This is a genomic window from Halopseudomonas sp. (assembly GCF_038130085.1).
Classification (GTDB): domain Bacteria; phylum Pseudomonadota; class Gammaproteobacteria; order Pseudomonadales; family Pseudomonadaceae; genus Halopseudomonas.
The window spans coordinates 1-55170 of the sequence record NZ_JAYPMU010000004.1 but is presented as its reverse complement, the minus strand read 5'-3'; the positions used below and the strand labels follow the sequence as shown (position 1 = coordinate 55170).

The 55170-nt window shown below is 64.1% G+C and carries 57 protein-coding genes (1 of these 57 only partly in view); 16 read left to right on the top strand and 41 right to left on the bottom strand.

The features are described 5' to 3' along the window. The 12 genes from AAFM31_RS04475 to AAFM31_RS04420 all read right to left on the bottom strand — a co-directional run. Window positions 1-51: the 5' portion of a diguanylate cyclase gene (locus AAFM31_RS04475; RefSeq protein WP_341706713.1), read on the bottom strand. 1572 nt of this gene lie to the left of the window's left edge; the window shows 51 of its 1623 coding nt (coding positions 1-51); it begins with the start codon at window positions 49-51; its stop codon lies beyond the left edge, outside the window. Next, a complete protein-coding gene (locus AAFM31_RS04470; RefSeq protein ID WP_341706712.1) occupies window positions 44-427 on the bottom strand; it encodes a response regulator in 384 nt (127 codons plus the stop codon). Before AAFM31_RS04470 ends, AAFM31_RS04475 begins: the two co-directional genes overlap by 8 nt. A 77-nt stretch (window positions 428-504) precedes the next feature. Continuing rightward, the gene (locus tag AAFM31_RS04465) at window positions 505-2127 is read right to left on the bottom strand and encodes an ATP-binding protein (protein ID WP_341706711.1); all 1623 of its coding nucleotides are present in this window, start codon (window positions 2125-2127) and stop codon (window positions 505-507) included. 9 nt (window positions 2128-2136) lie between these two features. Beyond that, window positions 2137-6519, bottom strand: a complete 4383-nt coding sequence (locus tag AAFM31_RS04460; protein ID WP_341706710.1) for a PAS domain-containing protein — start codon at window positions 6517-6519, stop codon at window positions 2137-2139. Between the two features lie 77 nt (window positions 6520-6596). Next, window positions 6597-7370 carry an SDR family NAD(P)-dependent oxidoreductase gene (locus AAFM31_RS04455; RefSeq protein WP_341706709.1) on the bottom strand — a complete coding sequence of 258 codons (774 nt, stop codon included), beginning with the start codon at window positions 7368-7370 and terminating at the stop codon, window positions 6597-6599. 104 nt (window positions 7371-7474) lie between these two features. Then, window positions 7475-8848, bottom strand: a complete 1374-nt coding sequence (locus AAFM31_RS04450) for an ATP-binding protein (RefSeq protein WP_341706708.1) — start codon at window positions 8846-8848, stop codon at window positions 7475-7477. Further along, the gene (locus AAFM31_RS04445) at window positions 8845-9507 is read right to left on the bottom strand and encodes a response regulator (RefSeq protein WP_341706707.1); all 663 of its coding nucleotides are present in this window, start codon (window positions 9505-9507) and stop codon (window positions 8845-8847) included. The genes AAFM31_RS04450 and AAFM31_RS04445 overlap by 4 nt, the downstream gene beginning before the upstream one ends. Window positions 9508-9510: 3 nt before the next feature. Continuing rightward, window positions 9511-10140: a tetratricopeptide repeat protein gene (locus AAFM31_RS04440; RefSeq protein WP_341706706.1), complete on the bottom strand. Its 630-nt coding sequence runs from the start codon at window positions 10138-10140 to the stop codon at window positions 9511-9513. Between the two features lie 2 nt (window positions 10141-10142). Next, a complete protein-coding gene (locus AAFM31_RS04435; protein WP_341706705.1) occupies window positions 10143-10949 on the bottom strand; it encodes an SDR family oxidoreductase in 807 nt (268 codons plus the stop codon). Beyond that, a complete protein-coding gene (locus AAFM31_RS04430) occupies window positions 10933-11616 on the bottom strand; it encodes an iron-containing redox enzyme family protein (RefSeq protein WP_341706704.1) in 684 nt (227 codons plus the stop codon). The genes AAFM31_RS04435 and AAFM31_RS04430 overlap by 17 nt, the downstream gene beginning before the upstream one ends. Further along, entirely contained in the window at window positions 11613-13073 is a 1461-nt protein-coding gene (locus AAFM31_RS04425; RefSeq protein ID WP_341706703.1) for an AMP-binding protein, read from the bottom strand. The genes AAFM31_RS04430 and AAFM31_RS04425 overlap by 4 nt, the downstream gene beginning before the upstream one ends. Further along, entirely contained in the window at window positions 13060-13746 is a 687-nt protein-coding gene (locus tag AAFM31_RS04420; protein WP_341706702.1) for a thermostable hemolysin, read from the bottom strand. The genes AAFM31_RS04425 and AAFM31_RS04420 overlap by 14 nt, the downstream gene beginning before the upstream one ends. 379 nt (window positions 13747-14125) lie before the next feature. Between AAFM31_RS04420 and gltS the strand changes: the two genes are divergently transcribed. Then, window positions 14126-15337, top strand: coding sequence for a sodium/glutamate symporter (gene gltS, locus AAFM31_RS04415; protein WP_341706701.1), 1212 nt, complete (start codon window positions 14126-14128; stop codon window positions 15335-15337). Here gltS and AAFM31_RS04410 read toward each other — a convergent pair. Beyond that, window positions 15327-15776 carry an OsmC family protein gene (locus tag AAFM31_RS04410; protein ID WP_341706700.1) on the bottom strand — a complete coding sequence of 150 codons (450 nt, stop codon included), beginning with the start codon at window positions 15774-15776 and terminating at the stop codon, window positions 15327-15329. The two genes, gltS and AAFM31_RS04410, sit on opposite strands and share 11 nt — an antisense overlap. Window positions 15777-15868: 92 nt before the next feature. Here AAFM31_RS04410 and AAFM31_RS04405 point away from each other — a divergent pair, with 92 nt between their 5' ends. The 6 genes from AAFM31_RS04405 to AAFM31_RS04380 are packed head-to-tail and all read left to right on the top strand — an operon-like array spanning window position 15869 to window position 19464. Next, window positions 15869-16195, top strand: coding sequence for a metalloregulator ArsR/SmtB family transcription factor (locus tag AAFM31_RS04405; RefSeq protein WP_341706699.1), 327 nt, complete (start codon window positions 15869-15871; stop codon window positions 16193-16195). After that, entirely contained in the window at window positions 16185-16616 is a 432-nt protein-coding gene (locus AAFM31_RS04400) for a YeeE/YedE thiosulfate transporter family protein (RefSeq protein WP_341706698.1), read from the top strand. The genes AAFM31_RS04405 and AAFM31_RS04400 overlap by 11 nt, the downstream gene beginning before the upstream one ends. Window positions 16617-16619: 3 nt before the next feature. After that, entirely contained in the window at window positions 16620-17039 is a 420-nt protein-coding gene (locus tag AAFM31_RS04395) for a DUF6691 family protein (RefSeq protein ID WP_341706697.1), read from the top strand. Continuing rightward, entirely contained in the window at window positions 17036-18781 is a 1746-nt protein-coding gene (locus AAFM31_RS04390) for a sulfate permease (protein ID WP_341706696.1), read from the top strand. The genes AAFM31_RS04395 and AAFM31_RS04390 overlap by 4 nt, the downstream gene beginning before the upstream one ends. Window positions 18782-18783: 2 nt before the next feature. Then, the gene (locus AAFM31_RS04385; RefSeq protein WP_341706695.1) at window positions 18784-18969 is read left to right on the top strand and encodes a DUF2892 domain-containing protein; all 186 of its coding nucleotides are present in this window, start codon (window positions 18784-18786) and stop codon (window positions 18967-18969) included. 30 nt (window positions 18970-18999) lie between these two features. Then, on the top strand, window positions 19000-19464 hold the full coding sequence (locus AAFM31_RS04380; RefSeq protein ID WP_341706694.1) for a cytochrome c: 465 nt from the start codon (window positions 19000-19002) through the stop codon (window positions 19462-19464). 57 nt (window positions 19465-19521) lie between these two features. Here the strand turns inward: AAFM31_RS04380 and AAFM31_RS04375 are convergent, their stop codons facing one another. From AAFM31_RS04375 to AAFM31_RS04360, 4 genes are all read right to left on the bottom strand, one after another. Further along, window positions 19522-20199 (bottom strand): cytochrome b/b6 domain-containing protein, encoded by a 678-nt coding sequence (locus AAFM31_RS04375; protein ID WP_341706693.1) that lies wholly within the window; start codon window positions 20197-20199, stop codon window positions 19522-19524. 98 nt (window positions 20200-20297) lie between these two features. After that, a complete protein-coding gene (locus tag AAFM31_RS04370; RefSeq protein ID WP_341706692.1) occupies window positions 20298-21080 on the bottom strand; it encodes an SDR family oxidoreductase in 783 nt (260 codons plus the stop codon). Window positions 21081-21231: 151 nt separating this feature from the next. Continuing rightward, window positions 21232-22005 (bottom strand): type I methionyl aminopeptidase, encoded by a 774-nt coding sequence (map, locus tag AAFM31_RS04365; protein ID WP_341706691.1) that lies wholly within the window; start codon window positions 22003-22005, stop codon window positions 21232-21234. Further along, entirely contained in the window at window positions 21998-22204 is a 207-nt protein-coding gene (locus tag AAFM31_RS04360) for a ParD-like family protein (protein ID WP_341706690.1), read from the bottom strand. The genes map and AAFM31_RS04360 overlap by 8 nt, the downstream gene beginning before the upstream one ends. Before the next feature lie 197 nt (window positions 22205-22401). Here AAFM31_RS04360 and AAFM31_RS04355 point away from each other — a divergent pair, with 197 nt between their 5' ends. From AAFM31_RS04355 to AAFM31_RS04345, 3 genes are all read left to right on the top strand, one after another. Then, window positions 22402-22950 (top strand): sigma-70 family RNA polymerase sigma factor, encoded by a 549-nt coding sequence (locus AAFM31_RS04355; RefSeq protein WP_341706689.1) that lies wholly within the window; start codon window positions 22402-22404, stop codon window positions 22948-22950. Continuing rightward, window positions 22947-23663: an anti-sigma factor domain-containing protein gene (locus AAFM31_RS04350; RefSeq protein ID WP_341706688.1), complete on the top strand. Its 717-nt coding sequence runs from the start codon at window positions 22947-22949 to the stop codon at window positions 23661-23663. Before AAFM31_RS04355 ends, AAFM31_RS04350 begins: the two co-directional genes overlap by 4 nt. A gap of 388 nt (window positions 23664-24051) precedes the next feature. Continuing rightward, the gene (locus tag AAFM31_RS04345) at window positions 24052-24831 is read left to right on the top strand and encodes a DUF4394 domain-containing protein (protein ID WP_341706687.1); all 780 of its coding nucleotides are present in this window, start codon (window positions 24052-24054) and stop codon (window positions 24829-24831) included. 64 nt (window positions 24832-24895) lie between these two features. On the opposite strand, the gene AAFM31_RS04340 is transcribed toward AAFM31_RS04345, so the two are convergent. The 5 genes from AAFM31_RS04340 to AAFM31_RS04320 all read right to left on the bottom strand — a co-directional run bounded on the left by AAFM31_RS04340 (window position 24896) and on the right by AAFM31_RS04320 (window position 29795). Beyond that, window positions 24896-25651: a sulfite exporter TauE/SafE family protein gene (locus AAFM31_RS04340; protein WP_341706686.1), complete on the bottom strand. Its 756-nt coding sequence runs from the start codon at window positions 25649-25651 to the stop codon at window positions 24896-24898. Window positions 25652-25749: 98 nt separating this feature from the next. Further along, the gene (locus AAFM31_RS04335) at window positions 25750-26535 is read right to left on the bottom strand and encodes an SDR family oxidoreductase (RefSeq protein WP_341706685.1); all 786 of its coding nucleotides are present in this window, start codon (window positions 26533-26535) and stop codon (window positions 25750-25752) included. A 49-nt stretch (window positions 26536-26584) separates the two neighbouring features. Beyond that, window positions 26585-27514 carry an SDR family oxidoreductase gene (locus AAFM31_RS04330; protein ID WP_341706684.1) on the bottom strand — a complete coding sequence of 310 codons (930 nt, stop codon included), beginning with the start codon at window positions 27512-27514 and terminating at the stop codon, window positions 26585-26587. Between the two features lie 2 nt (window positions 27515-27516). Then, window positions 27517-28464 (bottom strand): bile acid:sodium symporter family protein, encoded by a 948-nt coding sequence (locus AAFM31_RS04325; RefSeq protein ID WP_341706683.1) that lies wholly within the window; start codon window positions 28462-28464, stop codon window positions 27517-27519. Beyond that, entirely contained in the window at window positions 28461-29795 is a 1335-nt protein-coding gene (locus AAFM31_RS04320) for an NAD(P)-binding domain-containing protein (RefSeq protein WP_341706682.1), read from the bottom strand. The genes AAFM31_RS04325 and AAFM31_RS04320 overlap by 4 nt, the downstream gene beginning before the upstream one ends. A 149-nt stretch (window positions 29796-29944) precedes the next feature. Here AAFM31_RS04320 and AAFM31_RS04315 point away from each other — a divergent pair, with 149 nt between their 5' ends. After that, a complete protein-coding gene (locus AAFM31_RS04315; protein WP_341706681.1) occupies window positions 29945-30922 on the top strand; it encodes an AraC family transcriptional regulator in 978 nt (325 codons plus the stop codon). Window positions 30923-30938: 16 nt separating this feature from the next. Here the strand turns inward: AAFM31_RS04315 and AAFM31_RS04310 are convergent, their stop codons facing one another. After that, complete coding sequence (locus AAFM31_RS04310; RefSeq protein ID WP_341706680.1) at window positions 30939-31727, bottom strand: SDR family NAD(P)-dependent oxidoreductase; 789 nt, start codon at window positions 31725-31727, stop codon at window positions 30939-30941. A 312-nt stretch (window positions 31728-32039) separates the two neighbouring features. Here AAFM31_RS04310 and AAFM31_RS04305 point away from each other — a divergent pair, with 312 nt between their 5' ends. Both AAFM31_RS04305 and AAFM31_RS04300 read left to right on the top strand, forming a co-directional pair. Beyond that, complete coding sequence (locus AAFM31_RS04305) at window positions 32040-32390, top strand: hypothetical protein (RefSeq protein WP_341706679.1); 351 nt, start codon at window positions 32040-32042, stop codon at window positions 32388-32390. Window positions 32391-32777: 387 nt separating this feature from the next. Then, window positions 32778-34328, top strand: coding sequence for an arylsulfatase (locus AAFM31_RS04300; RefSeq protein WP_341706678.1), 1551 nt, complete (start codon window positions 32778-32780; stop codon window positions 34326-34328). A gap of 53 nt (window positions 34329-34381) precedes the next feature. On the opposite strand, the gene AAFM31_RS04295 is transcribed toward AAFM31_RS04300, so the two are convergent. From AAFM31_RS04295 to wrbA, 16 genes are all read right to left on the bottom strand, one after another. Further along, complete coding sequence (locus tag AAFM31_RS04295) at window positions 34382-35554, bottom strand: hypothetical protein (RefSeq protein ID WP_341706676.1); 1173 nt, start codon at window positions 35552-35554, stop codon at window positions 34382-34384. Continuing rightward, window positions 35551-37002 (bottom strand): VWA domain-containing protein, encoded by a 1452-nt coding sequence (locus AAFM31_RS04290; protein WP_341706675.1) that lies wholly within the window; start codon window positions 37000-37002, stop codon window positions 35551-35553. Before AAFM31_RS04290 ends, AAFM31_RS04295 begins: the two co-directional genes overlap by 4 nt. Beyond that, on the bottom strand, window positions 36999-37964 hold the full coding sequence (locus AAFM31_RS04285; protein WP_341706674.1) for a VWA domain-containing protein: 966 nt from the start codon (window positions 37962-37964) through the stop codon (window positions 36999-37001). Before AAFM31_RS04285 ends, AAFM31_RS04290 begins: the two co-directional genes overlap by 4 nt. After that, window positions 37951-38421 carry a DUF4381 domain-containing protein gene (locus AAFM31_RS04280; protein WP_341706673.1) on the bottom strand — a complete coding sequence of 157 codons (471 nt, stop codon included), beginning with the start codon at window positions 38419-38421 and terminating at the stop codon, window positions 37951-37953. The genes AAFM31_RS04285 and AAFM31_RS04280 overlap by 14 nt, the downstream gene beginning before the upstream one ends. Further along, window positions 38414-39337: a DUF58 domain-containing protein gene (locus AAFM31_RS04275; RefSeq protein WP_341706672.1), complete on the bottom strand. Its 924-nt coding sequence runs from the start codon at window positions 39335-39337 to the stop codon at window positions 38414-38416. The genes AAFM31_RS04280 and AAFM31_RS04275 overlap by 8 nt, the downstream gene beginning before the upstream one ends. A 2-nt stretch (window positions 39338-39339) precedes the next feature. Continuing rightward, window positions 39340-40305, bottom strand: a complete 966-nt coding sequence (locus AAFM31_RS04270) for a MoxR family ATPase (protein ID WP_341706671.1) — start codon at window positions 40303-40305, stop codon at window positions 39340-39342. 114 nt (window positions 40306-40419) lie between these two features. Then, the gene (locus AAFM31_RS04265) at window positions 40420-40812 is read right to left on the bottom strand and encodes a globin (protein WP_341706670.1); all 393 of its coding nucleotides are present in this window, start codon (window positions 40810-40812) and stop codon (window positions 40420-40422) included. Between the two features lie 302 nt (window positions 40813-41114). After that, entirely contained in the window at window positions 41115-41597 is a 483-nt protein-coding gene (locus AAFM31_RS04260) for a nucleoside deaminase (RefSeq protein ID WP_341706669.1), read from the bottom strand. 55 nt (window positions 41598-41652) lie between these two features. Further along, a complete protein-coding gene (locus AAFM31_RS04255; RefSeq protein ID WP_341706668.1) occupies window positions 41653-42444 on the bottom strand; it encodes an ABC transporter permease in 792 nt (263 codons plus the stop codon). Continuing rightward, complete coding sequence (locus AAFM31_RS04250) at window positions 42425-43210, bottom strand: ABC transporter ATP-binding protein (protein ID WP_371833011.1); 786 nt, start codon at window positions 43208-43210, stop codon at window positions 42425-42427. The genes AAFM31_RS04255 and AAFM31_RS04250 overlap by 20 nt, the downstream gene beginning before the upstream one ends. Window positions 43211-43212: 2 nt before the next feature. Beyond that, window positions 43213-44208, bottom strand: a complete 996-nt coding sequence (locus AAFM31_RS04245) for an ABC transporter substrate-binding protein (protein ID WP_341706667.1) — start codon at window positions 44206-44208, stop codon at window positions 43213-43215. Between the two features lie 231 nt (window positions 44209-44439). Continuing rightward, a complete protein-coding gene (locus AAFM31_RS04240; RefSeq protein WP_341706666.1) occupies window positions 44440-45408 on the bottom strand; it encodes a DMT family transporter in 969 nt (322 codons plus the stop codon). A gap of 1 nt (window position 45409) precedes the next feature. After that, complete coding sequence (locus tag AAFM31_RS04235; RefSeq protein ID WP_341706665.1) at window positions 45410-46213, bottom strand: ABC transporter permease; 804 nt, start codon at window positions 46211-46213, stop codon at window positions 45410-45412. After that, window positions 46210-47091, bottom strand: coding sequence for an ABC transporter ATP-binding protein (locus AAFM31_RS04230; RefSeq protein ID WP_341706664.1), 882 nt, complete (start codon window positions 47089-47091; stop codon window positions 46210-46212). The genes AAFM31_RS04235 and AAFM31_RS04230 overlap by 4 nt, the downstream gene beginning before the upstream one ends. A 51-nt stretch (window positions 47092-47142) precedes the next feature. Further along, entirely contained in the window at window positions 47143-48153 is a 1011-nt protein-coding gene (locus AAFM31_RS04225) for an ABC transporter substrate-binding protein (RefSeq protein ID WP_341706663.1), read from the bottom strand. A gap of 178 nt (window positions 48154-48331) precedes the next feature. Further along, on the bottom strand, window positions 48332-48988 hold the full coding sequence (gene wrbA, locus AAFM31_RS04220; RefSeq protein ID WP_341706662.1) for an NAD(P)H:quinone oxidoreductase: 657 nt from the start codon (window positions 48986-48988) through the stop codon (window positions 48332-48334). 107 nt (window positions 48989-49095) lie between these two features. Here wrbA and AAFM31_RS04215 point away from each other — a divergent pair, with 107 nt between their 5' ends. After that, on the top strand, window positions 49096-50064 hold the full coding sequence (locus AAFM31_RS04215; RefSeq protein WP_341706661.1) for a 2-oxoglutarate and iron-dependent oxygenase domain-containing protein: 969 nt from the start codon (window positions 49096-49098) through the stop codon (window positions 50062-50064). Continuing rightward, window positions 50057-50809: an alpha/beta fold hydrolase gene (locus tag AAFM31_RS04210; protein ID WP_341706660.1), complete on the top strand. Its 753-nt coding sequence runs from the start codon at window positions 50057-50059 to the stop codon at window positions 50807-50809. The genes AAFM31_RS04215 and AAFM31_RS04210 overlap by 8 nt, the downstream gene beginning before the upstream one ends. A 36-nt stretch (window positions 50810-50845) precedes the next feature. Here the strand turns inward: AAFM31_RS04210 and AAFM31_RS04205 are convergent, their stop codons facing one another. Next, window positions 50846-51835, bottom strand: a complete 990-nt coding sequence (locus AAFM31_RS04205; RefSeq protein ID WP_341706659.1) for an ABC transporter substrate-binding protein — start codon at window positions 51833-51835, stop codon at window positions 50846-50848. A gap of 23 nt (window positions 51836-51858) precedes the next feature. Next, complete coding sequence (locus tag AAFM31_RS04200) at window positions 51859-52782, bottom strand: 2-oxoglutarate and iron-dependent oxygenase domain-containing protein (protein ID WP_341706658.1); 924 nt, start codon at window positions 52780-52782, stop codon at window positions 51859-51861. 342 nt (window positions 52783-53124) lie between these two features. Between AAFM31_RS04200 and AAFM31_RS04195 the strand changes: the two genes are divergently transcribed. Continuing rightward, a complete protein-coding gene (locus AAFM31_RS04195) occupies window positions 53125-54492 on the top strand; it encodes an 8-oxoguanine deaminase (protein WP_341706657.1) in 1368 nt (455 codons plus the stop codon). Window positions 54493-55170: the final 678 nt, after the last annotated feature.

Sequence of the window (55170 nt, the reverse complement as noted above, 5' to 3'; positions counted from 1 at the left end):
ACGTTCTTCCAGGACGGCCAGCTGGGCGACCAGCTGCTCTGATTCATGCATGCTTCTGTTCCCAAATCGCGCGAATCTGATCTGACAGAGTCATCGGGTCAAACGGCTTGATGATCACCCCGGCGGCGCCCAGATCTCGGTAGGCAGCCACCTCCTGCGTCTGTGCTTTGGCGGTCATGAAGACCACTGGCACCCCGTGCATGCACGGCAATTTGCGCAGTTCTGTCAGGGTTTGCGGGCCGTCCATGCCCGGCATCATGACATCCAGCAGTACCAGCTGTGGCGCGAAGCTCTCCACCGCGGCCAGGCCGTCGGCGCCGGAGTCACAGCTGCGCACCACGAATCCACCAACCACCTCCAGAGCGACGCGGGCGACCTCCTGAATCGAGAGGTCGTCTTCGATGTGCATGATGCGTTTCAGTGGCATGGTCAGCGTATCCTGCGTTCTGTATGTCGATAATGCGTTGACCAACGTCAACATGATGGCACATTGCTGGATTTTGGTCAGTTATCCGGCGTTTTGACGGGGACTCTGAACCAGAAACACGCGCCCTTGCCCGCTTCTGACTCCACCCCCAGTTGTCCGTTCATCCGCTCGATCAGCTCCTTGCAGATCGCCAGCCCCAAACCTGTTCCGCCGCGCTGGCGCTTGTCGCTGGTGTCCAGTTGGCTGAATTTGTTAAATAGCAGCGGCTGCTGTTCGCGCGCGATGCCGATGCCCTGATCAACGACCTGAACCGTTACCGAGTCACCTCTTGGGTGCCACTCTATCCGAACCGTATCTCCCGGGTGCGAGAACTTTGCAGCGTTGGACAGGTAATTGGTTAACACCTGTTGCAATCGGCGCTCGTCGACAATAACCGTGACGTCGGTCAGGTCCTTGGCGAGCTGCCATTGCACCTGGAAACGGTCGGCGTAGGGCTGATTGGTGGCCAGCGCCTGCTCAATCAGCGGACGCAAGGCATACGGCTGCAGGTCTAGCTCCAGCTTGCCGGCTTCGAGCTTTTCCATGTCGAGTAGATCGTTGATCAACTCGTTGAGCCGTTCGCTGTTGTCCATTGCAATGCTCAACAGGCGCTCGCCGGTCTCGGACAGCTTGTCGGTTGCGCCATGGCGCAGCAGGCTGACGGCGCCGCTGATGGCGGTCAGCGGGGTGCGCAGTTCGTGGCTGACGGTAGCCAGGAAGTGGCTCTTCATGTTGCTGGCATGGCGGATTTCAGTGATGTCATTCATCACCACGATGGCTGCGCCGGGGCCGCCCCGCTCGGGGTACAGTAAACCCCCGCTGCAAAGCACGTAGCGCAGCGGTTGGCCGGCAGCGGCGATGCATATCTCGGCGTTCTCCACTGTCTCGCCTCGCCACGCGCGCAGCAGCGGTATTTCGTCTTGCATAAGCGGGGTGCGACCGTCTGCGGCATAGAGATCGTAGTAGTGTGCCCACTCCTCGGGCGGCAGCCGCAGCACGTCGGCGCCATGCCATTGTTGGGCCGTGGTGTTGAACAGGGTCAGGGTGCCCTTGTCGTTGCAAGCCACCACGCCGGCTTTGAGTGAGTCGAGCAGACGCCGGTTGAGGGCCTGCTGGTCTTCCAGGTCGCGTTCACGTTTACCTGCGGTCAGCAGACTCAAACGCAGCTGGAGCTGGAACTCAGCCAATCTGGCCAGGCGCTCAAGGGTATCGCGCTGCAGAGCACTGAGCTGGCGGGGTATGCGGTCGATGACGCACAGAGTGCCAATGCGCTGACCGTCCGGACTGGCAATCGGGTAGCCGGCGTAAAAGCGGATGTGCGGTTCACCGGTCACCAGCGGATTACCCTGAAAACGTGGGTCGAGGGCGGCGTCCTGGATTTCAAACAGGCCTTCATCCTGGATGGTATGGTCGCAGAAGGCGAGTTCGCGCGGGGTTTCGGTGACATCCAGGCCGACCCGGCTCTTGAACCATTGGCGCTGATCGTCCAGCAGCGATACCAGTGCAATGGGAGCGTCCAGCGAGTGCGATGCCAGCGCAGTCAGGTCGTCGAAGGCCTGCTCGCTGGGGGTGTCCATGATCTGCAAGGCCTGAAGAGCGTCGAGGCGCGCCTGCTCGTTGAGGGTCTGATTGTCCACGCTGGCTCCGGATGGCTTGCTCATGACCTGAGTCTAGACGCTCTCTGGCGGCGTATCGGGGCGATTGCACGGCAAGCTGATCCAGAACCGCGAGCCGGCCCCAGCGCTGGATTCGAAGCCGGTATCGCCGCCCATATGGCGGGCCAGTTCGCGGGTGATGGCCAGCCCCAGTCCGGAGCCCGGGCGCTTGCGTGTGCTGGTGCTGTCGACTTGGAAGAACTTGTCGAAAATGCGTTCCTGCTCTGCCGCCGGAATGCCGATACCGTCATCGTGCACGCTGATTTCTACCTTGTCACCCTGGCGCAGCGCATCCAGCCGGATCTGGCCCTGTGGATGCGAAAACTTCGCCGCGTTGGACAGCAGGTTCGCCAGCATCTGGCCGAGGCGCTGATCGTCGACCAGTACCTCGACGTCATCCACTTGTCCCAGTACCTGTTGTACCTGGAATTGTTCGGCGTAGCTGTGGTTCAGTTCCAGTGCCTTTTCCAGCAGCGGCTGCAGGCGGTGGGGCAGCAGGTCGATCTGCAGCTTGCCGGCGGTCAGCTTGTCCATGTCCAGCAGGTCGTTAATCAGCCGATGCAGGTTGTCGCTGTTCTGCACGGCGATGCCGAGCAGTCGGTGCATGCTGTCTGGTACCGGCCCCAGAGCCCCGCCGTCGATCAGCTTGATCGCGCCGCTGATGGCGGAGAGCGGGGTACGCAGCTCGTGGCTAACGGTGGAGACGAACTGGGCCTTCATCTGCTCGACTCGCACCTGTTCGGTGACGTCCCAGATAAAGCCGTCGACGCCTTGCAACTGGCCCTGGCTGTCGAACTCGCCGCGACCTTTTTCGCGGACCTGCACAATATGGCCGTCGGCATGAATCAGCCGGTAGGTGTATTCGAAATTCGGCTGCTGACGAAGCACGTTGGTGCGGGTCTGAAGCTGTTGCAGGTCGTCGGGGTGGACGATGCTCGCGTAGCTGCGGTACTGGTTGTCGATGAAGTCACCGGCGGGGTAGCCGGTAATACGTTCAATTTCGTCGCTCAGGTAGGACATGCTCCAGCCCTGCGCTGGCGCGCAACGATAGACTGCCCCCGGCAGGTTGCCGACCATGCTGCGAAAGCGCGACTCGCTCTGCTGCAGGGCGCGGGTCGTGTTGATCAAGTCGGTCATGTCGGTGGCGATGCCCAGAAAACCGACCGGCTCCCCGCTGGCGTCATCTATGCGTGTGACGGTCAGGTTGACCAGACGTTGCTGGCCGTCTTTGCGCACATAGGTCCACGGCCGAACCTCCGAGCCGCCACCCCGGACCTCATGCAGGAACACTTCAAGACCTTCGATCGGTTTGCCATTGCGCCGGGTCAGCTCGATGCTGCGCTCCTGTACCTCCGAGGCCAGGTGAAAACGCTCCGGTGATATCAGGCCGATAACCTCGTTGGCGCGGTAGCCGAGCAACTTTTCTGCACCGCTGTTGAACAGGGTGATCGCGCCGTTGGTATCGACGGCAATGATGGCCACCTCGGTGGAGGCATTGATCACGGCGTCGAGGAAGGCGCGGGCTTCGCGGGTTTCTTCGCTGGCGGCCATTTCCTGGCTGATGTCGGCGTGGATGCCACTCATCCACAGGGCATGGCCGCTGGGGTCGCGGTGGGTGACCTGACCGTGACTCTGGATCCACACCCAGTGGCCATCACGATGTTTAGCGCGGCAGAGGTAGCGCAGGTGATCGGTCTCGCCGCGCAGGTGAGCGACCATCTGTGCACGGGCGTTGGGTTGGTCTTCGGGATGAATCAGGTCGACCCAGGTCTTGGCTTCAAGCGGTTGCGGATGGTCTGGCGGGTAGCCAAGCATCTGTAGCCATTGGCTACTGACTTGCAGTTGGTGGCTGGTCAGGTCCCACTCCCAGCTGCCAACACCGGTAGCGTCGATGATCCGCGCCAGGCGCTGCTGCTCGTTGGCCAGATTCTGCTCGATTCGTTTGCGCGAGGTAATGTCGGTGATAAAGCCGTGCCAGACAATATCGCCGTTATCCAGCCGCTCCGGACTGGCGTAACCGGCAACCCAGATCTCGCCGAGGCGGGGGTGGTTGATGCGGTACTCGGAGCGCCACTCGCTGAGCTGCTCGGCCGACTCGCCGATTTCAGCCAATATTCGATCATGGTCGTCCGGATGAATCAGTGCCACGGCCGGATCGGCGCTGAGCGCAGCTAGCTCTGGGGTCAAGTCGTAGATGTTGCGGATGCCGTCGCTGGCAAACGGGAACCAGCTGCGTCCGTCGCGGCTTAGCTGATACTGGTAGACCATCCCGGGCACGTGCTGGTGGAGCTTGGCGAAGCGTTGCAGCAGGGCTTCGCGGGCCTGCTGTTCGGCGGCGTGTTCGAGCAGCCCACTGCACCAGCGGGCGCACAGACGCATGAAGTCCAGATCGACTTCGTCGAACGGGCGCTGGCGCGGTGTGGCGCTGGAAAAGTTCAGGGTGCCGTAGCGTCTGCCGTCGACGAACAGTGGTATGCCGATATAGCACTCCAGCGCGAAGGATTGGTAGCACGGGTGGCCGTTGAAACGGGAGCGGCCCATGCTGTCGATCGCCAGAACATCGTGGTGCTGGAAGGTCAGGTTGCAGTAGGTCTGTTCAAAGTCAAAGCGCGTGCCAGGCGCCGGATTGTCGTCACCGCTGCTGGCTGCCTGCACTTCGTAGACGCTGTCGCTAATTTGACTGACCAGCCCAAGGTCGAGATTCAGATAGTCGCAGCCCAGGTCCAGCAAGCGTTCCAGTTGCTGTTGATGCGACAGGCCGAAGTCGGCAGCGATGCGATTGAGTGAGCGCAACGCCAGACGCTGGCGTTCCAGGCGCAGCTGCAGAGCCTCATGCGCCTCGCGCTGCTGGATGGCGTGTAGCAGTTGGCCGAGACTGGTCTGCAATGGCGCGAGGAAGTCGAGCAATTCCGGCGCGGCCCGATGCTGGCCGTGACTTAGTGCCAGCATCCCCATCAGCCGCCCGCCGTAGAGCAGCGGCAGCAGCACCGCGTTGTTGAGGTCCGGGTCGTCGCTGTCGATCAGCCGCGCTTGTTGGTCATTGCTGGCGCTGTGCATCGCTGTGAGCAGCGCGGTGGCCGTCGGCTGAGCGTCTGGTCGGCGATCCAGCGTATCCAGAATCTGCAGTTGCAGTTGGCCGTTGGTGTCGACGATAGCCTGACTCAGGACCCCAACTCGGTAGCTGGTCAGCTGCAGAATTGGCTCAAGCACCTCGTCCAGACTGTTGCTCATCTGATTTTGCTGAATATACGCAGACTGGGTCCGGGCGATGATCTCCAGCAGGCGGCGCTGGCGCTCTCGCTTGCGGCTCTCGGCGCGTATCGCGTTGGCGTGATGCAGCATCTGCCGGCGTGCGGCCCGATAACTGAACAGCAACAGCGCTGTGAACAGGCTGCAGGCGGCCAGCAGAGCAAGCAACCACTTGGCCGCCAGTTGCTGCTGCTCCTGCTGATGAGCGGCAGCGCGGGCGCTGATATCTCGCCAGAGCAGCATGGCTGCGGGTTTGTTTCCGTTGGTCTGGCCGCGGGTGACCGCGTCGACCTGGATCAGGCTAAGCAGCCAGGTGCCGTTACTCGTGCTGTACAGCTGCTCCGGATGCTCGCTGTCGAGTGTACTTAACGCCTCGCTGAGCCAATCGGGCAACGGGCCGCCGAGCTCGTCGGCCAATAGCCAGCGGCCGCGGCCCAGCGCTGGCAGGGGGGAGCGCAATGTACCGGGCGCCAGCGTTGCGCTGTCGATCAGCAGTGCGAGGCCTTCGCTCTGGCTGGCTGGGCTGGCGGTAAAGGCCGGAAAGCCGATCTGCAGTGTGGCGACCGGCGGGCTGTCGGGGTGATCGTCAGCCAGGATCGGGGCGACGGCGCTTTCACTGGCACCGTGCAGATGCAGGGTTAGGCCGCTTTGCTGGATGCCGCTGGTCGCAACGCTGCGCAGCAGCGGGCGAGCAGCGTCGTGACGGTCGCCCCAGCTTTCGGGGTTTTGCATGCGCAGCAGCGCGGTCTGGTCGGCGGCCAGATGAATCTGCAGCTCCTTGGCACCGGCCTGCTGCAGCAGGTGCCAGAACCCATCGAGGTCGCTGATCAGTTGCGCTCGGAGTCGCTGAACCTCAGGATGGCCGCGGCCGTGCTGGTCGATCAGGACGCAGATACGGCGAATCAGACGCTGGATGTCTGGGTCCTCGCGCAGGCTGTAGACCGCAATCTGCGCTTCGCCGCGCATGGCCTGCTGGGCGTGGCGCATGCCGTTGAGCTGCGCGCGGGCGTCGAGGAACAGCTGGTCGCGCCAATGCGCTTCGCGCTGCTGCCAGGCGGAGTGGGCAAGAAACAGGAAGCATAGCGCTAGTAACAGGATGCCGAACGGCAGGGCAATGCGCCCGTTGCGCAAGGTCTTCAGCTTGGCCATTGATGATTTCCGCACATCTTATGGCCTGACGATAGCGGTTTGCCGAGCGCTGTGCCAGCGCTCGGTGGCCGGAGGTGTTACAGGCTGTTGTTGACGTGACCGCCGTCAACATTGATAACGGTGCCGGTCATGAACGAGCCGGCCTCGCTGGCGAGCAGCAGCAGCGGGCCATCCAGCTCATCAAGACGGCCAAGGCGACCCATTGGCACCTTGCTGCGCACGTAGTTCTGGCCGTGCTCGGTATCGAAGTAGTCGGAGTTCATTTCGGTGCGGAAGTAACCGGGGGCGATGGCGTTGACGCGGATGCCGTTCTTGGCCAGCTCCATCGCCATCGCCTTGGTCAGCTGCACCACGCCGGCCTTGGCTACCGCGTAGTGGGCCAGTGCCTTGCCGACGCGCAGGCCGAGGATTGAGGCAATGTTGATCACGCTGCCGCCCTGGCCACTGCTGGCCATCGCTTTGCAACCGCGGTGGGCAACGCGCCAGGCGCCGTCGAGGTTGGTATCGAGCATGCTGCGCCAGTTGCCTTCGTCCATCTCCAGGAAGGGCACCGGATCGCCAATACCGGCGTTGTTGACCAGGATGTCGCAGACACCAAAGGCTTGCTCGGCGGCGCTGAAACCGGCGTCGACGCTGTCGGCGTCGGTCACGTCCATGGTTACCGCGAGTGCTTCATGGCCCTGCTGCTTGAGTTCCTCGACCAGCGCAGACAGGCGGTCGGCGCGGCGGGCAGCCAGTACGACGCGGGCGCCGGCGGCAGCCAGTACGCGGGCGAAGTGGGCACCAAGGCCGCTGGAGGCGCCGGTAATCAGGGCGGTTTTGCCGGTCAGGTCGAAGCGCGAGGTGGTCATGAAACGAATCTCCTGTTGTTATTGGACTGCTGTTCAAGTGCGCAGGAGTATCGACCAAGTGGTCGCCGCACGCCAGTTTGCGGCGTCTGGGTGATGATGCGCGATCAACCGGTCGCAGGCAGCTCGATGGGCAGGCTGATCTGCACCAGCAGACCACCAAGTGGGCTGTTTCCGAGCAGCAGGCGGCCGTGATGGCGTTCGACGATGCGCTGGACGATGGACAGGCCAAGGCCGGCACCCTGACTGTTACCTTGGGTATGAAAGCGCTCCAGCAGGCGTTCCCGGTCGCCCTCGGGTACGCCGTCACCGCTGTCTTCGACCCGCAAGAGCAACTGATCGGCTCGGCGTTGCAGGCTGACCAGTACCCGGCCGCCGTCTGGCGCGTGCTGGATGGCGTTGCCAACCAGATTTTGCAGCAGCATACCGAGGCAGCCCGGTTCCATAGCGACCTTGTCAGGCAGGCCGCTGTCGCTGACCAGCTCCAGCTCCTGATTGCGCCGCAACGCCAGTGGCAGCAGTTCGGCGACCTCATCGCGGCAGCTTTCCAGCAACGCGACCGGGCTGCGCTGGCGCCGTTGATCGTCGGCCAGTCGGGCCAGCGTCAACATCTGCGAGACCAGTCGGGTAGCCCGCTCGACGCCCTGGCGCAGGTGCTGCAGCGCCTGCGCTCGCTCTGTCTCATCGACTGCCTGCATGGCGTTTTCCGCGTGAATTCTCAGCACTGCCAGCGGGGTGCGCAGTTCGTGGGCGGCATCGGCGATAAAGCGCTGCTCGCGAGCCAGCAACTGATGCAGCTGTTCGAGCATGCGATTCAGTGCCGCCTGCACTGGCTCCAGCTCGCGCGGCAGATCGCTGAGCACAATGGGTTGCAGGCTGTTGGGTTCGCGCAGGCGGATCAGCCGGGCCAGTTCGTCCAGCGGCTTGAGCCCGGAGCCGATGGCAAACCACACCAGCAGCACCATCGCCGGAATGCCGAGCAGATCGGGCACCAGGGTGCCAAGCACGATCTTGCTGACCAGCTCACCGCGCACATCGCTGCGTTCGCCGACCCACACCGCCAGGCCGCTGTCCGGTGCTTCCAGCACGTATCCGCGCCACTGGAATTCTTCTTGCTGCAGGTCGGCAAACCCCGGTTGCCAGTCGGCGTCTGTCAGCTGCGGTACGTTGAACGAACGGGCGATCACCGCGCCCTTGGCATCGCGTACCTGATAGGCCAGCTTGCTTTCATAGCGATGGCCGAGCTTTGGATGCTCGCCATTGGTTTCCAGCAGCGCCTGGGCCAGTTGCTCGGTCGGTACGCGGCCCTGGGAGGCGCTGAGCAGGCCGATGAGCACCCGCGCGCTCTGCCCAAGCTGCGCGTCGAACAGCTCTTCAACCTCGTGGGTGGAGTCGTGGTAGCTGGCCAAACCCATGATCAGGGTACCGGCCAGCAGCAGCCCGAGCACCCGGATCAGGATGCGTTTGCGGATCGATTTCATGCGTCGCGCTCGATCATGTAGCCGACGCCGCGCAGGGTGCGGATCAGACCGCTGAACAGCTTGCGGCGCAGGTGATGGATGTGGACTTCCAGGGTGTTGCTGTCGACCTCTTCGTTCCAGCCGTACAGCGATTGCTCCAGCCGGTCGCGGGTCAGCACACGGTCGGGCTGGGCCATGAGTTCGTGCAGCAGGATGAACTCCTTACGCGACAGATTGACCTGCTTGCCGTCGTAGCTGACCTGCTGGCTTTGCGGGTCGAGGGTCACGCCACGCAGCTGGATCAGCGGTTCGGCACGGCCGGCGCTACGCCGCAGCAGGGCGCGGATCCGGGCTTTCAGCTCTGCGCCATCGAAGGGCTTGATCAGGTAATCGTCGGCACCGGCGTCGAGCCCGGCGATACGGTCCTGAATGCCATCGCGGGCGGTCAGCACCAGCACCGGCACGGCCTGATGGCGGTCACGCAGTTCACGCAGCACCTGCAGACCGTCCATGCGCGGCAAGCCCAGATCCAGTACGGCCAGATCGAAGGGCTCGCTGCTCAGGGCGTGCAGCGCGCTGGCGCCGTCCTGCAGCCAGTCGAGGGTGTAGCCCTCGCCCTTGAGCGAGGTGAGAATGCCCTCGGCGAGGGAGGTATCGTCTTCTACCAGCAGCAGTCGCATGGGTTACCTGTTGGCGAGTTTATCCAGTCGGGCGCGGATCTCGGCCTGGCGACCCTGATCGGCCAACGGGCGATCAGGGCGCGGTGCAGCTGCCTGGGCCTTGAGCAGCGCGGCGCGGGCTTCAGCATAGCGCTTCTGGTCGATCAGGTAATCGCCCCAGAAGTAATTGCTGTCGATGCCGTCCGGGTTCAGTGCCAGCGCCTGCTTCAGCAGTGCCTCGGCCTGCTCGTCGTCACCAAAGCCGATCGGCCAGCCCGGTACCTGATAGTAGAGCGCGCCCAGGCTGGTGTAGGCCGAGCCCTGCAGCGCCTGCGGGTCGATCTGCAGGGCGTGTTCGAGCAGGCTCTTGGCCTCCTTGACCTTGCCCAGGGCTCCCAGCCCGCCGTCGGCACCGGCCCAACTGCTGAGGATGATGCCGCGCCAGATCAGCAGCGGAGCGTCGTTCGGCTCCTGCGCCAGCGCCTGCTCGGCTTCGGCGGCCAGCGCTTCGAAGGCGGCGGACTTCTGGTTATCCGGCAACTGATACTGAATTTCCGCCCAGCGCTGCTGCAGTGGGGCGATGTCAGCGGCCAGCGTGCCGAGGCTGAAGCTGGCCAGCAGGCCGGCGAGAAGGTAACGAACCCAAATGGACATGATCAGTGCTCCTTGGTGTGGGCAGAGGGGGTGGCGTAATGCTGAATGGTCGGCAGCTGGCGGCGCAGGGCCTTGTCGACCAGCCGCGGCAGCAGGCCGTTGAGGCGCACGAACAGCCGCTCGGGGAAGCCCAGATGGACCTCGCGCAGATCCGCGTCCAGCGCCTGCACCAGCCGCTCGGCGACCAGTTCGGGGCTGTCCATGCTGACCTGCAGCTCGGCGTTCATGGCCTCCACCGCGGCGTTATTCATCTCGGTGCGGGTGGCCCGTGGCGCCATGTAGAGCACACCGACGTTGGTGTCGGCCAGCTCGCGGCGCAGCGCTTCGGAAAAACCGCGCAGGGCAAACTTGGTGGCGCAGTAGACGCTGAAGCCGGGGTAGCCGATGGAGCCGAAGGTTGAGCCGATATTGACCACGCAGCTCTGCGGCTGGCTGCGCAGCAGCGGCAGCAGCAGATGGCTGAGCTGCAGGGTGGCGCTCAGGTTGGTGTCGATCAGATCGCTGATGGTCTGCTCTGCCATGTTCTCGAACAGACCAAAATGGTTGATGCCGGCGGCGTTGATCAGCAGGTTGATGTCACCCAGCTGCTGGGCTTGTCGCAGCACGCTGGAGCGGTCCGCCGCTTGGCGCAGGTCGGCCTGCAGGCAGCTGACCTGCCCCGGGAAACGCTCAACCAGCGCCTGCAGCGCCTGATCCTGGCGACCCACCACCAGCACTCGCGCCCCACGAGCGCACAGTGCGGCAACGATGGCGCGGCCCATACCGCCGGTGGCGCCGGTCAGCAGGACATGGCTAGCCGACAGCTGCATGACGTACCTCCTCCTTGACCGAACCGGGCAGGCTGCGGAACATTTCGGCATACAGCCGGTAGATCACCTTGGCGGTGTGCAGCACCGCGCTGCGGTCGGTGTCGTTGTCGATGCGGTTGACCAGTTGCTCGAAGAACTTCATGTGTTCCAGATCCAGCGAACCGTGCGAGGTCAGGTAGCTGAACGCCTGTGGCGGCAGGCCGAGGCCTTCTTTCAGGCTGCCGGCCGCCTGGGTCGCGAGCGCAATGCTGGTGCCTTCAAGCACGAACACCATGCCCAGCATCGACATGGGATTCAGCCGATTGATGCGGTCGTACATGGTGCTTACCATCAGCTCGGTGGCCAGGGCGGGCACGCTGTCGCGGGCGGCGTCGGCATCGCCACCGCAGGCGCGGATGTCGTTGAGAATCCATTCCTGATGGCCGATCTCCTCCTCGATGTACTCGGCCATGGCCTCGCGTACCCACTCATGGTCGCTGTCCAGCCGTGAGCCGCAGGCCATCAGCAGCGGCACGGTGTGGCGCACGTGATGGAAGGCCTGGGTCAGGAAGGCGATGTAGCTGTGGCGCTGTACCTGGCCGCGCAGGGCCGCCTGAATCAGCGGCGAGCTGAACAGGTACTCGCGTTCGTTTACGGTTTCGGTTTGCAGTTGCTCGAAGAAAGTCATAGGGCAATGTCCTCGGTCAGCAGGCCCAGCAGGGCTGCACGGTAGTGTTCGATGATCTGTTCGCGGCGCAGGCGACCGTTGCTGGTCAGCTGGCCATTGCTGGCAGTGAAGGGTTCGCTGGCGGTCAGCCAGGGGCCGATGCGGGCGTAGTCGGGTAGTCGGCTATTGGCCTGGGCAGTCGCTTCCTCGATGTCGGTAACCCGGAAGGCGCTGCTGCGCGGCACGATCAGCGCGACGTTGACCGGCAGCGCTTCGCCGTACACCAGCACCTGGGCAATCGCCGGGTGGGCGGCGATCTCGGCCTCGACCCACTCCGGATTGACGTTGCGCCCAAAGGCGGTGATGAACTGGTTTCTCTTGCGGCCGAGGATGCTCAGATAGCCATCCTCCAGCTTGCCGATATCGCCGGTCGGCCATTCGTCGAAGGTCAGCGGCGGCTCGCCGAGATAGCCCAGCGCGCGGGCGCCGCGGACCATGATCTCGCCGTCATCGGCAACCCGGATCTGCACATGCGGCAGTGGCTGGCCAACGCTGCCCGGGCGGTTGTGGCCAGGGCGATTGAGGCAGACCACCGAGGCGCACTCGGACAGGCCGTAGCCTTCGAACACCGGCAGGCCGTGCTTGGCGGCGCGCTCCAGCAGTGACGGCGCGACCCGGCCACCGCCGACGGCGATAAAGCGCAGGCTGCGCGGCAGCGGCGCGCCGGCATCGGCGGCCTGCAGCAGGCCCTGCAGCAGCTGTGGCACCAGGATCAGGCTGTGCGGCTGGCTCTGGTTCAGCACGCTCAGCAGGCGCGCCGGGTTGAGCTGTGCGCCCTGCAGGCCGGTATCGGTCGGCACGCTGATGCTGGCGCCGTTGAGCAGCGCGGTCCACGCACCGAGGTTGTCGAGCAGCACGGCTAGCGGCAGCAGAATCAGGTGCTGCTGCGGATCGACCGAAGCGCAGGCCTGACGCAGGCTGTCGGCCACTTGCAGCATGGCTTCGGCGGACAGGCAGACGCCCTTGGGCGTGCCGGTGGTGCCGGAGGTAAAGGTGATCTTGGCGGTGCCGTCGGGAATGCCGACGCCGATCGGTGCGCGTTGCCAGCCCAGTGAAGTGCAGGCAAACCCTTGGGCCAGCAGCTCGGCTGCATCGTCGGTCATGCCCAGCACGGTGTCGACGCCGGCACTGCGCAGCAGGTGCTCGCGTTGCTGGCGGGTGAAAAAGGGCGCAATCGGCACACAGGTCAGGCCCGCTTTCAGAATCGCCAGATCCCACAGCAGCCACTCGCGGCCGTTGGGCAGCGCCAGCGCGACGCAGCGGCTGCCCATCGCCCGCAGGCGCTCGGCGCGGCGGTTGATCTCGGCGGGCAGTTCGCCGTAGCTGATGCTGCCCTGCTCGTCACTCAGCGCGAGCTTGCTCGGGCGCTGGACGGCGAAGCGTTCAAGGCTGTGCCAGAGTACTTCAGGCGCAATCATTGGCGATCTCCGGGCCAGTTTGCAGGTAATCGGGTTGGTAACGCATGCGCTCGAACAGGCCACGGCGCTGGAGCTGGTTGAAGCCTTCCGGGATGTAGCCGGCCATCACCCGCGGCTGGGTGGCGTAGTAGCTGCCCCACTCAAGACGCGCCTCACCGAGGCGCCGCGGGTCGGCCGGACCCAGATCAATCGGGCTCAGGGTCAGGCGCTGGAAGCTGTTGAGCAGCATCGGCGTACCGGTGAACACCACCCAGGTGTAACCACTGGTGGCCAGATAGTGGGTCAGGGCGATGATCAGCAGGCGTCCGGCGCCCGGTGCCAGTGCCGCGAGGTTGCCGACCTCGACCACCTGTTCGCGGTGCACCGGCAGGTCGGTGTGCTGACGAATGGCCTCGCATACCGGCTGATCCAGATAGTGCTCAAGAAACAGCGGGCCACTGGCGCCGCCGCGCATGCCAACGCCGGCCAGCAACTCGCCCTGCTGGCAAAGGCCAAGCAGCTCCGGCATGAACTGGCGGACGTTGGCGCCGTAGGTATCTGCGAAACAATCGTGAACAAACCCCTCCAGCCGTGCCCGTAACGGGCTGTCGGTCTGCTGGGGGGCGTGCAGCAGGGCGGCGTCATCGCCAAGGCGGGCGAGCTGCCGAGCCTGTGGAGCGGGGGTTAGTGACATGGCCTTCCTCCTCATGTTGGGGAGGAGAATGGCGGGTGAATCTTAAGATCGGCTTAAGCGAATATTTTGCTGCGCGTTTTAGTTGGTGGAACGGCTGAGCGGTTTGCGTGTTACGGGAGGGCCGAGTTCCAACTCGGCCAAGGTGTTGCACGGTGGTTTGCGGGTCGAGCGGGAGCTCGACTTTCCCGGTGGCTTTCGCTCTGCATTTTGCGATTTATATCGTTCGCTTTTCGCCCCCCTTGGCTCGCCGGGAAAGGCGAAATGCTAGGGTAGAGGCCGCACCAATAGCCAGCTGAAAGGAAATGGCGTTTGCTCGCCTCCCCGCCCCTGCGTATATGCTTATCCCCTGCTGCCCCACGCCACCAACCCGAGACCTGTCATGGAACAGACTGCTCTGCTGATCAACACGCCAACGACCCTCGCGCTGACGGTGATTGCCCTGTGGCTGGGGTACTGGATCAACCAGCGGGTCAGCCTGCTCAGCCGCTACAACATTCCGGCAGCGGTCAGCGGTGGGCTGCCGATCAGTGCGCTGGTGGCGGTGCTGCAGCTGCTCAGTGATCGCGAGATTCAGTTCGATCTGCAGCTGCGCGATCTGTTGCTGATCGCCTTTTTCAGCACCATCGGGCTGTCGTCGCGGGTGCGGCAATTGCTGGAGGGCGGCCGGGCATTGGCGATCATGCTCGGGCTGGCGGTAGTGTTTCTGCTCTGTCAGAACCTGGTGGGCACACTGCTGGCGCTGGGGCTGGGCGAAAGCCCGCTGTACGGCTTGATTGGCGGCAGCATCTCGCTGGCCGGAGGCCATGGCACGGCGCTGACCTGGGGACAGTTGTTCGAGGAGCATTTCGAACTGGCCAACGCCAGTACCCTGGGGCTGGCGATGGCGACCGCTGGGCTGATCAGCGGTGGCCTGCTGGGCGGGCCGGTGTCGGCCTGGCTGATTCGCCGTCACCAACTGGTCAGCACCGAGGTCGAGAGTGAGTTGCCGCACCTCGAAGCGCGCGGCAAGACCACCTACCTGATCGACCTCGATCACCTGCTCACCGCCGTGCTGCTGATTGCCTTGTGTTTTGCTCTGGGTGCCAGCGTCTACGATTGGCTCTCGGGCTTCGGCCTGCGGCTGCCGGCGTTTCTGACCTCGATGTTCCTCGGCATCCTGCTGGCTAACGGGCTGGATATCGCCGGGGTGGAGGTGGATGCGCGACCGATCCAGCTGGTCGGCGATCTCAGCCTGCAACTGTTTCTCGGCATGAGTCTGATCAGCCTGCCGCTGCTGTCGCTGCAGAGTGCCTTCGGGGTGATCGGCATCATGCTGCTGATGCAAGGCGTGGTGGCGGTGCTGTTCACCGTGTTTCTGGTCTTCCCGTTGCTTGGCCGCAACTACGATGCGGCCTGCATCAGCGCGGGCTTTATCGGCATGGGGCTGGGCGCCACGCCGGTCGGCATCGCCAACATGGACGCGCTGACCAGCCGCTACGGGCCGAGCCCCAAGGCCTATCTGGTGATCCCGCTGCTCGGCGCCTTCTTCATCGATATCGCCAACGCCACGCTGGTGCAGACGCTGCTCGGCTTTGAGCTGTTCAACCCTTGAGTTTGACGCCGTCGCTGTCGAGCACGGTGAGCTGAATCGGCAGGGCCGCGGCAACGCTTTGTGACACGGTACAGAACTGCTCGAACTGATCGAGGATACGTTCCAGCCGCTCGAACGCGCTGGCGGGATGGCCCAGATGCAGGGTGACTTCCACGCCAACCACGCGCATGCGGTTCTGCTCGTTGCGGCCGATCAGGCCGACCGCTTCGGTGCGGATGCCGTCGTTTGGCTGGCGGAACTTGCCGAGGGCGAAGATCAGACTGTCGCTCAGACAGTTGGCCAGCGCCGTGACCAGCAGCTGTGCAGGGCTGGGGCCTTCGTTATTGCCCAGCGGTGCCGGCTCGTCGGTAATCAGCGGCGGTGTGCCGTTGTTGAAGCGGGCTTCAAAGCGGTAGCCCTGCTGTTGTTCGAGGGTCACTTCTACGCGGTCTTCACTCATCTCTGGCTCCATTTCCGTTGGCCTGCTTGCAAACAATCTATTTTTTTATATATTGTTAGTCAATAGAGTGTTTCAAGAGATCGTTACCTGTAATGAACAACCAAACTGATATCCAGCGCCTGCGCGCCTCTGCCGATCAGGCCCACCAACTGCTCAAGGCGCTGGCCAATCGTGACCGCTTGTTGCTGCTTTGTCAGCTGGTGGATGGCGAGCGCAACGTCGGTGAGCTGGAAGAGCTGCTGGGCATCGTTCAGCCAACCCTGTCCCAGCAGCTGGCGGTGCTGCGCCGCGAAGGCCTGGTCGCCACCCGTCGCGAGGGCAAGCAGGTCTACTACAGTGTGGCAAGCCGCGAGGCATTAGCCATTCTTCATACCCTTTACGGCCTGTTCTGTGCCGAGGAGACCCCTGATGACCATTGATTGGGCTGCTTTCACGCCGTGGTCGGCGCTGCTGGGCGGTGCACTGATTGGCGCCGCCGCAGCGTTACTGATGCTGTTTAACGGCCGTATTGCCGGTATCAGCGGGCTGGTCGGGCGCTTGCTGACGCCGCAGAAAGGCAACAGCGAGGCGCTGTTGTTCGTGCTCGGCCTGCTGCTGGCGCCGTGGATTTACCTGGCCGTGGCGGGTGAGATCAGTGTCCAGGTCGAGGCTGGCCCGGTTGCACTGATCGTCGGCGGCCTGCTGGTGGGTTTTGGTTCACGGCTGGGCTCCGGTTGCACCAGCGGTCACGGTGTCTGCGGGCTGTCGCGGCTGTCACCGCGCTCGCTGGTCGCCACCCTGAGTTTCATGGGCGCGGGTTTTGTCACCGTGTTCGTTCTGCGTCATCTGTTGGGAGTCTGAACCATGCGTGGATTGATTGCGTTGGCGAGTGGCCTGCTGTTTGGCTTCGGGCTGCTGATTTCGGGTATGGCCAATCCGGCCAAGGTGCTCGGCTTTCTGGATCTGGCGGGCGCCTGGGACCCGTCGCTGGCACTGGTGATGGCCGGCGCGATTGCGGTCGCGTTTGTCCCCATGCAGTGGATTCAGCGCCGCGGTAAGACCCTGCGCGGGGAGCAGGCGCAGTTGCCGACCAGCCGCACCATCGACCGTCGGCTGGTGCTCGGCAGCATGCTGTTCGGCGCGGGCTGGGGCGTGGCGGGTTTTTGCCCGGGCCCGGCGCTGGTGGCGGCGTCGGCCCTGATTCCGCAGGCCCTGCTGCTGGTGGCCGCGATGCTGCTCGGCATGTGGCTGTTTGCCGTGTATGACCGCCGGGTGCAGGCGTGAGTCAGGATCTGCGCCTGCAACCGCCGGGCAGCAATGCGCTGTTCGGCTGGCTGCGCCATTACCGGCGCGCCTGGCTGGCGGGGGATCTGACCGCCGGGTTGGTGGTCGGCATCATGATCATTCCGCAGAGCATGGCCTACGCCATGCTCGCCGGGTTGCCGGTGCAGATCGGTTTGTACGCCAGTATCTTGCCGCTGATCGGTTATGCCTTGCTGGGCAGCAGCATGACGCTGTCGGTCGGGCCGGTGGCCGTCACCGGCCTGATGACCGCCACCCTGCTCGCGCCGCTGGCGGCCACCGGGTCCGCCGATTACCTGCAGCTGGCGATCTGGCTGGCGCTGATGTCGGGCGTGATGCTGCTGGCGTTTGGTCTGCTGCGTCTCGGTTTTCTGGCCAACTTTCTCAGTCACCCGGTGATCAGCGGGTTTATCAGCGGTGCGGCGATTCTGATCGTGCTCAGCCAGCTGCCGAAGATGCTCGGTGTGCGTGGCTGGCCGGATGAGCCGTTGACACTGCTGAGCAGTTGGAGCACCAGCAACTCGCTGGTGCTGGCGATGGGGCTGATTGCGCTGGGCTGGCTGCTCTACGCCCGCAGCAAATTGGCTGGCCACCTGCGGGCGTTGGGCCTGCCTGCGACGCTGGCCAGCCTGCTGGCCAAGCTGGCACCGATTCTGGTGGTGGTGTTGGGCGTGCTGGTCACCCTGCTGGCCGACCTGCCGCGCTTCGGCGTGCCGGTGGTCGGTGAGATTCCCGCGGGTCTGCCGGCGCTGGTGTGGCAGACGCCGGACCTCTCGGCCCTGCGCTCGCTGCTGCTGCCGGCGGCGCTGATCAGCCTGGTCAGCTTCGTCGAAAGTGTCTCCATTGCTCAGTCATTGGCGCGGCGCAAGCGCCAGAGCATCGACCCTGACCGTGAGCTGCTCGGCTTGGGCGCGGCCAACATTGGTGCTGGCCTGAGCGGTGGTTTTGCGGTGTGCGGCGGCTTTTCGCGTTCCAGCGTCAACATCGAGGCAGGCGCCAACACGCCGCTGGCCGGGGTGTTCTCCGCACTGCTGGTTGGGCTCATTTTGATCAGCATCGCGCCGCTGTTTGCCTGGCTGCCGCAGGTGGTGCTGGCGGTGGTGATTCTGGTCGCGGTGGTGCCGCTGATCGATCTGGCCAGCCTGCGCCGCGCCTGGCGCTACGACCGCGCTGAAGGTCTGACTCTGCTCAGCACCGCGGTTGGCGTGCTGGCGCTGGGCATCGAGGCAGGCATCGTGCTTGGCGTCTGCTTTGCCATTATCGCGCAGCTCTGGCGCGGTAGCCGCCCGCATGTGGCGGTGGTCGGTCGGGTGCCGGATACCCATTACTTCCGCAATACCAAACGTCATCTGGTCGAGATCGAACCGCACCTGCTGGCGCTGCGGATCGACGAGAACATCTTTTTTGCCAACACCAAGGCTGTCGAGCAGGCCATCTCGCAGGCGCTGGCCGACTACCCGGATACCAGAGAAGTGTTACTGATTCTGTCGGCGGTCAATCACATCGACAGCACCGGGCTGGACATGCTCAGCGAGCTGACCGAGGGCCTGCGCGAGCGTGATATCCGCCTGCACCTCGCGGAGGTCAAGGGGCCGGTGATGGATCAGCTGCAGCACACCGACTGGATCAGGCAGCAGATTGCCCAGGTGTTCCCCAGCACCGATATCGCTTTCAACACACTGGGCAAGGCATCCGGCCGCGTCCCAGAGCACTCAGGAGAGTAGCCATGCAAGCCAATGTAGGTACTATTGATCGGGTTCTTCGCATCCTTGTGGGTGTGCTGCTGATCGCCCTGACCCTGACCGGCACCATCGGTCTGTGGGGCTGGATCGGTGTGGTGCCGCTGGCGACCGGGGCGTTCCGCTTCTGCCCGCTGTACCCGCTGCTGGGGATCAATACCTGCCGGAAGTGAACCGTCAGAACGTCCAAAAAAGGAGTTTGTATGAAATCCGTGATGACTACCCTGCTGGGCACAGCCCTGCTCGCCACCAGCCTTTCCGCGGCGGCGATGGATCCGGAAAAACAGATCGACACCCGTCAGGCCGGTTTCACCTACATGGCCTGGAATATGGGCAAGATCAAGGCGCAGGTCATTGATGGCAGCGTCGAGTACAACCAGCAGCAGGTCGAGGCGGCCGCCAACACCATCGCTGCGATTGCCAACTCCGGCATCGGTGCGCTGTTCGGGCCGGGTACCGAGAAGGACATCGGCAACGTTCGCACCCGGGTTGATCCGGCGCTGTTCGAAAACATGCAGGATGTCGCTCAGCTGGCCGGCAACATGGGTACCGCGGCCAACACCCTGGCCGAGAAGGCGGCAGCCGGCGATCAGTCGGAGATTCGCATGGCCTTTGCCGAGGTTGGCAAGACCTGCAAGGCCTGCCACGACAAGTACCGGCTGGATTGATGCGAGCTGTGTAAAAACCAAAACCCCGCCTTCAGGCGGGGTTTTGGTTTGTGGGCCTTACCAGGCTGGCACCGCGGGTGCCGGTGGCGGTGCGGGAATCCAGGCACCGGTGGCAAACCAGATGGCGGCCGCAGCGATAATCAGCGCGATAACCAGCACCAGCCAGCCGCCGCCCTTGACCTCTTCCACCTGATTGGCCGGAACCTCGGCCTTGCCATGAATCATCGGGCCGAGCAGGTTCTTGCCGCGCAGGCGGTACAGCACGATAGCCAGAATGTGCAGCGCCAGCAGGGCGTAGATCAGCTCTTCGGTAGAGCGGTGCCAGCCGCTGAGCAGGCTGCCGGTGTCGCTCGAGACCAGCCGGCTGAGCGGGCCGTAGAAGGCCACATCGTCGTTGCTGAACAGCCCGGTGACCGCCTGAAACGCCATCAAACCGAGCAGCGCGAATACCGACAGCGCGCCAACCGGGTTGTGGCCCAGCGCCTGCCAGCGACCGCCGAGATACGCCTTGATGCGCGCAGGGGTCGGGAAGAAGCTGGCAAAGCGTGAGTGAGTCGAGCCGCACAGGCCCCACACTAGACGGAAGGCCAGCAGGCCGACCACGGCGATGCCGAAGCGCTCGTGCCATTCAATCCAGTTGCCGCCAAGACTGATGGTCACCAGCGCGCCAGTGACGGTCAGTGCCAGCAGCCAGTGAAACAGACGCAGGGGAAGATCCCAGACCAGGGTTTTCATCAGGGCAGACTCGTGGTTGGTCAACAAAGGCTGCAAGGCTACCCCTGCGCAGCCAGCGCTCGCAAGCGTCTGGACTGCGGGGTGCGCTGATATGTCGCTCAGGGCTGCATGTGGCGACCCAGCTTGTCGCGCAGCAGCTCCGGGTTGTTGCCAGCCGCCTTGTCCAGCTCGGCCAGCTCCTCGGGGATGTACCAGTGCAACTGGTCCGAGTGGTAGCTGTTCCACACCGCCTTGGCGACTTCAATGGCTTCGATCAGGCGGAACGGCCCCTTGTCCGGCGCCGCTGCCATCATCTCCTCGCTGGGCATCCCGGTCTTGATCAGTCCCGGCAGCGCATCGGCGCAGCGGATGTCGTAGCGGCGAAACTCATTCGACAGGGCCTCGGTCAGGCCCTTTACCGCGTGCTTGCTGGCGGAGTACACCGCGATCAGCGGCATGCCCATGGTGGCGGAGGATGACGAGGTGTTGAAGCACAGCGCATTCGGTGTTGCCTTCAGCAGCGGCAGCGCGCTGTGGGTGCCGTTGAGTACACCGATGACGTTGACATTGATGATCTTCAGCTGATCTTCAAAGGGCAGCTCGTCGAAGAAGCCGCGCATGACGATACCGGCATTGTTGAACAGAATGTCCATGCGCCCGCCGGTGGCTTCGCCAAAGGTGGCGACGGCGGCATCAAACTGGCCCTTGTCGCTGACATCCAGGGTCTGGATCACGCAGTTGTCGGCGCCGAGTTCGGCCTGCAGAGCCTGCAGGCCGTCCAGATTCAGGTCAAAGGCGCCGATAAACCAGCCCTTTTCGCGAAACAGCCGCGCTGTTTCGCGGCCCATGCCCGATGCCGCGCCGGTGATGAAAATCGACTGCCGCCCTGCTGCCAGTGTCATACGCCCATCCTCTTGTTGGTGTTGTGGATCAGCGGACGGTAGCACCGCCGCCTGGCCTTGGGAGCCAACCGGCAGTGCGGCTGATTGAGCGGCAATCAGAGGGGTGATGAAACGTTGCAGGGCGGTGCGCTGACGCGGTTTGCGGGGTGGCTCAGATGCGCTCTTCGTCGCGCAGGGTCAGCACCTCGTAGCCGTCGGAAGTTACCGCGATGGTGTGCTCCCACTGGGCGGACAGCTTCTGATCGCAGGTCACTACGGTCCAGCCGTCTTTCAGGCCTTTGGTCCGCGCCGTGCCCTGATTGATCATCGGCTCGATGGTGAAGGTCATGCCTTCGCGCAGCACCAGGCCCTTGCCCTGCCTGCCGAAATGCAGCACCTCGGGCGCTTCGTGCATCTCGCGGCCGATGCCGTGACCGCAGTATTCACGCACCACCGAGTAGCCGTGGCCTTCGGCATGGCGCTGGATGGCGTTGCCGACATCGCCCAGCGTGGCGCCCGGTTTGACCACCTTGATACCTGCCCACATCGCTTCGTAGGTCTTGTCGACCAGTCGCTTTGCCGCGGCCGAGACTTCGCCAATCAGGTACATCTTGCTGGAGTCGGCGATAAAGCCGTTCTTCTCCAGCGTGATGTCGATATTGACGATGTCGCCGTCGGCCAGCACCTGCTTGTCTGACGGCACGCCGTGGCAGACCACGTGGTTGACCGAGCTGTTGAGCACGTACTTGAAGCCGTACTGGCCCTTGCTGGCGGGGCGCGCGGCGAGTTGATCGACTATGTAGCGCTCGGTCAGGTCGTTGATCGCCATGGTCGACATGCCGGTCTTGATCTGGCCGTCCAGATAGGTGAATACCGCCGCCAGCAGCCTGCCCGACTCGCGCATCAGCGCCAGCTCCTGCGGGTTTTTCAGCTTGATCTCAGACACCGGCAAGTGTCCTTGTCTCGACTGCGGCGTGTTTCATCTGCTCACGCATGATGTCGTTGAACGACAAATTCGGGTTGGCTTCGGCCAGCATGCCGACCTTCATCCAGAACTCCGCCTGTGCGTTGATCGAGCGCACCATTACCGAGCTGGCCTTACGTACTTCCTCGTGCAGCTCATCGTTGATCTTGACGATACCCATACCTGAACCTGGCTATATGAAGAGAGAGCGAAGCGTATATGGAACGTATATGGTCTGCAATGCGCAGCCGACGACCGTAGCCGCGGCGCTGAAACAATTGCTCACCAAATAGGCATTATTCCCCGGCTGCGACATCTGCAGGTTGCGCTGGGGGGTATAGCCTTCAGGGACGCAATGGCAGCGGGTGTGGGTGACGCATGGTGGACAGCGAATTTGATTACGAGAGCACGCTGGAGGCGTGTGCCAGCGGTGACCGGGCGGCGTTCAAGCGCTTGTATCAGCAGGAAGCAGGTCAGTTGCTGGGCTTGGCGATCACCCTGCTGGGGCGGCGCGATCAGGCGGAAGATTGCCTGCACGATGCGCTGCTCAAGGTCTGGGTCAATGCCGACCGCTTTGATCGCAGCCTGGGCTCCGGCCGGGCCTGGATCTACAGCATCCTGCGTTACCGCGCGCTTAATCAGCTGCGCGGCCGCAAGCAGCTGGTGGCATCCAATGACGGCTTTATCAACGACATGGCGGACGAGACAGCTCAGGCCGAAGAACTGGCCGATGCGCGCTCTTCTGCGCGCCAGCTGCGGGACTGCCTGCGGCTGCTGGAGCGCCCGCGTCGCCATCCGATTTTGCTGGCGTTCTACCGGGGCCTGACCCATGACCAGATTGCTGCGCGTCTGAGCGCGCCGCTGGGCACCATCAAGGGCCGAATCCGCGCCGGATTGCGCGCACTACAGGAGTGTCTGCAGCCATGATTCCGCAAGCGCCCGAGCAGCGCCGTGCTCTGATCGGCGAATACGTCCTGGGCTTGCTGGAGGAGCCCGAGGCCACAGAGGTCCGCGAACTGATCGAACAGGACCGTGATGCCGCCAGTATGGCGCTGGAATGGGAGCGTCATCTGCTTGATCTGGCTGATGCCCTGCCCGCGCAAGCGCCCTCACCGGCACTCTGGCAACGCCTGCAGCAAAGCCTGGGCTGGCAGTCGTCAGTCGATCAGGCGGATAGCAGCCTGGCCCGTTGGTGGAACAGCCTCAGCCTCTGGCGCCTGACCAGCGCAGGCCTCGCCCTGCTGGTGCTGCTCAGCTGGCTGCCGGGTGTGCTGCGCGACAGCGCCTCCGGCCCCAGTTACACCGCGGTGCTGCAGGTGCCGGGCGAAAGTGCGCGGCCGGGATGGGTGATCACCGTGGACGCCAGCGGCACCCTGCACCTCGAATCGCTGGTGGCCGATCAGATTCCACCGGATAACAGCGTGCAGTTCTGGACCCTGATCGATCCCAAGGACGGCCCGCGCTCGCTCGGTTTGATCGAACCGGGCAAGGGCGTCACCCTCAGCGCCGAGCAGATTGGCGCGGTGCAGGCCGGCCAGCTGTTCGAGCTGACGCTGGAGCCCAAGGGCGGCGCACCGCTCAACCGGCCGACCGGTCCGGTGCTGTATATCGGGCGGGCGGTGCTGACTGCCAGCAATTGAGGGAGAAAAAAGTTTTGCGCGCTGACATCCAGCGCGCGTGGTGGCGGGTATAGATCTAGGGAAGCACTGATTAATTCCACATGCCCTCTGGCGTTCAGGCTGGGCTGCAATCAAGACGTGGTTTCGAAGGCATGTCGGGACCTGTCGAGAAATCACAACGCAGAGTGCGGCCCAGCCTGCACGCCCCGTAGGGCGAGTGCTCAAGCATGCATTTGCTGCGTTGCGCTGTTTGCCAATAGAACCACTATTGGCTGCACATCGCGCCTTGCATCTGCACGCTTGAGCACTCGCAGAGAGCGTGTGGAATTAATCAGTGCTTCCCTAGGTGTCTTGCAAAAGCACCTGCCAGACGGGTTTTCCGTCATTCCACGCAAGCGAGGATTCACCGATGAAAACAATCAATACCCTGATTCTGAGCAGCTCCCTTGTGCTGGCCGCCAGCGGCGCCAGCGCGGCACAACTGATCGCCCTGGGTCAGGACGGCATGTTGCACAAGGTCGATGTCGACAGCCTGAGTGTCACCGGCAGCATGATGGTCAGCGGCGCCAGTGACCTGCGCGGTATCGACGTGCGCCCGGCCAACGGCATGCTCTACGCTCTCAGTGGCGGCGACGGCATCTACACCATCAACACCGCCAACGGTGCGGCCACTACCGCTACCACACTCAAGTCCGCGTTGCCGGGTGACGCCGCCGCGGTCGTCGACTTCAATCCCAAGGCTGACCGCCTGCGCCTGCTCGCCGCCGATGGCACCAACTTCCGCGTCAATGTTGATAACGGCGACGTTGCGGTCGACGGCAGCGTTGCCTACGCCGCCGACGGTGCCTACGCCGGGCAGACCGCTCAGGTCGTCGCCGGTGCCTACACCAATTCCTACCCCGGCACCGAAACCACCGAGCTGTTCACCGTAGATCTGGCTACCGGCATGCTGATGCTGCAGAACCCGCCGAACGACGGTGTCCAGCAGGCCGTCGGCGAACTTGCCAAGGGCCTCAATGGAGCCGCTATGGATATCGTCAGTGATGGCAGCGGCAACAATACCGCCTACGTGCTGACCGGCAAGACCCTGCACACCGTAGATCTGGCTACCGGCACACCGACCACGCTGGGCGAGGTCGCCGGTCTGGCAGACGGGATTGTCGACATCGCCGTGCTCGGCAGCATGTAAGCTCGGCTGGACGGAACAGCCCCGCGCGCTGGCGCGGGGTTTTTGTTTGTGCTTGCGCCAGCCGTCAGAACACCGCTTTAGTCAGCAACAACACCCCGGTCACTACCAGCAGGCTGTACACCACCTGCCGGAAGCGCTGCTCGTTCAGGCGGTGGTGGAGGATCTCGCCGAGCACTACGCCGATCACCAGCAGCGGCAGGTAGCTGGCGATGCGTGGCAGGTTGGGCAGCAGGCTGCCGTCGAGCAGGAACAGTACGGTCATGCTGCTGTTGAGGGTGAACCAGACGCTGATCAGGGTGGCGCGCAGCTGGCTCTTGTCCAGCCGGGTGCCGGCCAGTGCGTAGACCAGCAGCGGGCCGCCGGAGGCGAACAGGCCTTGGGTCAGGCCGGCGCCGAGGGTCAGGCTGCGACTCAGCCAGCTGGGGTGTGGCGGGCTGATATGGCCGCGGAACATGCGCAGCAGTTCGCGCCCGGCAAACCACAGCACCAGCACACCGAATAGCGCCTTGAGCAGCTCACCGCTCAGCCACGGCCGCAGGCCGTAGCCCAGCAGCATGCCGATCAGCATCAGCGGCAGGATCAGCCTGAGCAGGGTCGGCCAGTGGATGTGCTGGCGGTTGCGCCAGGCCAGATAGCCGCTCATGCAGATATTGAGCGGCACCAGTACCGGCAGCATGGCCGGAATCGGCAGCAACAGCGCGCCGAGTGACAGGGCGATGACGATACTGCCGAAGCCGGTGATGGCTTCGATGGTGTAGGCCAGCAGGATAAACAGCCCCAGCCAGAGCCAGGGATTGAGCAGCAGGGTGTCGAGGGACATGGTTTTTTCTTGTTGGGGGGGTTGTTAACGAATCCAGGGAACGCTCGCACCGTCAAGCGACGGCGCGGAGGTGGATTCTACAGCCTGCCGGTGGAGTGTCAGCCGAGCTCTCCGGCAAAGCGCTTGCGCACCTGCCGTAGATACAGCGCGGGGGCAAAACGCCAGAGCAGGCTGCCAAAGCGCGAGACCGGTTCGGGCAGCAGCCAACGTTGCCCTTTTACCAGTGCCTGGTCAATCAGCCCGACCATCCATTCCGGGGTGCGCATGCCGCCGACCATGGAGCGCGGGTGGCTGGCCGGCTTGCCGTCCTTGCCCAGAGCGTTGTGCTCGATCGGGGTGTCGAGGAAGCTTGGATACACCATCAGTACGTGGATGTTGTCGCGCTCCAGTTCCAGCCGCAGCACTTCAAAGAACTGGGTCAGCGCGCCTTTGGCGGCGCAGTAGGCGGCCCGGCCCGGCACCGGCATCCAGCCGGCCATCGAACCGATGCAGAGAATTTCACCTTCGCTGGCGCGCAGCAGCGGCAGCGCGGCCATGGTCAGCTCGACCGGACCCTGCCAGTCCACCGCCATGACCCTGCGGAACACCGCCGGGTCAGTCTGATGGGCCGGTGAGCGGTGGGTAATGCCGGCGTTGTTGACCAGGCGATCGAGGCGGCCGAAATGCTCGGTGGTGGCCTTGATCAGGCGCTGGATATCGTCGGCGCTGGTGATGTCGGCGGTGACGGTGAGCACTCGCTTGGGGGCGTTCAGTTCCTGCTCGCGCTGCTTGAGCAGCGCCTCGTTAACATCGGCCATGACCAGGCTGTGGCCAGCGTCGAACCAGCTCTTGGCCATTGCCCAGCCCAGACCCGAGGCGGCGCCGGTGATCAGAATCACTTTCATGCGGTGAAGCTCCGTTGTTCTTGTTGTTCTGGCTTGCCTTGAGCGGCGCTCAGCGGCGCAGACCGCGTTGTTCGATGAAGTACTCGAAGGTCTCGGCCGAGGTCTTGTTCAGCTGGTAGCCGAACTCTTCCTTCAGCCGCCGGTTGCTCAGCACCGGGCGGTAGCGCAGGAAGTTGATTTGCTCCGGGCCGGTCGGGCGGCCGAGCCATTTGGCGACCTGCAGCGCGCTTTTCAGAATCCACGGCGAGAGGGTCAGCAGCGGCTTGTTCAGCCGACGGGCGATTTCCTGAATGCTCAGGGCGCCGTCGCCGGCCATGTTGAAGATACCCTGCTTGTCCTCGCGGATGCCCATTTCCACCGCGGCCAGTACGTCCTGATCCCAGATGAAGACGAACGGCGAGTCGCTGCCCTTGATCGCCAGTACGCGTTTGGACTCGAACAGGTTGGTGATCTGGTTGCGGGTCTCGGTTCCGAGCACGGTGCCCGGGCGGAAGATCAGCTGCGCCAGCGCCGGATGCTCGCGGCGGTAGCGCGCCAGCAGCTCCTCGATCTGCCGCTTGTGGTCGGAGTAGGCGAATTCGCGGTTGCCACGGATGGCGTCCTGCTCGTCGATCCAGCTCGGGTTGTCGGCGTAGTAGCCATAGGCGGCGCCGGAACTGGTCACGGTCAGGTGCTGCACGCCGGCCTCAACGCAGGCCTTGAGCACGTTGTGGGTGCCGTTGACGTCGATGTCGTAGTCGCGCTCGCGGTCCTTCGAGGCCTGCAGGATGGACGCCAGATGCACCACGTGGGTGATCTGCTCACGCTTGAGCAGGTCAACCAGAGTGGTGTCGCGGATATCCATGACCTGCACCGGAAAGTCGAGGTCGTCACGGCCGCGGATGTCGGTGCCGATGACGAAGAAGTCCTTGGCCAGGCGGTTGCCCAGCTGGTGACCGATATAACCGGCAGCGCCGGTGATCAGAATGCGTTTGCTCATGGTTACAGGCTCTGCTGGGCGCCGCGGCGTGCGGCGTCTTGTTGTTCTAGTTGTTCGGTGCGACGGCTTTGACGGGCCCACAGTTGCGACAGGGTCAGCCCCGATACTAGGTGCCAGACACCCCAGAAGGCGGTGATCAGCATCATGCCGCCGGCTTCGGGGAAGAAGGTGAAGAGAATCACCAGCCCCAGACCGGAGTTTTGAATGCCCACTTCCATGGTCACTGCACGGCGGTCGGCCAGCGGCAGGCGCAGCAGTCTGGCCATGCCATAACCCAGGCTCAGCGCCAGCAGGTTGTGGGCGACCACCAGCCAGAAGAAGCTGTGGAAGCGCTCGATAAACAGGTCAAAGTTGTTGGTGAAGGCAATCGCGACAAAGCCGAGGAACACCAGCAGTGAGATCACCCGCAGCGGTTTTTCACTGCGCGTCACCAGCATGGGCCAGCGTTTGCCGCTGAGCATGCCGAGCAGCAGCGGCAGGGCCAGCACCAGCAGCACGATGACCAGAATGCCGGTCGGATCGAGGCTGATCTGGGTCAGGTATTCGCGGGTGTGCGGGTTGAGCCAGCCGTAGAAGGCAAAGTTGAGTGGCGTCAGCACCGTTGCCGCGAGACTGGAAACCGCTGTCATGCTGACTGAAACGGCGACATTGCCGCGGCCCAGCCAGGTCATGACGTTGGAAAAACTGCCACCCGGACAGGAGGCGACCAGGATCATGCCCAGCGCCAGTTCCGGATCGATGTTCAGCCACCAAGTGAACAGGCAGGTGGCCGCCGGCAGCAGCAAAAACTGCGCAATCAGGCCGGCCACCGGCGCCACCGGCGCCTTGATGATGCGTTTGAAGTCATCCAGCGTCAGGCTCAGCGACACGCCGAACATCATGGCCGCCATGATCAGGTTGAGGGTGATCAGGCTGGCCGGGTCGAATTGAATCGGCAGCGCGCCGCTCATGTCGCCGGTACCGGTTGCGGTGCGACCTGCTCAAGGCCGGCTTCCAGCTCGGCGATGTGCTGGTGCAGCGCTTCCAGATAGGCATCCTTGTTGACGTAGTAGGCCATGCGCGCGAGCTTGATGTAGTCGTAGCCGCCGTCCAGATTGGTGGTCGCCTTCTGCCGCTTGGTGGCGGCAAAGCTGGCGGCCTGGCTGCTGCCCTGGCGGTGCTGATGGATATACAGCGCGGCCAGGCGCGCCTGCAGGTTGCGACCTTCCCAGCCCAGACCCGCGGCTTCGATCATGCCCATCATGAACAGGTTGTTGTACTCAGGGTGGAACACGTTCAGGTACAACTGCGGCGCATCCAGCGCGGCCGGCCAGTTCAGGTGTTCACGGTCAATAAACGGGTAGTCCAGCTGGTATCCGGTGGCCAGCAGGATCAGGTCGTACTCGGCGCTTTCGCCGTCGACAAAGTCGACCCGGTTGCCGTCCATGCCCTGAATATCGCGGCGCGCTTGGATATCGCCATGCCCCAGGTGATGCAGGATCAGCGAGTTCACCACCGGGTGCGACTCGTACATGCGGTAGTCCGGATCAGGCAGGCCGTAGTCCGAGGGCTTGCCCATGATGAAGCGCACCAGCGCGGCATCCACTTTTTGCTTCAGCGCGCGCGGCAGTTTGAATTTGCGGGCGGCGCCGAGGGTGTCGGTCGGTTTGCCCTTGATGAACTTGGGCAGGAAGTAATAGCCACGGCGCAGGCTCATGTCGACCGACTTGGCGTGGTGGACGGCATCGACCGCAATGTCCGCACCCGAGTTGCCGCAGCCGACGATCAACACCCGCTTATCCTTGAACACCTCGGCGCTGCGGTACTCGGCCGAGTGCATGATCTGGCCGTCGAAGCGGCCCGGCAGGCTCGGCCGGTTCGGCGTGTGCAGGGTGCCGTTGGCGATCAGCAGACCTTCGAAGCGGCGGCTCTGCTCCTGGCCGTCGCGCTCGGTAACGATGGTCCAGAAGGTACCGTCGCGGGTCACGCTGAGCACCCGGGTGTTGAATTCGTAGTGGCGGTACAGATCGAAATGCTTGGCGTAGGACTGGAAGTAGCGCTTCATCTCGCGGTGGTGCGGATACAGCGCGACGCTATCTTCCATCGGAAACTCGGCGAACTCGGTCATGCGCTTGGACGAGATCAGGTGCGCACTCTCGTACATGGTGCTGTGCGGGTTGTCGATGTCCCACAGCCCGCCTACATCGCTGTGCAGCTCAAGGCCGATGAAGGGAATGTCCAGCTTCTGCAGGTTGCGGGCTGTGGCCAGACCCATAGGGCCGGCGCCGATGACAGCGTACATGGAGATACCTCATATTGTTCTTGTCGTTGTTATGAGCCCTGCCCGTCACCTGTTACATCCAGACGGCGGCAGGGTTATGATCACGAGTCTAGCCAAACGCCCTGCGGCGGTATCGGACAAAACGGGACAGGAATCCGGCAATTCAAGCCATGTCGAGCGTCGACCACAGCGTTACTCCCCTCTATGCCCAAGCGTTGCTGCAATCCGCGCAGCGCCTCGGTATTGCCCTGCCCGCTGAACTGATTGCCCGGCTGCAGGGCAACGAGCGCATCCCGCTGGAGGTGCAGGACGAGCTGTGGGAGCGCTACTGCGAACTCGCTGCCGATCCGCTGGCCGGGCTGCGTTTGGGGCTGGATATTCAGGTCGGTCATCTGGACAGTGCCGGCATGCTGCTGGTGACCTGCGAGACCCTGGGTGAAGCGCTGACCGAGCAGGTCGAGTATGCGCCGCTGATCGGCGCCGGTGGCGACTTTCAGCTGCTGCGCGATGGCGACGAGATGGCCATCGACTATCAGCCGCAACTCAAGGTACGCCAAGCCGAGCGGGTTGAAGCGGTGCTGGCCGGGCAACTGAATCTGACCCGCTGGGCCACCGGTGGCCGCTTTGCCCCCAGCGGCATCTGGCTGGCCCACGCCCCGCTGGCGCCGCTGGCCGACTACCGCGCGCTGATCGATTGCCCGCTGCACTTCGAAGCCGGCTTCAATCGCATTACCTTCTCTGCGGACCAACTCGACCTGCCGCAGATTCAGGCCAACAGCGCGCTGCGCGATCACCTCCGTCAGCTGGCTGACCAGACTCTCGCCAGCCTCGGGCAGCACAGTCTGGCCGCCGAGGTGCAGGCGCAGGTGCGCAGCCAGCCGCGTTGGGGCAAGGAGCGGATCGCCGAACAGCTGGGTCTCAGCGGCCGTCATCTGAACCGCAAGCTGGGCGAAGAAGGCCTGTCGTTCAAGACCCTGCGCGAATCGGTACTGCAGGAGATGGCCTGCCAGGCACTGCAGCAGGGCCGCCTGAGCGTGGCGCAGATCGCCGAACAGCTGGGCTTCTCCGATGAGAACGCCTTTGTTCGGGCGTTCCGCCGCTGGCAGGGCGAAACCCCCGCGCGCTACAAGGCTGGCGCTGGCCGTTGAGCCAAGCGCCGCGCCATCAGGGAATGACGATATCGCCGAAGTGGTTCGGGAAGCGTGGCTGGCCGGTCCAGGCGCTGACCCCGCCATCCACACCAATCTCCTGACCGGTGACGTAGGACGCCAGATCCGAGGCGAGGAACAGCATGACCTTGGCAATCTCCTCCGGCTGCCCGGCGCGCTGCATCGGAATGTTATTCAGGTACTCCTCCATCACGCCCGGATGGCCGAACAGCGGGGTGGCCAGCGGTGTCTCGATCAGGCCCGGGCAGATGGCATTCACGCGGATGCCGTCGGTGGCATAGTCGAGCGCCAGATTGCGGGTGTAGTTGATCACACCCCCCTTGGACGCGGCATAGGCGTGGAAGCCGTAATCGGCGCGGGTGCCGGAAATCGACGCGGTATTGATGATGCTGCCACCCTGCTTCATCAGGTGCGGCAAGGCGTGGCGGCAGGTGTGGAACAGCGCATTGAGGTTGACGTCGATAACCCGGTGCCAGACCGCCGGGTCGGCCAGATGGGTGCGGCCGTAGGTGCCGATACCGGCGTTGTTGATGAGGATATCGAGGCCGCCGAGCAGGCGGGTGGCCTCGGCCACCATGGTTTCGATCTGTGCGGCATCGCTGACGTCGACCGGGCAGAAGAACGCGCGCTCACCCAACTCTGCTGCGAGGGCTTCGCCGCGCTCGGCGTTGAGGTCAGCAATGACCACCTGCGCGCCATGTTCGATGAACAGGCGGGCGGCCTGTTCGCCGATGCCAGAGGCACCGCCGGTAATGATGGCTTTCTTGTTATTGATCAGTCCCATGCGTATCTCCTGCGGGCTGTCTGCCCTTTTTTATTGTTGTTGCGGCGCTCGCTCGTGGGCAGAGCGTCGTGGTTCCAGACTAGGCCCTGCGCCGCAGGTGGGCTTGACACAAGACGACAGCGACCGAGGGCTTGCTTTTATCTGCCGGCAGCCTATGGTGGAGGCCTTCGTGTCATTGTCTGTGGAGTCATGCGCGTGTCCCTCGCTGTCAGCGCCCATGCTGTTGCCTTCCTGATCTGAGCCGGGGCGGTTCGTCCGCACCCGGCTGCCGGTACCCCTTTCCCTGCCCATTTTTTACTGGAGACTGCAGACATGATGTCTGTTGCTGATGGCGCGCACCCGCGCCTGCGTGCGCTGCTGCGTGAGCGTGGCGCCTGGTACCTGACTGGCCCGCAGGAACTGGCCAGTGTGATCGGTCGACTGGAGCGGCTGGAGCGTGACCCCAGTGCAGAGCTGGCTCGCCCCGGCAGTCAGTTGCTGCTGCTCGACCTGCATAGCCATACCCTGTTCAACCTGCGCCTCGCCGAGCGCAGCCGCTATGCCGGCGAGGTGTCGATCTTCTCGCCCTTGGGCGCCCGGCTGCTGGCGGCGCGGGTGGGTGAGGTGGTGACGCTGGAGGGCTTTGGCTCTGGCTGGCGCCTGCTGCTGGTGCAGCTGCAGTAGCGTGTGTCAGCTGGCTGACTATGCTTGTTGCAAAGGCGGCCAGCGGTCAGCCGGTTGGCTTCGGCTGACAGTCTTGGCCGCTGGCGCGGATGTCCCGCAATGGGACACAGTGACGTGAAGTGACAAGCGGCCGCTGGCCGCTGCCGCCATCATAGGCACAACGATAATGACAAGAGTGTGCCCGCGCCCCGTGCGCGAGCGGGAGTATTGCATGCATCCCAACCTGCCGCCGGTGCTGAGTGCACCTGTTCCTGCCTGCCCTGCCAAGGGTTCTGAGCGCTCTGCTCGTTCGTCGTTGTGCCTTTCTGTTGCCCTGCCGCGTGATGGCGCGGTGGGTGCTGTGTGTTAACCGAACCGACTCTGATAAAAAAAAGAAGGAGCTCTCATATGCAACATCCACGTCAGCTCAGGCACTGGGCTCGTGCTGCGCTCTGCGCAGTGACGCTCGGCGCCGCCTCCGTTGCGACTGCCGCCGACAAGCCGAACATCCTGATCATCATGGGTGATGACATTGGCATCACCAACATCAGCAGCTACAGCCACGGCATGATGGGCTACCAGACCCCGAACATCGACCGTCTGGCCAACGAAGGCGTGATGTTTACCGATTACTACGGCGAGCAGAGCTGCACCGCTGGCCGTTCGGCCTTTATCACCGGCCAGCATCCGGTGCGTACCGGTCTGACCAAGGTCGGTGTGCCGGGCGCCCCGGTCGGTATCAAGCCGGAAGACCCGACCCTGGCCGAGCTGCTCAAGCCGCTGGGCTACACCACCGGCCAGTTCGGCAAAAACCACCTTGGTGACCGCAACGAGTATCTGCCGACCGAGCACGGCTTTGACGAGTTCTTCGGCAACCTTTATCACCTGAACGCCGAGGAAGGCCCGGAAGATCCGGACTGGACCACCGATCCGATGATCGACAAGATGGTGCGCCCGCGCGGCGTGATCCGCAGCACCGCTGATGGCAAGGTCGAAGACCTCGGCCCGCTGACCCGCGAGCGCATGGAAACCATCGACCGGGAGTTCCTGCAGGCGTCGATGGACTTTATCGACCGCTCGGTGAAGGCCGACAAGCCGTTCTTTGTCTGGTTCAACTCCACCCGCATGCACTACTACACCCACCTGTCGCCGGACTCCGCCGGTCTGTCGGGTCAGGACTTCTACAACGACGGCATGGTCGAGCATGACGGTCAGGTTGGTCAGCTGCTCAAGCAACTGGATGATCTGGGCATCGCCGACAACACCATCGTGCTCTACACCACCGACAACGGCGTGCACTACAACCAGTGGCCGGACGCCGGTATCACCCCGTTTCGTGGCGAGAAGAACACCAACTGGGAAGGCGGTTTCCGCGTCCCGGCGCTGGTGCGCTGGCCGGGCCAGATCGCCGCTGACGTGGTCTCCAACAACATCATGTCGCACCAGGACTGGGTACCGACGCTGATGGCTGCCGCCGGTGTACCGGACGTCAAAGAGAAGCTGCTGACTGGCTACCGCGCTGGCGGCAAGCAGTACAAGGTGCATCTGGATGGCTTCAACTTCCTGCCGTACCTGCAGGGCGAAAGCGAGACTTCACCGCGTAACCAGTTCTACTACTTCAGCGATGACGGCAAGTTCCTCGCCATCCGTGACGGTGACTGGAAAGTGGTATTCCAGGAGCAGCGTGCACGCCGCTTCGACGTCTGGCGTGACCCCTTCGTCGAGCTGCGTATCCCGAAGGTCTTCAACCTGCGTCGTGACCCCTACGAGCGCGCCGATACCGATTCCAACAGCTACAACGTCTGGTGGGACAAGAAGATCGCCGTCGTAGGTCTGCCGGCGATGATTCGTGTGCAGCAGTTCCTGAATACCTTCCAGGAGTTCCCGCCGCGTCAGCGTCCGGCGAGTTTCACCATCGATCAGATGATGGAGAAGTTCATGACCATTCCGCAGCAGTAAGCGCGGTCTGCCGTCATTACCAGCGCCCGGGCCAATGCCCGGGCGTTGTTGTTTCAGGGGTTGAGTCGCCAGTCTGGTTGCGCTTGTGCACCCGCGGCTGGGCGCCGTGACAGGCCGCGCAGGGCGCGGCGCAGGGACTCGCTGTGCCAGTCTCCGGCAGTGCCGTAACAGGCTGCCTGCAGCGCCCGCAGCGGTTCAGCCAGCTGACTGCGCAGGGTCGCCTGCTGCGCCTCGGGATAGCTTTCCAGCCAGTGCTGCAGCGCCTGTAGCACGGCCGTGGGCTTGCCGCTGCGCAGTTGCTGGTTGAGGACGCGGCGGCGCCACCAGCGGTGGCCGTATATCGAGCCGGCCAGGGCGTTGCCGAGTAGCAGCGCAGCCGCTGTCAGCAACGCCAGATGTTGCCAGCCGCTGACCTGGTGAACCGGCGTCGCGGTGACTCCGGCAACCTGCAGGCGCCGGGCCGGCAGGCTGACCTGCTGCAGCTGACCGCTGCGGGTGTCACGCCATTCCACGGTCAGCGCGGGGATCTCCAGTTCGCCGCTTTCCAGCAGCAGATACCGCACCTCCTCCTCGCGCACGAAGCGCTGGGCAATCCGTTCCATGTCCTGATTCAGCCGCGGTGGGTTGCGGTACAGGCGGGTGCCGGGCACCGCTGCCAGTGGCACCTCCGGGGGCAGCAGGTTGCCGGCGTCGTCCAGTTCCAGGCGCAGCCGGCGCAGCAGAATGTCGCCCACCTGCAGCTCGGCGCGGGCCGGCGAATAGCGCTCGCTCAGGCGCAGTTGCGGTGCCAGCGGCGCGCCCGCCTGGCCCTGGTTGGTACTAACGGTGAAACGCAGGGCTGGCACCTGCAGGGTTACCTCGCGCGGCTCGCGCTGCTCATCGGCGTAGCGCACGGTGATCTCGCTGGCCTGCAGCTGGTAGGTGCCGGGTGGCAGTGGCGCGAAGTGATAGGTGCGCTCGATACCGGCCCAGCTGCGGCCGTCGATCCGCGGGCTGAGGTTGCGGCTGGCCTCCGGGGTAGCCTGATTGCGCTCATCCAGTTGCAGGGCCGGAAACTGCGGCGCAGCGAGGAAATAGGTCGGCACCAGCAGTTGCAGTTGCAGCTCCAGTCGCTGGCCCTTGTGCAGGCCCTGTGTCGCGTTGCTTTCGAGCCGCAGCAACGGCTCGGCGGCGCCCGTGGGCAGGGCGAGCAACAGCAGCAGGGCAAGAAGCAGGCGGCGGCTCATGGCTGACCCTCTGCCGGGCCGAGCTGCATCAGCATGCGGCGTTTGAGATAGCCGGCCGGGCTGGCTTTGAGGTTATCCAGCCAAAGCTCGGTCTGCTGCTCGCGTTCCTGTTGCTCGGTGGCCGGGTTGCCGCGCCGGCGCTTGAGGTCTTCGCGGATTTCATCCGGGTCCATGTCGCCATCCTTGCCGTGCTGCTGGCGCTGCTGGGCAATCATCAGCAGCGCCCGCTGCAGGTTTTCCTGCGCCTCCAGCCAGTTTGGCCGTTGCGCCAGCGCCAGCTCATAGCGCTCGACCGCCTCGTCGTAACGCTGCTTGCAGCTCAAGGCATTGCCCTGGTTGTAGTAATCCTCGGCGCTGATGCCCTGCTCGAAGGCGGCCAGTGCGGCCTCGCAGTCGCCGGCCCGATACAGCGCAGCGCCCTGCCAGCGCGGGTCGCTGAACAGCTTGGCAGCCTCGGCGTACTCGCGCTGCTGATACAGGTGCATGGCCTGCTGCTGGTCGCTGCGCCACAGGCGCCAGAGCTCCAGCTCGGCCGCTTCACTGTGTGCGGGCATGAGCAGCGGCAGCAGGATCAGTGCCGGGGCGGCGCGGCGCAGGCGTAGCACCAGCAGCAGCGCCAGCGGCCAGAGCAGCCACCAGCCGCGGTCGTGCCAGCGGCTGTCGGGGTCGTCCTGACGGGCCAGTCGCTGGCTGGCATCGAGGGCGCGCAGCAGCAGCGGCAAGTCGCTGTCGTCGCTGCGCATGGCGACCAGCGGGCTGTCGAGCCGGCTGCTCAGCGCGTCAGCGTCGCCACCGGCCACCCACAGCAAGGTATGGCTGGCGGCCAGCGCGGCCTCGACACCGGGTTCGACGTCGGCGCTGACCAGCAGCCGCATGTAGGGTTGCTCGGCGCTGGCCTGCAGCGGATCCATGCGCTGCAGCACGGCTCCGGTGTTGCGCCCCAGCCGTGGCATTAGGTCGGTAGACAGGCTGTCGAGGTAGAGAGTGAACAGCGCCGCGTCGTCGGTCGGCGGCAGCAGCAGGTGGGCGCTGCCGGCGTAGGCCAGCAGCGCGTGGCGGGCGCCCGGGCGCTGGGCCAGCAGGTCGTGGATTTTCAGCTTGGCGCGCTCCAGTCGCGAGACGCCGCGCTCGCGCTGATCCATGTCGGCGCTGAGGTTGAGGGCGATCAGCAGCGGCGCCTGCCGTTCGGCAAACGGCGGTGCTTCGCGGTCCCAGGCCGGGCCGGCGGCGGCCACACAGGCCAGCAGCAGGATGCCGATCAGCGTCGCGTTGCCGCCGCTGTTGCGGCCGCCCGGCACCAGCAGGTGCGGCAGCAGCTGTGGCGCGATCAGCCGTTGCCAGCTGGCCCGCACGCTGTTGCGGCGCAGCCACCAGCCGAGCAGCAGCAACGGTGGCAGCGCGAGCAGCCAGAGTGGACGCAGGAAGTGCAGTGGCAGCCAGTCGATCATGCCTGCCCCCGGCGCGGCAGCGGCAAACTGAGCAGCAGGCGGATCAGCAGCAGGCCGATCATTGCCGCCAGCGGATAGTGGTACAGCGGCGTGCGCGGCTGAAACGCCAGACGTTGCTGCAGCTGCGGGGTCAACTGGTCGAGGGCATCGAATGCTGCTGCCAGTTCGATCTGGTTGCTGGCGTGCAGGTAGCGCCCGCCGGTGCTGTCGGCGATGCGCTGCAGCTGCTCGGCGTCGAGGCGCTGCTCGCCCTCGGCGTTCGGGTCGCCAAAGCCGATGGTGTGAATGACGATGCCCTGCTGTTGGGCGACCAGCGCGGCGTCGTCGGGCAGTTTGCGGCTGCTGGTGTCGCTGCCATCGCTGAGCAGGATCATCACCCGCTCCGGGCTCTGGCTTTGCTGGAACAGGCGAATGCCCAGACCGATGCTGTCGCCCAGCGCGGTGCGGGGGCCGGCAATCCCCGGCTGCAGCTCGGCCAACAGCTGGCGCAGGGTGGCGTGATCCTGGGTGAAGGTGGTCTGGGTGTAGGGCTGATCGCCGAATACCAGCAGGCCGAGGCGGTCGCTGGCGCGGCGCTGGATGAAATCGTCGACCACCTGCTGGACTGCCTGCAGGCGGGTGCGCTCGTCACCGGTGTCGGTGTTGGCCATCGACAGCGAGGCGTCGACCGCCAGCAGCAGATCGCGCAGCGGCTGCTGTTTGACCAAGGGCGGCTCCAATCGGCTAGGCGCGACCAAGGCGACAACCAGCAGGCACCAGGCCAGCGCTTCGAGCAGGGTTGCCAGCCAGCTGGCGCTGCTGCCGGCGGCGTTGGCCGGGGTCAGCCCCAGTGGGCCGGCCAACTGGTGAAAGAACGGCAGCCGCAGCGCGTCCTGCCGTTGCCGGGTGCCGGGCAGCCAGCGCTGCAGCAGCCAGGGCAGCGGCAGGAGCAACAGCAGCCAGGGCAGCTCAAGGACGTACATGGTGCTCAATCCAGTCGCGGCTGCGCGCAAACAGCTTGGCGCGGGTTGGTTCATCCAGACTGGCGCAACGCTCGGCCGGCCAGTACGCCAGCGTGCTCAGTTCTTTTGGCAGCGGGCTGTCGCTCTGCTGCTCCAGCCGCTGCAGCCAGGCGTCGCCGTGCAGACTGGCAACCTGTTCCCGCGGCCAGATCTGCAGCGCGGTGTGGCGCAGCAGGTGAGGCAACTGCTGGAGTTGGTCGGGCTGTTGTCGGCAGGCGTGTTGCAGTCGCTCCAGTTGTTGCAGGGCGCGGCGCCGGTAGGCGTTCTGGCGGTATTGCTGCCAGCGGCGCAGCAGCAGCCAGAGCGCGGCGAGCACCAGCATCAGCAGCAGGACGCTGGCGGCGGGCGCCGGTGGCCAGGGTGAGATCAGCGGCGGCAGCGCGATGTCGTGCAGCGGTGGAATCACCTGATCAGCCACGGTCGCCTCCGAGCAAGGCGCGCAGCTGGTCGGCCGCGGGTTCGGCGGCGGACAGCGGCAGTACCGGAATGCCCAGCCCGGCCGGCCAGTCGAGAATCTGCTGCTGGCGCTGCTGATGCAGGCGTTGCAGGGTCTGGCGCAGGCTGCCGCTGTCGAGGTTCAGGCGCATCTGCAGGTCGCCGTCGCTGGCCAGCAGCTCGCCGCCGCTCGGCAGGTCGATCAGCAGCGGGTCCTGGGTCCAGCACAGCAGCAGGTCGTTGTGTCGCCGCAGTGCCGCCAGCAGGTCGTGGGTTTCGGCGTTCAGGCCGTTGAAGTCGCTGATCAGGATCAGCAGGTGATCCTTGCTCGCCAGCTTGCGCGCGCGGTGCAGGGCGGCGTTCAGCCCGCTCGGGTTGTCGCCGCGGTGGCGGGCGTGCAGTTGCTGGTTGAATTCGCATAGGCGGCCGAGCAGATGCAGAAACGCACGGTTGCCGCGCGCCGGGCGCAGCGCCTCGAGGGTCTCGTCGTTGAACAGCAGCGCGCCGACCCGGTCGTGGCGCTCCAGCGCGGCCCAGCCGAACAGCGCCGCGGCTTCGGCGGCGAGCACCGATTTGGTGGTGCGCCGGCTGCCGAAGAACTGGTTCATGCGCTGGTCGATCAGCAGCAACACCGGCTGATCGCGCTCCTCGCTGTACAGCCGCAGGAACGGCCGCCGCAGCCGCGCGGTAACCTTCCAGTCGATCAGTCGGGCATCGTCGCCGGGCCAGTACGGGCGCAGCTCCTCGAACGACAGGCCGCGTCCGCGCAGCCGGGTTTCGTGGCGCCCGGCCAGGGCGCTGGCGGCGACCAGCCGGGCGTGCAGCGGCAGCCCGCGCGCCTGTTCACGCAGGGCGCTGAGCTGGTCGAGATCGACGTAGGCGGCCGACGACGGCTGCATGGTCAGGCGACAGCCACCAGCTGCAGCAGCCGCTGCAGAAGGCTGTCGGCGGTCAGCCCGCTGGCCTGAGCCCGATAGGACAGCATCAGGCGGTGACGCAGCACCGGCAGCACCGCCTGTTGCACGTCCTCGGGCAGCACAAAGTCGCCGCCGCGCAGCCAGGCACGGGCCCGGGCCACCCGGTCCAGCGCGATGGCGCCGCGCGGGCTGGCACCGACCTCGACCTGTCCGGCCAGCGCCGGATCAAAGCGTTCGGGCTGACGGGTGGCGCGCACCAGATCGACGATGTACTGCTCTATGGCCGGGCTGACGTGAATACGGTCAACCTCGTGGCGGGCTGCCAGCACCGTGGCCTGCGCCATCTTCGGCAGCTCGGCGGCGTTACCGCGGTCGTGTTCGCCGCGCACCAGTTGCAGCATCGCCAGCTCGGACTGCTCATCCGGGTAGTCGACGGTCAGGTGCATGAGGAAGCGGTCTAGCTGGGCCTCGGGCAGCGGGTAGGTGCCTTCCTGCTCGATCGGGTTCTGCGTGGCCATCACCAGAAACAGCTCCGGCAGCGGATGGCGCTGACCGGCGACCGTGACCTGACGCTCCTCCATCGCTTCGAGCAGCGCGGACTGAACCTTGGCCGGAGCGCGGTTGATCTCGTCGGCGAGGACCAGATTGGCAAACAGCGGGCCCGGGCGGAACGCCAGATGGCCCTGCCCCAGCTCACCGAGATATTGCTCGGCACCGGTGATGTCGGAGGGCAGCAGATCGGGAGTGAACTGCAGGCGGACGAAGTCGGCTTCGAGCGAGCGGCCGAGTTGCTTGATGGCGCGGGTTTTGGCCAGGCCCGGCAGACCTTCGACCAGCAGGTGACCGTCAGCCAGCAGCGCCAGCTGCAGCCCTTCGATCAACGCCTGCTGGCCCAGAATACCGTGAGCCAGTTGCACGCCAAGTTGTTGGAATTGTTCTAGGTTGTCCATCCAGGACTCCAGGGTGCATGTCTCTCACGATCCTAGAGTGCTGAATAAAATGTTGCATGGCTTTTTATGACAATCTGCTGTCTGCGATTGCCAGCGGCACAGGTGAGCGCGCCCTCAGTAACCGGCCTGGATGACCTCAATGCCCTTGTTCAGCACCTCGCGCCAGGCGTGGCGGGTTTCCATGCTGGCTTGTTTGTCGTGCTGCTCAACCGTGTTGATCAGGGCATCGACCCAGTAGTTGTAGAGGTGCGGCTGGATATTGAGGTTTTCGCGTGAGTGCGACTTGGCCAGCGCCTGCAGCTTGGTTGGCGGCAGGCCGCGGGAGAACAGCACCAGATTGAGAATGCCCTGACGCAGCAACAGCTTCTGGGCCGGCATATCGGTGTTGGTGAACTTGGCGCGGACTTCCGGCGAGCTCTGCAGGAACTGCTGGTAGAAGTCATCAAAAAAAGTGGCCGAGGCACAGCAGCGGCCGTAGCTCTGCATGACGATGTCAGGGGCTTTCATGGGGATCCTTCGGGAGCGGCGGATGGACGCGGGGGCGCGAGTCTAGCAGATTCTGCGCGTTTGCTCGCTGCTGGCGTTTTGCCCTCGCGCCGCTCTGCGACGCGGGTTGCAGCCTGGTTTCTGGCCCCCGCTGCGCAGCTGAAATGTCAATACGCCTATAGTTGGAAACGCGCCATCTGACGGCTCAGGTTGGCCGGGTTAGTGCCTGACGGTCGGCCCGCCAGCGTGCGCACCGCGTCGACGACCATGGTAAAACCGCGGCTTGAGTCCCCTGCCCGCCCCGGGCTCAGCCGAGCCGGCCATCAGTCTTTCCAGAAGTCTTCGTGGACGCGGATGGATTCGTCTTCCAGCAGTGGGCCGACGACCTCGACGCTGCGCTGACCGGACTCGAACACGGTGCGGCAGGGCAGATCCAGCGTGGGGTTTTCCGGGTGGTTGCCGGTCATGTCCTTGAGGCGCTTTTCGCTGGCACCGTAGACCACCCGGCCCACGCCGGCCCAGTACACCGCACCGGCGCACATGGCGCAGGGCTCGGCGCTGGTGTACATGGTGCAGCCGGCCAGCACGTCCTGGCTGAAGGTGGTGTTGGCGCGGGTCATCAGCACGCGCTCGGCGTGGCCGGTCATGTCGTGATCAGGCAGAAAGGCGTTCAGCTGTTCCATCAGCACGGTGCCCTCGGCATCGACCAGAATCGCCGCAAAGGGATGGATGCCCTGCTTTCCGGCTTCTTCGGCCAGCCGGAAGCTTTCGCGCAGAAAGTGGATATCGCGTTCGGTATGACTCACGGGGTGTCCTTACTTGTATCTTGAAGACCGGCGGCGCAGACACCGCCGGCTGTTGTCACTTCTTCTTCGGCAGACTCCAGGCGAAGAAGATCTGTTGGGTCCATTGCACCGACTTGAACAGCAGCAGGCTTACAATGGCGAGGAAGAACAGACCGGCGAAGGCCTGCGGAATCTTGAAGAATGAGGTCGAGAACTGGATGAAGTAGCCCAGCCCTTCTTCGGCGGCGACAAACTCCGCCACCACCGCACCGATGATCGCCAGGGTGATCGCTACCTTGAGGCCGCTGAAGATGTGCGGGATCGCGTAGGGAATGCGGATCTGCCAGGTCTCGCGGCGGGTCGGTGCGTCGAGCGAGCGGCTCAGTTCGATCAGCTCGGCCGGCGTCTCGTTGATCCCGGTCGCGGTCGAGACCACCAGCGGGAAGAAGGTCAGCAGGCAGGTTATCAGCACCCGCGACGGATCATCCGAGCCCATCATGACGATGATCAGCGGGGCTACCGCCACCACCGGGGTGGACTGCACCACTACGAGCATCGGGTACAGGGTGCGCGAGAGAAACTCCGAGCGCATCATCGCGATTGCCAGCGGAATGCTGATCACGATCGATAGGGCAAAGCCCATCAGCGCCACCCGCAGGGTCGCCCACAGGTGCATCATCCAGCGGCTGAACTCGACGTCGAAGAACGCCTTGGCGATCTCGGTCGGCGCCGGCAGCACGTAGGTCGGCAGTTCAAACACGCGGCAGACCAGCTCCCACAGCACGATCAGGCCGACAAAGAACAGCCATGGCGACAGGTTCAACAGCAGCGCGCGACGCGCGGCGGCGTCAGTGGGCTTCTGGCTCATAGATATGCTTCCTTATGCGGTCAGTCAGCTCACTGAAACGGGGCAACTTGATGGTGTCCGAACTGCGTGGGCGGGGCAGATCGACGTCGATCAGGTCCAGTACGCTGCCCGGGCGCTTGCTCATCACCAGCACACGGTCGGCGAGCAGCACGGCCTCGGAGATCGAGTGGGTGATAAACAGTACGGTTTTCGGATTTTCGTCCCATATTTTCAGCAGGTCGAAGCCGATCTGCTCACGGGTCATCGCATCCAGTGCCGAGAACGGTTCGTCCATCAGCAGAATATCGGGGTTGAGCAGCAGGGCGCGGACGATGCCGACCCGCTGCTGCATGCCACCGGACAGCTCGTCCGGCATCTTCTCGGCAAAGGCCTCCAGACCGGCCATTGCCAGCAACTCGCTGGCGCGCTTCTCATCCTGTGGCGAGTAACGGCCAAATTTATGCTTGAGCGGGAACAGCACATTCTTGCGAACAGTCAGCCACGGCAGCAGGGTCGGCTTCTGAAACACGATGCCAACGTCGTCACGGGGGCCGTTTACCTGCTTGCCGAAGACGCTGACTGTGCCTTCGCTGGGAACCAGCAGGCCCGAAACCATGCGCAGCAAGGTGGACTTGCCGCAGCCGGATGGGCCTACGACCGCCACGAACTCGTGGCGGTTGATGTCGAGGTCGATGTTTTGCACCGCCATCGGACTGCCGGGCGTCGGGTCATAGCGATGACCGACCCCTGACATCCGCACGAAAGCGCGTTCGCTAGTGTGCTCCATGATTACTCCGCTGCCGGCATGAAGTCGCGGTTGACGATGGTTTCCGGATCCAGTGAGTCAACGCTCAGCTCGTTGGCCTTGGCGACCCACTCCCAGGTGCTGGCGATGCGCTCGGGGGTCATGGTGCCCAGACCGTCAGCCTCGGTGATCTCGTTGAAGGTCAGCGGCTTGGAGTCGCCGATCTGCGCGGTGGCAACCGCGGTGTCCACTTCCGGCACCATGGTGTGCAGGTCGGCCGCAGCCAGTTCCGGATGCTCATAGGTGAAGCGCAGGGACTTGTCATAGGCACGCAGGAAGCGCTTGGCCACATCCGGACGCTCGCTGAGGAACTTGTCGGCCGCGACCAGCGCGGAGCTGTACAGCGACAGACCGGCGTCGGACCAGCGGATCACGTTGATCTCCTTGCCGGCGGCCGCTGCCTGCTGCTGGAACAGCGCGATGTTGGTCACCCAGGCGATGATGGCGTCGGTGTTGCCGGTGACCAGCATCGGGCCGAGGGCGCCCGGGTCGGACTTGGTCAGGCTGACTGCGTCGGCCGGCATGTCGTTGGCTTCCAGTACCAGCGGCAGGAAGGCGTTGGAGGAGGTGAACGGCGAGGTCGCGACCTTCTTGCCGGCGATATCGGTAAAGCTGTTGATGCCGCTGTCGGACAGCGAGAAGAAGGCGTGCGGGCCCTGGTTGAAGAGCATGTAGACGGCGCTGACCGGCACGGTGTCCTGCGCGCGGGCGGCCATCAGCGCGCCGATGTCGGCACTGCCGATGTCAGCCTGGCCGGTGGCGATCTTGGTAATCGCGTCGGTGGATCCGCGGCCGCTGGCAACGGTAACGTCCAGCCCTTCGTCAGCGAAGAAGCCCTGCTGGATGCCAGCGTACACCGGGGCCTTGTCGCCGCCGGGCAGCCAGTCCAGTTGATAGGTAACCTTGTCGGCCGCAGCGGCGAACCCGCTTGCGGACATGGCGATGACCATCGCCAGAACGCCGGACGCTTTTTTCAACATGAGTCGATCTCCAGTGTGATGTGCTTGGCTTTCTTATCCTGACCAGTTGGGCAGGTTTTGTTTTGATTCAGCAATATGCGGGCCAGTTTTGCAAAATGCCTCGGATTGGCTGCAGGCCGCGTCACTCAAGGCCTGGCGCAGGCGCGGAAAAGTACGCAAGCGGCGCACCTGATTTCCTGACCAGGGCGCCGCGCGTTTTTGGTGCGGAGTGAACCAGAGTCGTGCGTTGATTCAGCTGGCTGGCGGGCTTTCCAGCGCCACGCGGCGGTTGCGCAGGGCCTGGCGACGGTCAGCCAGACCGACCACCAGAATGCCGAGGGCGATCAGGAAAAAGCCGCCCAGATCACTCGGGGTCGGGGTTTCCTGCAGGAACCACGCCGCCGACAGCATGCCGACTGCCGGTACGGCGGCCGAGCTGAGCGACAGGCTGACCGCCGGCAGTGAGCGGATTGCCACCACCTGCGCGGCGACGCAAATGCCGGAGGCAATCACCCCGCTGAATACCAGCTTCCAGGCAAAGTCCGGGTCCCAGTTGATCTGACTCGGGCTTTCTACCAGCAACGCCAGCGGCAGCAACGCGGCGACCGAGGTCAGCAGCTGCCACGGGATCAGCGACAGCACGTCGCCCTGCCAGTGGTGTCGGCGTACGTGAATCAGTCCGGCAGTCCAGAGGATGGTGCCGAGCATGATCAGTCCGCCGCCGATGAATACGTCGTGGTTGCTCCAGTCGATACTTAGCGGATTGAACACCGTCAGCAGACCGGCCAGCCCGAGGCCAACGCCGATGGCGCGTGGCAGGGTAAATCGCTCGCCGAGAAACAGCGCTGCTGCCGGCACCACCCAGATCGGTGTGGTGTAGGCCAGAATCGCCGCTCGCCCCGCCGGTAGATACTGCACGCCGAGGGTGACCAGGGTGATGAAGGCCATGTTCTGCAGCACGCCGACCGACAGCAGCACCGGCAGGTCGCCGTGCCGTGGCACCCGCAGCGCGCCGAGCAATCCGGCGATGATAAACATCGCCAGCGTACCCAGCGCCATGCGCATGCAGGTGAACAGCATGGGCGGGCTGTTGGCCAGCCCGAGCTTGAGGATCGGGAAGTTCAGCCCCCAGCCGAGGGCGTTGAAACACAACAGCAGATAGCCCAGGCCGAAGGCGTAGCTGTGACCGCCGGACTGGCCGGCGGTCGTGCTGTGGGCCACCTCAGTGCTCCACTTCGAGGGCGCTTTCGTGCCAATTGCGCAGGGCGCGGTCGGACAGCCAGACCATCAGGGCGAACAGCGCGATACCGGTCAGGGTGATCAGCAGCAGCGCGGCAAACATCCGCGGGATCTGCAGGTTGTAGCCCGATTGCAGGATCATGTACGCCAAACCGGCCTTGGCCCCGCCGGTGCCGGCGACAAACTCGGCGACTACCGCACCGATCAGCGCCAGACCCGAGCTGATGCGCAGGCCGCCGAAGAAGTACGGCAGTGCGCCCGGAATGCGCAGACGGGTCAGCTCCTGCCAGCGGCTGGTGCGGTACATGCGGAACATGCTGAGCAGGTTCGGATCGACACTGCGCAGACCCAGCGTGGTGTTGGAGATGATCGGGAAGATCGCGATGATCACCGCGCAGACGGTCAGCGCCCAGGTGGTGTCATCGACCCAGATGATGATCAGCGGTGCAATCGCGACCACCGGGGTCACCTGCATCAGCACCGCGTAAGGGAACAGGCTCAGCTCGATCCACTTGCTCTGCACGAACAGCAGCGAGGCGGCCACGCCCAGTACCACGGCAATCGCGAACGCCAGGAAGGTGACCTTGAGTGTGGTGTACAGCGCGCCCAGCAGCGGCTTCCAGTCGCTGATCAGGGCTTTGAAGATCTCGCTCGGTCCGGGGAGGATGTACTTGGGCATCTCCATTGCCTGCACGGCAATTTCCCAGAACAGCAGAAACAGCAGGCCGACAGCCAACGGAGCGGCGATCTTGACGAAGTTTTCGTTTTGGATCAGCGGCGTGCTCATGCCTTGACCTCCTGTGGCTGGCCCATGGCGCTGGCGCGCTCCAGTGCCTGCGACACCTGACGGCAGTAGCCGGCAAATTCGGTCGAGACGCGGAAGTCGGCGCTGCGCGGGAAGGGTTGATCGATGCTGATGTCGTCGACGATGCGGCCGGGGCGCGCGGCCATCACCACCACGCGGCTGGACAGGTAGACGGCCTCGTAGACACTGTGGGTAACAAACACGATGGTCCAGCCGTTCTTCTGCCACAGCTTGAGCACGTCGTCGTTGAGTTTGTTGCGGGTCATTTCATCGAGCGCGCCGAAGGGTTCATCCATCAGCAGCAGATTCGGCTCGGTGACCATGGCGCGGGCAATCGAGGCACGCATCTGCATGCCGCCGGACAGCTCGCGCGGGAAAGCGTTGTCGAAGCCCTTGAGGCCGACCATATCGAGCGCGTCGTCGATCTTGCGCTCAACGTCTGCACCGTTCTGATGCTCCAGATCCAGCGGCAGGCGCACGTTCTTGCGTACCCGAGCCCAGGGCATCAGGGTGGCGTTCTGAAATACGAAGGCCAGCTTGCGGCCCTTGTCACCAACCACGTCGTAGCCCTGTTCCCAGAACTTCACGGTGCCGGTGGTAACGTCACCAAGGCCGGCCATGATCCGCAGCAGGGTGCTCTTGCCGCAGCCGGATGGGCCGAGCAGGCTGACGAATTCACCCTGACGCACGGTCAGGTCGGCGCCCTTGAGCGCAATGGTGCCGTTGGAGTAAATCTTGTTGACGCCTTCCACCTGTAGCACCGGACGTGCCGCAGTGCTGCTGTCATTATTGGTATCGGTATCGATGACCGGGTCCGTTTCCGGGCCGGCTTTGATGGGCGTCACTTTCGAGGATGTCATGCGGGGTCTCCCGTGGGCAGCCCGCATGCGGGCCGCCAGCTGGTCAGTGAATCAGGGCAGAACGGGTTCGGCGGGCAGATAATCCAGGCTGTAGACATCCTTGATGTCCAGGCTGGCATCAACCAGGCCGGCTTCGAGCATGAACGCGTGGATCTTGGCCCAGCGTTCGTCGGTCATCACGCCGATGCCCTGGGTAGCCGCATCACCACCGGTCACCAGGCCGTATTCCTGCATCTTGGCGATGCCGTAGGCGATCTGCTCGTCGGTCATTTCCGGGTTGGCTTCCTGGATCAGCGCGTTGCCCGGTGCCGGGTCCTTGAAGTAGCTGGCCCAGCCTTCCATGCTCGCCTGTACGAAGCGGCGCACCAGATCCGGGTTCTTCTCCAGCAGCTGGTCAGTGGTTTCGATGGTGGTGGCGTAGGCCGGGTAGCCGTAGTCAGCCAGCAGGAACACAGACGGCTTCACGCCAGCCTTTTCCATTGCGAACGGCTCGGACGACAGGTAGCCCTGCTGCACGATGTTGGTGTCAGCCAGGAACGGCGCGACGCTGAAGGTGTACGGACGGATCATGTCATCGGTGTAGCCGTACTTGGACTTCAGCCAGGGCCAGAAGGTGGTGTTGGCAAATGCCGCGATGTAGACCGGCATGTTGCGTTCCTTGATCTGCTCCAGCGAGGTCACATCCGGATGCGCAATCAGCGCCTGCGGGTCACCCTGGAATGCAGCCGCTACGGTCTTGACCGGCATACCTTCCATCACCGCCTTGACGTTGCCGATCGGGTAACCCATCGAGAAGTCGCGCTTGCCTGAAACCAGCAGCTGCATGCCGTTAACCTGCGGGCCGCCCATCTCGATCGAGACGTCCAGGCCATATTTTTCATATAGTCCGGTTGCCTTGGCCTGATAGAATCCACCGTGCTCGGCCTGGGCGTACCAGTTGGTGCCGAAGACCACGTGTTCCAGCTCGGCGGCCATCAGTGGTGCGGACAGGCTGCTGGCAAGCACTGCGCCGGCCATGCCGAGCAGTGCAGACGACTTCAGGTTCTTGCGGGGGTGGCGCATTGTGTTGCTCCTTGCTTCAGTGATAGCTGACCAGTTATTCAACATTTGCTCTCCAGCAAGCGCCGTGCCATATGTGCCAAACGCCCTGTTTTCCATTTCCTGATCAGTTGGTCAGCAAAATCGTGCACCGGATTGCGCCGCCCTAGTGCCTCCTTGCACCGCGACGGCCCAATTTTTCTCAGTGACTCACTCCTGCAGCCAGATCGACCGACGCCGGTTCGGGCGTTACCTGCGCCGCCAGCCGCGCGACCCGGGCACCGAGCGCGCGGGCAATCGCCTTCTCGCCTTCATCCACACCCAAGGTACCGTTGAACCCGGTCACCGCCGACGCGCCGTAGGGCGAGCCACCGCTGCGGGTGTGCACCAGCTCCGGCACGCTGTGCGGCACACCGGCGAGAATCATGCCGTGCTGCAGGAACGGCAGCAGCAGCGAAATCAGCGTCATTTCATTACCCGAGTGCATGCCCCCGGTAGAGGTGAAGGCCGCGCCGACCTTGCCGATCAGCGCGCCCTGGCGCCACAGCGGCGCGACGTCGTCGATAAAGGCACGCAGCGGCGTGCTCATCAGGCCGTAGCGGGTCGGTGAACCCCAGATGATGCCGGTCGCCCACTCCAGATCGGCCATGCCGGCTTGCGGCAGCTCGCGGTACTCGGCCTGGGCGGCAATAAAATCGGCGCGTTCGGGGTCGACGCTGAACTCCGGTTCGGACAATGCAACGCGACAAAGACGCACGTCGGCCCCCTCGCTGGCGGCACCCGCGGCGATGGCTTTGGCCAGGGTCAGGGTGGTGCCGTAACGGGAGTCGACAACGATGGTGATACGCGATGGGGTCATGAATGGGTGCTCCTTGGCTTAGTTGAACAAATCGCTTCAGCGGCTGGCATGCAATATGAATACCTGACCAGATGGACAACTTGGTTTTCTATTCCCGGGAGAACGGCATGACAGAGCAAAACGGATCAACGGCAGCCAACCTGCCGGTGATCGACATCAGCCCGATGCAGACAGGCGACGAACAACCCAAGGCTGCGATGGCCGCCGCCCTGCGCGACGCCTGTGAGCACAGCGGCTTCTTCTACGTCAGTGGTCACGGCATCGACAGCGCGCTGATCGAGCAGGTATTCAGTGCCTCTAAGCAGTTCTTTGATCTGCCGATGGCCGATAAGCTGCGGGTCGACAAGGCCCAGTCCAAGGCCAACCGCGGTTACGAGCCACTGCGCGGGCAGACGCTGGAAGCCGGTGCGCCGCCGGATCTGAAGGAAGGGTTTTACATCGGCGAAGAGGTCGCCGCCGATGATGTGCGCGCGCTGACCCGCTTCAACATGGGCCCCAATCAGTGGCCGCGGGGCGTTGCCGATTTCCGTCCGGCAATGGAACAGTATTACGCCGCAATGACTGAACTCAGCGCGCAGATCATGGCCGCATTGGCGCTGTCGCTGAGCCTGCCGGAAGACTTCTTCGCCGACTTCTGCCAACAGCCGCTGTGCACCCTGCGCCTGCTGCACTACCCACCCCAACCCGCCCAGCCGCAGCCCGGTGAAAAGGGCTGCGGTGCACACACCGACTTTGGCGGCATCACCGTGCTGCTGCTCGACGACAAGCCCGGCCTGCAGGTTTGGGACGCGGCGGGTGAGCGCTGGATCGACGCCAACCCGATCCCCGGCACCTTCGTGGTCAATCTCGGCGACATGATTGCCCGTTGGACCAACGACCGCTACCGCTCGACCCTGCACCGGGTGGTCAATACCTCTGGCGCCGAGCGCTACTCGGTGCCGTTCTTCTACAGCGGCAACCCTGATCACGAGGTGCGCTGCCTGCCGGTCTGCCTGCAGCCGGGCGATGCGCCGCGTTACCCGGTGACCACGGTCGAGGCGCATCTGCAGGAGATGTACCGGAGGACCTATGCCTGAGCCGATGAACAAACCGACCTTCGTGCTGATCCACGGCGCCTGGGCCGGTAGCTGGGTGTGGGATTCGCTGAAACCCGAACTGGAAGCCGCCGGCCACCGGGTGCTGGCGCTGGACACGCCGGGCAACCCGCAGCACCCCGCAGTGCCCGAAGCGATCAGCATGGCCGGCTGCATGGCGCATATCGCCGTTGCCTGCGCCGAGGTTGAAGGCCCGCTGCTGCTGGTCGGCCATTCCGGCGGTGGCGTGATCGCCACCCAGGCCGCCGAACTGCTTGCCGAGCGGGTGGCCGGCGTGGCTTATCTGGCCGGCATGATGCTGCCCTCGGGGCTGGGCTTTGCCGAGCTGACCACCGAGCTGATGCAGAGCCATCCGGAGGCTGCCGGTATCTGGCCTTATCTGCGCTGGGCAGAGGATCGTCAGTCGTCCGAGGTGCCGCCGGAAGCGGTGTGCGAAATCTTCCTGCAGGATCTGCCCCGTGAGCAGGCGATGGCAGCGGCGCAGCGTTTTTGCAGCCAGCCTGAAGGCACTCGTGCGTTGGTCGCCGAATGGACGCCGGAGCGCTTTGGTCGTTTGCCGCGGCTATATGTGGAAGCCACAGAAGACCGTTCCGTGGTGCTGGCCGCGCAGCGCAAGATGCAGGCGCTGGTGCCGGGTGCGCAGGTGGTCAGTCTGGCCTGTGGGCATGTACCGCAGGTGGTGCAGACCGCGGCGGTTGCCGAGGCCCTGCTGGCGTTCGCCAGCTGAAAAAGAACGGGAGCCGCTCGCGGCTCCCGTTGTGACTTACTCCGCGCCGTACATCGCTTTCACGAAGGTCAGGTCAAACGCCTTCTGCCAGTCCAGATCGGCAGGCAGGGTGCCGGCCTTAACCATGTCGTCGAAGAAGCCCTGCCAGCGGGCGGTGGTCATGATGCCGTACTGACCCTCCGCCGCATCACCTGACAGCAGAATGCCCTGCTCCTGCAATTTGGCGCTGCTGTAGGCCAGCAGGTCGTCGGCCATTTCCGGGTTGGCTTGCTTGATCAATGCGTTGGCCGGGGCCGGATCGGCGAAGTAGGCGGCCCAGCCTTCGGCGGTGGCTTCAACCATGGCTTTCACCACGTCCGGGTGCTTCTCTAGCATCTCGGCGGTGGTGTCCAGCGTGCAGGAGTAGGCGTTCCAGCCGTAGTCGGCCAGCAGCAGGCTCTTGGCCTGAACGTTTTCCTTTGCCAGGAAGTAACCGTCGTTGGTCACATAACCCTGCTGGATCGCTTCCTGATCGGCGATGAACGGGCCGAAGCTGTAGTCATAGGGACGCAGTTGCTCATCGGAGAAACCGTACTGCGCCTTCATCCACGGCCAGTAGGCAACGCGGCCCGCGGTGGGGATGCGGATGCCCTTGCCTTTCAGGTCTTCCAGACTGTCGTTGCCGACGCCCTCATGCACGACCAGGGACTGCGGGTCTTTCTGGAACCAGGCCGCCACGGTAACCAGCGGAATGTCTTCCTTCACCGCGTTCAGCGATTGCAACGCATAGCCCATGCTGAAATCGGTCTTGCCGCCCATCAGCAGCTGCACGTTGTTGACCTGCGGGCCACCCATGTCGATGGTCACGTCCAGACCGTGCTTCTCGTAGATGCCAGCGGCCTTGGCGGCGTACAGCCCGCCGTGTTCGGCCTGCGCGTACCAGGTGGTGGTGACAGTGACCGGAATCAGGTCGGCGGCGCTGGTGGTGGCAGCGCTAAAGCCCAGTGCGAGCGCCAGGCCAGTCAGTTTCAGTGACTTCAATTGCATGGTTACAGCTCCTTGGTGTGAATTCAGTAGGTGGCTTGCAGGCGCTCAAGCAGATGATCGCCAGCGGAAATCGGGGCGTAGCGCGCGGGGTTGTCGGCGCTCGCGCAGGTGTCGATACAGGCGATCTCGGCATCCTTGTTGGGATGGCAGAAAAAGGCGATGGAGTAGCGGTCGCGGTGCAGGGCCTGCGGCGGCACGTTGACCCGGTGCGGGGTCGAGCAGAACACGTGGTTGGTCCAGCGGTGCATTAGGTCGCCGGTGTTAACCACCACGGTGCCCGGAATCGGCGTGGCGGCAACCCATTCACCGGCGCGGGTGCGCACTTCCAGCCCGCCGGCGTCGTCCTGAAACAACAGAGTGATGCTGCCGTAATCGGTGTGCGCCCCGGCGCGGTTTTCCCCATCCTGCGGAGTAAAGCCCTCTGGCAGCGGCGGGTAGTGCAGCAGCCGCAGGGTGTGGTGATGTCGGTTGTGGGCGGTAACGAAGAAGTCGTCCGGCTGTGCCAGCGCCACGGCAAAGGCTTCCAGCACGCGGTCGGCGGTGGCGATGCAGGCAGCGAGAAAGTCTTCCATCTGCGGGCGGAAGGCGGGTAGAACCGCCGGCCACAGATTGGGCGCACTGCTGGCGCTTTCCGGCGCCAGGTTAAACGCTTCCTTGAGGTCGCCGGGTTTGCTCGGGTCGAGCCGCTCGCGGCGCACACCCACGTAGCCGCGGTTGCTCTCGGCGTTCTGCCAGGCAATGGCCTGCTTGTCGTCGTCGGGCAAGGCGAAAAACGCCTTGGAGGCAGCAAAGGCGTCGGCCAGCTGCTCGGCAGGCATGCCGCAGCCAGACAGGTAGAAAAAGCCCCAATCGCTGCTGGCTTGGCGCATCTGCCGGGCTACCTTGGCGCGGGCGGCAGCGTCGCCGTCGATGAAGGGGGAAAAGTCGATTACCGGTATTGAGTTCATCGTTATCAGTGTCTCCTGATGCGGGTACATGCACCGCCGCCAAGCGGCGGTGGATTAATGCGACCTGCGGTTTAGTCCTCGAACCCGTGTTCAGGACGACACGACTCATAACCTGACCAGTCACGCAAGAATTGAAAAAGCAAGGGCTGTGCCAAGCGCTCTGGCACGCTGATAAGTGCGCGATTACGCGCCAGAACAGCCGGTTAATGCACTGATGCTGTGCTGAAATGAGGGCTATGGCACCCAATCTGCGCGGTTTTACAGCGGCCCCGGATTTGCATGTCGCGCGGTATGAGAAATTTCTGTCCTGCTGGTCAACATAACGAAATATCGAGGAATCGCATGTCACCCACCCTGCTGCTCAAGAACGCGCTGGTCATCGCCACTATGGATGACGAACAACGTGAAATCGCCAACGGCTCCGTGTTCATTCGCGGCAACCGCGTCGAAGCGGTCGGCCCCGCCGGTGAGCTGCCAGACACCGCTGATAAGGTCATCGACATGACCGGCCACGTGCTGATTCCGGGCCTGATCAACACCCACCATCACATGTTCCAGTCCCTCACCCGCGCCCTGCCCGCGGCGCAGGATGCCGAGCTGTTCGACTGGCTGACCGCGCTGTTCCCGGTCTGGCAGAACATCACCCCGGCTATGCAGCGCGCCGCTACCCGCACCGCGATGGCCGAGCTGATGCTGTCGGGCTGCACCACCGCCGCCGACCACGCCTACCTCTACGTCAACGGCACCCGGCTGGATGACAGCGTGCAGGCCGCGCAGGAGATGGGCATGCGCTTTCACGCCGTACGCGGCGCCATGAGTCTGGGCCAGAGCAAGGGTGGGCTGCCGCCGGATGCACTGGTCGAGCAGGATGAAGACGCGATCCTCACCGAGATGCGCCGGGTGGTGGAAGAGCTGCACGATGCCACGCCCGACGCCATGATCAAGGTCGCCCTCGGCCCCTGCTCGCCCTTTACCGTGACCACCGACCTGATGCGCGAAGGCGCTGCTTTGGCGCGCTCCTACGGCGTTGGCCTGCACACCCACACCGCCGAAAACGCCAAGGACCTCGCCTTCAGCAAGGAGCGCTACGGCATGACCCCGACTGAATACACCGAGTCGGTCGGCTGGGTCGGCCACGACGTCTGGCACGCCCACTGCGTGCATCTGGATGACCCGGGCATCGCCCTGTTCGCCCGCACCGGCACCGGCGTCGCTCACTGCCCGTGCTCCAATATGCGTCTGGCCTCCGGCATCGCGCCGATCCGCAAGATGCGCGACGCTGGCGTAAAGGTTGGCCTGGGCGTGGACGGCAGCGCCTCCAACGACACCAACAACCTGCTCGACGAAGCCCGCCAGGCTATGCTCTCCGCCCGCGTACGGGATGAAAACCCGACCGCCATGAGCGCCCGCGAAGCCCTCTACATCGCCACCCGAGGCGGCGCCGACGTGCTCGGCCGCAGCGATGTGCTGGGCCGCATCCAGCCCGGCTACTGCGCCGACATCATCGCCTTCCGCACCGACGACATCGCCCTAGCAGGCGCCCTCATCGACCCCATCGCCGCCCTCGTCTTCTGCACCCCGCAACGCGTCGGCCACAGCATCATCAATGGCCGACAGGTGATTGAAGACGGCGTGCTGCTGACGCGGGAATTGCCGCTGATCATTGAAGAGCACAATGCGTTGGCGAGGGAGTTGGTGTTGGGGAAATAAACGCTGCGCGGGGGCTATTGTGCGCACCCGCGTGACCTGCTGATCGTTCCCACGCTCTGCGTGGGCATGTATGCCTGGACGCTCTGAGTCTGGTATTCGTGCTTTCACGCGCGGCTGTGCTGATTCTTCACGTCACTCTTTCGCCTTCACGGCGAGCAGGGGGAAATGCATGGCCATTTCCCCCTGCACCCCCTAGGCCACCCCGGCTACGCGGCCCTTCGGGTTCGCTGCGTTGCTCGATTTATCGGGGAGCCACAAAACTCGGGGCTGCGCCCCTCAGACATCCTGTGGCTCTTTTTCCCGATAAATCTGCGCTACTCGCCCGCGTAAACGGGGACCCGGGTCGGTGCATTGGTCAAGGATTTTGGCGGCAAGGCACAGATTGGGCGCCAATCCTTCTTGTGCTGTTTTCGCATTAACGCCGTGCTCTGGAGCAGATCGGAGCGTAGCGTGGGTTTATCCCCACCAGCACTTTAGGTATTTTCTGAACGCTTTATCATCGAAGAGATATATCTATTTCTGAGCTGGCGGGCTCTTGTGGAGTTAACGGCTTCCGTGGCGGCCAATTTATATTCTTCAGGGATGTTTTCTTCAAACTGCTCAAGTTCAATCTTTAGTCTGTCAGTGAATCGTACCGGGTTTTATGGAGGCCATTTCGTTTAAGTCAGGCCGCCATGG

Coding starts and splice junctions, on each gene's coding strand:
- AAFM31_RS04470 (WP_341706712.1), bottom strand. CDS start 427: ATGCCACTGAAACGCATCATGCACATCGAAGACGACCTCTCGATTCAG.
- AAFM31_RS04465 (WP_341706711.1), bottom strand. CDS start 2,127: ATGAGCAAGCCATCCGGAGCCAGCGTGGACAATCAGACCCTCAACGAG.
- AAFM31_RS04460 (WP_341706710.1), bottom strand. CDS start 6,519: ATGGCCAAGCTGAAGACCTTGCGCAACGGGCGCATTGCCCTGCCGTTC.
- AAFM31_RS04455 (WP_341706709.1), bottom strand. CDS start 7,370: ATGACCACCTCGCGCTTCGACCTGACCGGCAAAACCGCCCTGATTACC.
- AAFM31_RS04450 (WP_341706708.1), bottom strand. CDS start 8,848: ATGAAATCGATCCGCAAACGCATCCTGATCCGGGTGCTCGGGCTGCTG.
- AAFM31_RS04445 (WP_341706707.1), bottom strand. CDS start 9,507: ATGCGACTGCTGCTGGTAGAAGACGATACCTCCCTCGCCGAGGGCATT.
- AAFM31_RS04440 (WP_341706706.1), bottom strand. CDS start 10,140: ATGTCCATTTGGGTTCGTTACCTTCTCGCCGGCCTGCTGGCCAGCTTC.
- AAFM31_RS04435 (WP_341706705.1), bottom strand. CDS start 10,949: ATGCAGCTGTCGGCTAGCCATGTCCTGCTGACCGGCGCCACCGGCGGT.
- AAFM31_RS04430 (WP_341706704.1), bottom strand. CDS start 11,616: ATGACTTTCTTCGAGCAACTGCAAACCGAAACCGTAAACGAACGCGAG.
- AAFM31_RS04425 (WP_341706703.1), bottom strand. CDS start 13,073: ATGATTGCGCCTGAAGTACTCTGGCACAGCCTTGAACGCTTCGCCGTC.
- AAFM31_RS04420 (WP_341706702.1), bottom strand. CDS start 13,746: ATGTCACTAACCCCCGCTCCACAGGCTCGGCAGCTCGCCCGCCTTGGC.
- gltS (WP_341706701.1), top strand. CDS start 14,126: ATGGAACAGACTGCTCTGCTGATCAACACGCCAACGACCCTCGCGCTG.
- AAFM31_RS04410 (WP_341706700.1), bottom strand. CDS start 15,776: ATGAGTGAAGACCGCGTAGAAGTGACCCTCGAACAACAGCAGGGCTAC.
- AAFM31_RS04405 (WP_341706699.1), top strand. CDS start 15,869: ATGAACAACCAAACTGATATCCAGCGCCTGCGCGCCTCTGCCGATCAG.
- AAFM31_RS04400 (WP_341706698.1), top strand. CDS start 16,185: ATGACCATTGATTGGGCTGCTTTCACGCCGTGGTCGGCGCTGCTGGGC.
- AAFM31_RS04395 (WP_341706697.1), top strand. CDS start 16,620: ATGCGTGGATTGATTGCGTTGGCGAGTGGCCTGCTGTTTGGCTTCGGG.
- AAFM31_RS04385 (WP_341706695.1), top strand. CDS start 18,784: ATGCAAGCCAATGTAGGTACTATTGATCGGGTTCTTCGCATCCTTGTG.
- AAFM31_RS04380 (WP_341706694.1), top strand. CDS start 19,000: ATGAAATCCGTGATGACTACCCTGCTGGGCACAGCCCTGCTCGCCACC.
- AAFM31_RS04375 (WP_341706693.1), bottom strand. CDS start 20,199: ATGAAAACCCTGGTCTGGGATCTTCCCCTGCGTCTGTTTCACTGGCTG.
- AAFM31_RS04370 (WP_341706692.1), bottom strand. CDS start 21,080: ATGACACTGGCAGCAGGGCGGCAGTCGATTTTCATCACCGGCGCGGCA.
- AAFM31_RS04360 (WP_341706690.1), bottom strand. CDS start 22,204: ATGGGTATCGTCAAGATCAACGATGAGCTGCACGAGGAAGTACGTAAG.
- AAFM31_RS04355 (WP_341706689.1), top strand. CDS start 22,402: ATGGTGGACAGCGAATTTGATTACGAGAGCACGCTGGAGGCGTGTGCC.
- AAFM31_RS04350 (WP_341706688.1), top strand. CDS start 22,947: ATGATTCCGCAAGCGCCCGAGCAGCGCCGTGCTCTGATCGGCGAATAC.
- AAFM31_RS04345 (WP_341706687.1), top strand. CDS start 24,052: ATGAAAACAATCAATACCCTGATTCTGAGCAGCTCCCTTGTGCTGGCC.
- AAFM31_RS04340 (WP_341706686.1), bottom strand. CDS start 25,651: ATGTCCCTCGACACCCTGCTGCTCAATCCCTGGCTCTGGCTGGGGCTG.
- AAFM31_RS04335 (WP_341706685.1), bottom strand. CDS start 26,535: ATGAAAGTGATTCTGATCACCGGCGCCGCCTCGGGTCTGGGCTGGGCA.
- AAFM31_RS04330 (WP_341706684.1), bottom strand. CDS start 27,514: ATGAGCAAACGCATTCTGATCACCGGCGCTGCCGGTTATATCGGTCAC.
- AAFM31_RS04325 (WP_341706683.1), bottom strand. CDS start 28,464: ATGAGCGGCGCGCTGCCGATTCAATTCGACCCGGCCAGCCTGATCACC.
- AAFM31_RS04320 (WP_341706682.1), bottom strand. CDS start 29,795: ATGTACGCTGTCATCGGCGCCGGCCCTATGGGTCTGGCCACAGCCCGC.
- AAFM31_RS04315 (WP_341706681.1), top strand. CDS start 29,945: ATGTCGAGCGTCGACCACAGCGTTACTCCCCTCTATGCCCAAGCGTTG.
- AAFM31_RS04310 (WP_341706680.1), bottom strand. CDS start 31,727: ATGGGACTGATCAATAACAAGAAAGCCATCATTACCGGCGGTGCCTCT.
- AAFM31_RS04305 (WP_341706679.1), top strand. CDS start 32,040: ATGATGTCTGTTGCTGATGGCGCGCACCCGCGCCTGCGTGCGCTGCTG.
- AAFM31_RS04300 (WP_341706678.1), top strand. CDS start 32,778: ATGCAACATCCACGTCAGCTCAGGCACTGGGCTCGTGCTGCGCTCTGC.
- AAFM31_RS04295 (WP_341706676.1), bottom strand. CDS start 35,554: ATGAGCCGCCGCCTGCTTCTTGCCCTGCTGCTGTTGCTCGCCCTGCCC.
- AAFM31_RS04290 (WP_341706675.1), bottom strand. CDS start 37,002: ATGATCGACTGGCTGCCACTGCACTTCCTGCGTCCACTCTGGCTGCTC.
- AAFM31_RS04285 (WP_341706674.1), bottom strand. CDS start 37,964: ATGTACGTCCTTGAGCTGCCCTGGCTGCTGTTGCTCCTGCCGCTGCCC.
- AAFM31_RS04275 (WP_341706672.1), bottom strand. CDS start 39,337: ATGCAGCCGTCGTCGGCCGCCTACGTCGATCTCGACCAGCTCAGCGCC.
- AAFM31_RS04270 (WP_341706671.1), bottom strand. CDS start 40,305: ATGGACAACCTAGAACAATTCCAACAACTTGGCGTGCAACTGGCTCAC.
- AAFM31_RS04265 (WP_341706670.1), bottom strand. CDS start 40,812: ATGAAAGCCCCTGACATCGTCATGCAGAGCTACGGCCGCTGCTGTGCC.
- AAFM31_RS04255 (WP_341706668.1), bottom strand. CDS start 42,444: ATGAGCCAGAAGCCCACTGACGCCGCCGCGCGTCGCGCGCTGCTGTTG.
- AAFM31_RS04250 (WP_371833011.1), bottom strand. CDS start 43,210: ATGGAGCACACTAGCGAACGCGCTTTCGTGCGGATGTCAGGGGTCGGT.
- AAFM31_RS04245 (WP_341706667.1), bottom strand. CDS start 44,208: ATGTTGAAAAAAGCGTCCGGCGTTCTGGCGATGGTCATCGCCATGTCC.
- AAFM31_RS04235 (WP_341706665.1), bottom strand. CDS start 46,213: ATGAGCACGCCGCTGATCCAAAACGAAAACTTCGTCAAGATCGCCGCT.
- AAFM31_RS04230 (WP_341706664.1), bottom strand. CDS start 47,091: ATGACATCCTCGAAAGTGACGCCCATCAAAGCCGGCCCGGAAACGGAC.
- AAFM31_RS04225 (WP_341706663.1), bottom strand. CDS start 48,153: ATGCGCCACCCCCGCAAGAACCTGAAGTCGTCTGCACTGCTCGGCATG.
- wrbA (WP_341706662.1), bottom strand. CDS start 48,988: ATGACCCCATCGCGTATCACCATCGTTGTCGACTCCCGTTACGGCACC.
- AAFM31_RS04215 (WP_341706661.1), top strand. CDS start 49,096: ATGACAGAGCAAAACGGATCAACGGCAGCCAACCTGCCGGTGATCGAC.
- AAFM31_RS04210 (WP_341706660.1), top strand. CDS start 50,057: ATGCCTGAGCCGATGAACAAACCGACCTTCGTGCTGATCCACGGCGCC.
- AAFM31_RS04205 (WP_341706659.1), bottom strand. CDS start 51,835: ATGCAATTGAAGTCACTGAAACTGACTGGCCTGGCGCTCGCACTGGGC.
- AAFM31_RS04200 (WP_341706658.1), bottom strand. CDS start 52,782: ATGAACTCAATACCGGTAATCGACTTTTCCCCCTTCATCGACGGCGAC.
- AAFM31_RS04195 (WP_341706657.1), top strand. CDS start 53,125: ATGTCACCCACCCTGCTGCTCAAGAACGCGCTGGTCATCGCCACTATG.